At 56.5% G+C, this 43246-nt stretch carries 35 protein-coding genes; 18 read left to right on the plus strand and 17 right to left on the minus strand.

Annotation, left to right across the window (positions count from 1 at the left end; all coding sequences use genetic code 11):
• The 12 genes from HQL63_06650 to HQL63_06705 all read right to left on the minus strand — a co-directional run.
• On the minus strand, positions 1 to 774 hold a 774-nt coding region (locus HQL63_06650; GenBank protein ID MBF0176511.1), incomplete at its 3' end, for a hypothetical protein.
• 52 nt (positions 775 to 826) lie between these two features.
• Positions 827 to 1033 carry a hypothetical protein gene (locus tag HQL63_06655; protein ID MBF0176512.1) on the minus strand — a complete coding sequence of 69 codons (207 nt, stop codon included), beginning with the start codon at positions 1031 to 1033 and terminating at the stop codon, positions 827 to 829.
• Between the two features lie 114 nt (positions 1034 to 1147).
• On the minus strand, positions 1148 to 1858 hold the full coding sequence (locus HQL63_06660) for a hypothetical protein (protein ID MBF0176513.1): 711 nt from the start codon (positions 1856 to 1858) through the stop codon (positions 1148 to 1150).
• A gap of 14 nt (positions 1859 to 1872) precedes the next feature.
• Positions 1873 to 2598 (minus strand): hypothetical protein, encoded by a 726-nt coding sequence (locus HQL63_06665; protein MBF0176514.1) that lies wholly within the window; start codon positions 2596 to 2598, stop codon positions 1873 to 1875.
• Positions 2534 to 2710: a hypothetical protein gene (locus HQL63_06670; GenBank protein MBF0176515.1), complete on the minus strand. Its 177-nt coding sequence runs from the start codon at positions 2708 to 2710 to the stop codon at positions 2534 to 2536. Before HQL63_06670 ends, HQL63_06665 begins: the two co-directional genes overlap by 65 nt.
• 189 nt (positions 2711 to 2899) lie before the next feature.
• Positions 2900 to 3148 carry a hypothetical protein gene (locus tag HQL63_06675; GenBank protein ID MBF0176516.1) on the minus strand — a complete coding sequence of 83 codons (249 nt, stop codon included), beginning with the start codon at positions 3146 to 3148 and terminating at the stop codon, positions 2900 to 2902.
• 4 nt (positions 3149 to 3152) lie between these two features.
• The gene (locus tag HQL63_06680; GenBank protein MBF0176517.1) at positions 3153 to 3314 is read right to left on the minus strand and encodes a hypothetical protein; all 162 of its coding nucleotides are present in this window, start codon (positions 3312 to 3314) and stop codon (positions 3153 to 3155) included.
• Positions 3315 to 3440: 126 nt separating this feature from the next.
• Positions 3441 to 3869, minus strand: a complete 429-nt coding sequence (locus HQL63_06685; protein MBF0176518.1) for a lysozyme — start codon at positions 3867 to 3869, stop codon at positions 3441 to 3443.
• Between the two features lie 383 nt (positions 3870 to 4252).
• A complete protein-coding gene (locus tag HQL63_06690) occupies positions 4253 to 5758 on the minus strand; it encodes a 4Fe-4S binding protein (protein MBF0176519.1) in 1506 nt (501 codons plus the stop codon).
• 23 nt (positions 5759 to 5781) lie between these two features.
• Positions 5782 to 6744 (minus strand): DUF362 domain-containing protein, encoded by a 963-nt coding sequence (locus HQL63_06695; GenBank protein ID MBF0176520.1) that lies wholly within the window; start codon positions 6742 to 6744, stop codon positions 5782 to 5784.
• 63 nt (positions 6745 to 6807) lie between these two features.
• Positions 6808 to 7770 (minus strand): hypothetical protein, encoded by a 963-nt coding sequence (locus HQL63_06700; GenBank protein MBF0176521.1) that lies wholly within the window; start codon positions 7768 to 7770, stop codon positions 6808 to 6810.
• On the minus strand, positions 7754 to 8956 hold the full coding sequence (locus HQL63_06705) for an aldo/keto reductase (GenBank protein ID MBF0176522.1): 1203 nt from the start codon (positions 8954 to 8956) through the stop codon (positions 7754 to 7756). The genes HQL63_06700 and HQL63_06705 overlap by 17 nt, the downstream gene beginning before the upstream one ends.
• Before the next feature lie 390 nt (positions 8957 to 9346).
• Here HQL63_06705 and HQL63_06710 point away from each other — a divergent pair, with 390 nt between their 5' ends.
• Positions 9347 to 10303, plus strand: coding sequence for a chemotaxis protein CheV (locus tag HQL63_06710; protein MBF0176523.1), 957 nt, complete (start codon positions 9347 to 9349; stop codon positions 10301 to 10303).
• A 69-nt stretch (positions 10304 to 10372) separates the two neighbouring features.
• Here the strand turns inward: HQL63_06710 and HQL63_06715 are convergent, their stop codons facing one another.
• Complete coding sequence (locus HQL63_06715) at positions 10373 to 12085, minus strand: sigma 54-interacting transcriptional regulator (GenBank protein MBF0176524.1); 1713 nt, start codon at positions 12083 to 12085, stop codon at positions 10373 to 10375.
• Positions 12085 to 13479 carry a CCA tRNA nucleotidyltransferase gene (locus HQL63_06720; protein MBF0176525.1) on the minus strand — a complete coding sequence of 465 codons (1395 nt, stop codon included), beginning with the start codon at positions 13477 to 13479 and terminating at the stop codon, positions 12085 to 12087. The genes HQL63_06715 and HQL63_06720 overlap by 1 nt, the downstream gene beginning before the upstream one ends.
• A gap of 119 nt (positions 13480 to 13598) precedes the next feature.
• Here HQL63_06720 and mtaB point away from each other — a divergent pair, with 119 nt between their 5' ends.
• The 3 genes from mtaB (at position 13599) to HQL63_06735 (ending at position 16971) form a co-directional block, all read left to right on the plus strand.
• A complete protein-coding gene (mtaB, locus tag HQL63_06725) occupies positions 13599 to 14927 on the plus strand; it encodes a tRNA (N(6)-L-threonylcarbamoyladenosine(37)-C(2))-methylthiotransferase MtaB (GenBank protein ID MBF0176526.1) in 1329 nt (442 codons plus the stop codon).
• On the plus strand, positions 14917 to 16119 hold the full coding sequence (locus tag HQL63_06730; GenBank protein ID MBF0176527.1) for a glycosyltransferase family 4 protein: 1203 nt from the start codon (positions 14917 to 14919) through the stop codon (positions 16117 to 16119). The genes mtaB and HQL63_06730 overlap by 11 nt, the downstream gene beginning before the upstream one ends.
• Before the next feature lie 408 nt (positions 16120 to 16527).
• On the plus strand, positions 16528 to 16971 hold the full coding sequence (locus tag HQL63_06735) for a hypothetical protein (GenBank protein MBF0176528.1): 444 nt from the start codon (positions 16528 to 16530) through the stop codon (positions 16969 to 16971).
• 120 nt (positions 16972 to 17091) lie between these two features.
• Here HQL63_06735 and HQL63_06740 read toward each other — a convergent pair whose 3' ends face one another.
• Together HQL63_06740 and HQL63_06745 are read right to left on the minus strand one after the other, a co-directional pair.
• Entirely contained in the window at positions 17092 to 18003 is a 912-nt protein-coding gene (locus HQL63_06740; protein MBF0176529.1) for a class I SAM-dependent methyltransferase, read from the minus strand.
• A 229-nt stretch (positions 18004 to 18232) separates the two neighbouring features.
• Positions 18233 to 19309, minus strand: coding sequence for a glycosyltransferase family 9 protein (locus HQL63_06745; GenBank protein ID MBF0176530.1), 1077 nt, complete (start codon positions 19307 to 19309; stop codon positions 18233 to 18235).
• Positions 19310 to 19564: 255 nt separating this feature from the next.
• Between HQL63_06745 and HQL63_06750 the strand changes: the two genes are divergently transcribed.
• From HQL63_06750 to HQL63_06795, 10 genes are all read left to right on the plus strand, one after another.
• Positions 19565 to 24196 (plus strand): tetratricopeptide repeat protein, encoded by a 4632-nt coding sequence (locus HQL63_06750; protein ID MBF0176531.1) that lies wholly within the window; start codon positions 19565 to 19567, stop codon positions 24194 to 24196.
• Between the two features lie 81 nt (positions 24197 to 24277).
• Positions 24278 to 25234, plus strand: coding sequence for a hypothetical protein (locus HQL63_06755; protein ID MBF0176532.1), 957 nt, complete (start codon positions 24278 to 24280; stop codon positions 25232 to 25234).
• A 61-nt stretch (positions 25235 to 25295) separates the two neighbouring features.
• On the plus strand, positions 25296 to 27356 hold the full coding sequence (locus HQL63_06760) for a CHASE2 domain-containing protein (protein ID MBF0176533.1): 2061 nt from the start codon (positions 25296 to 25298) through the stop codon (positions 27354 to 27356).
• A gap of 481 nt (positions 27357 to 27837) precedes the next feature.
• Entirely contained in the window at positions 27838 to 28584 is a 747-nt protein-coding gene (phbB, locus tag HQL63_06765) for an acetoacetyl-CoA reductase (GenBank protein MBF0176534.1), read from the plus strand.
• A gap of 142 nt (positions 28585 to 28726) precedes the next feature.
• Positions 28727 to 29329, plus strand: a complete 603-nt coding sequence (phaR, locus tag HQL63_06770; protein MBF0176535.1) for a polyhydroxyalkanoate synthesis repressor PhaR — start codon at positions 28727 to 28729, stop codon at positions 29327 to 29329.
• 184 nt (positions 29330 to 29513) lie between these two features.
• Positions 29514 to 29876, plus strand: a complete 363-nt coding sequence (locus HQL63_06775) for a phasin family protein (GenBank protein ID MBF0176536.1) — start codon at positions 29514 to 29516, stop codon at positions 29874 to 29876.
• A 150-nt stretch (positions 29877 to 30026) separates the two neighbouring features.
• Entirely contained in the window at positions 30027 to 31103 is a 1077-nt protein-coding gene (gene phaE, locus HQL63_06780; GenBank protein ID MBF0176537.1) for a class III poly(R)-hydroxyalkanoic acid synthase subunit PhaE, read from the plus strand.
• Positions 31104 to 31106: 3 nt separating this feature from the next.
• Positions 31107 to 32174, plus strand: a complete 1068-nt coding sequence (phaC, locus tag HQL63_06785; GenBank protein MBF0176538.1) for a class III poly(R)-hydroxyalkanoic acid synthase subunit PhaC — start codon at positions 31107 to 31109, stop codon at positions 32172 to 32174.
• A gap of 316 nt (positions 32175 to 32490) precedes the next feature.
• Entirely contained in the window at positions 32491 to 34710 is a 2220-nt protein-coding gene (amrB, locus tag HQL63_06790; protein MBF0176539.1) for an AmmeMemoRadiSam system protein B, read from the plus strand.
• Position 34711: 1 nt separating this feature from the next.
• The gene (locus tag HQL63_06795; GenBank protein MBF0176540.1) at positions 34712 to 34945 is read left to right on the plus strand and encodes a hypothetical protein; all 234 of its coding nucleotides are present in this window, start codon (positions 34712 to 34714) and stop codon (positions 34943 to 34945) included.
• 2 nt (positions 34946 to 34947) lie between these two features.
• Here the strand turns inward: HQL63_06795 and HQL63_06800 are convergent, their stop codons facing one another.
• Positions 34948 to 35754, minus strand: coding sequence for a hypothetical protein (locus HQL63_06800; GenBank protein ID MBF0176541.1), 807 nt, complete (start codon positions 35752 to 35754; stop codon positions 34948 to 34950).
• A gap of 154 nt (positions 35755 to 35908) precedes the next feature.
• Here HQL63_06800 and HQL63_06805 point away from each other — a divergent pair, with 154 nt between their 5' ends.
• The 4 genes from HQL63_06805 (at position 35909) to HQL63_06820 (ending at position 42974) form a co-directional block, all read left to right on the plus strand.
• Complete coding sequence (locus HQL63_06805; GenBank protein MBF0176542.1) at positions 35909 to 37663, plus strand: DUF3369 domain-containing protein; 1755 nt, start codon at positions 35909 to 35911, stop codon at positions 37661 to 37663.
• Between the two features lie 160 nt (positions 37664 to 37823).
• Complete coding sequence (gene lpdA, locus HQL63_06810) at positions 37824 to 39251, plus strand: dihydrolipoyl dehydrogenase (protein ID MBF0176543.1); 1428 nt, start codon at positions 37824 to 37826, stop codon at positions 39249 to 39251.
• 696 nt (positions 39252 to 39947) lie between these two features.
• Entirely contained in the window at positions 39948 to 41195 is a 1248-nt protein-coding gene (locus tag HQL63_06815; GenBank protein ID MBF0176544.1) for a hypothetical protein, read from the plus strand.
• 132 nt (positions 41196 to 41327) lie between these two features.
• Complete coding sequence (locus tag HQL63_06820) at positions 41328 to 42974, plus strand: DUF3365 domain-containing protein (protein MBF0176545.1); 1647 nt, start codon at positions 41328 to 41330, stop codon at positions 42972 to 42974.
• The last annotated feature ends 272 nt before the right edge of the window (positions 42975 to 43246 follow it).

Genomic DNA, 43246 nt, shown 5'->3' on the forward strand with positions numbered 1-43246 from the left:
AACGGCGCCTATGACAATGGCTGGTCCGCACCCGGCATCACCACCCCAATCCGAAGGGCTGCCAGTCTGGGCTGTTGCGGCGTTGTACGTGCCCTCGACAGGGTAGGAATCCACACAAGCGCGGTCTGGATTGTCATCGCCGCCGATTTGATGAACCCAGCCTCCCGCCGTGGCGTCGATTTTGTTGAAAACACTCCAGGCAACTGAGTGATCCTGTGGTCTGTTGGTTTGTTGGTACAGCAGGCCAAAAGCTGCTGTGTTTGTATCCGTTGCCTTCGAAGCGCTGTTGACCACGCCCTCGATGCCAACCTGATCGAACGTCACCGATACATCGGATTTTGACCAGTAAGATTGCGTAAGGTCACGCCCCCAGGTCACATGGTTCGTCCTGCTCGGCTCCAGCAACAAGCCAAACCCGTCCTGGTTGTACCACGTCACATTGTAGTGGGTTGTGGTGGTGATGCCGGGTGCGGACCAGCCATTGTCATAGGTGCCGTTCCACACCCGATGGATATGGCTCCCGACTTCGACCCAGACATGACTACTCTGTTTGACGGTGGCGGAAGAGGCCCGCTCAAAGGTTCCCGTACCGTTACCAACCTGGGGGTGAATCGGATCCAGCGGGTTGAGAACAAACAGGACCGGATTTTGGGTCTGCGCCCCCTCCGCCGGCAGGAATGGCGAGTTCCAGGCGATGCATGGAACCAAGGCCATATGGCCATCGCTGGAGATCCACCTGAAGGCGGACCTGTCCTTATCAAACACTCTGTTCATGATGCTCTCCAAAAAAAGTCTTTGGCCAGCAGATATCCAACGTGGAGGCCATTCAAACCCTGTAATCCGGGATAAAGGCCGTGATCGGCCCACGTGGCCGGGCCAGACTCAGCAGGGCGGTCAAGATTTGTATGCGACCCCGCAACCTTTCCGTCTCTTCCATGGGCGAAGAGATGACGATATCTTCATGGCATCTTTGCAGTTCCTCTTTGGCCCACTGACTGATCGTCTTCCAGGTTTCGCTGCCTGAATCTACCATGGTAATCTCCCGATAGTGTTGTTGACATCCGGCACCTGTTCGGCACCTTTTCAAAAAAAACTTTGGACGGTTGTCGTTTTTTTGTGGGTGCCGGACAGGTGCATATTTGACCCTTCAATAACCAACTTCTCTGTCCGCAGCATGCACAGAGGCAACTTGGCGCTGCGGGTTGTTGTGGACCTGGGCTCGTTTGAGACCACTCAATACCAGATAGCGTGTGGCGTCCAGCAAGTGGTCATGCTCCTTGACGATGCGTCCCTGTTCATCCCGCCGGTAGAGACGATACTCGGTAAACCAGTTTTGCATGGTTTTGAAAACGCGCAGGCGCTGACTGGAGAGTCGTTCCCAAACCGCATGGATACCCGCCTCGACGGCATTGTCCGCTGGTTCCATGGTCAGGCCAAGATCCCTGTAGGCCTGCAACAAACTTTCTCCATCCTTCTGCCCACGCCCCCGGGCAGCAGGATCGATGACACCAGGAATCCATACGCCCCGGGCACGGACTGCGGCGGCATGGATCGAAGGTTCTGCCTGGCCCCGATAGTGTTCGGAGTAGAGGTAGAGCACATCGGTTTCCCGGTCCCATGCCCCCCACACGGCTGCCGTGCGCTGCCATCCCACATCCAACGCGAAGACTCTTGGCCACCAGGATGGAATGTCCATGGGGTCGATCGCGATTTCTTCCTCTGGAACCGGGTAAATGGCGCCACTTCCCAGGGATGGAATCCCTTTGGCCCTGGCCGCCCTCTGGTGAGGAGGGATGGAGGCCAACAGCTCTTCCTTGTCCTTCTCGGTCAGGTGGGGCGCATCATTCCAGTCCGCCATGATGACAAATGGTTTCATGATTCCGGCAACCTCCCGTGTGGCAAAAAGTGGCGCACCACCTCGGACATACCTGAGAGGGGCGTGAAAGTGCAGATGATCAAGCCATTGGTTGTCATGGTGCGAATCAAACACTCGGCGTAGATGGAGAGTGGTGGCTCCTCGTCAAGCCAGACCACATCCTGCTCGGTTCCCTGGAAAGATTTTCGCTTCTGATCGTAGCTTTTCAAGACCAGGCGGCTTTTTCCCCCCTGCCGGTGGTGGACGGTGATGGTCTCCACGGCATCAGGAACGCTTCCAGAACGATTCTTGATGTCTGCAATGCAAACTGCCGGGATCAATCCGGTTCCGACATCGCTGGGCGGTCCCAAAAGTTTCATTTGGATGATGTCCCTGACGGTCTGGGTGGTATCACCTGCTGCCCAGGCCCGGATCGGGCTGGTAAAGCGCCGGCCAACCCACCACTCCGGATAGAGTCCCGTCAGATGCAGGGTGACCTCATACCCTCCAACCCCTTCAGTTTTGCCAATGCGGTTGGCCGCCAGCATCAATCGCTCGCGGTGGCTTTTGCCGCTGGCGAAAAAAGCCATATGTTTTTGATAGCCGTCCCGGGCCAGAGGTCCGGAATCGGGATAAAAATCATCCAACCGCCGCAAGCGCCGCCGACGCTCTTTTTCCTTAAGCATCAAAGTCAGCAGATGTTTCTTTGATAAACCTGTCGATGTGGTCATCCAATTCCTCATCTGTCATGGCCTGCAGGTGTTTGAGTACGGAATCCGCATCATCGGCTCCGGCTTCCAGTTGCAGGTGGCGACCGATGAGTTCGAGTGCCTTGTTGGCCCCGGAAACGTCCATTTTAAATTCCCCCGTGGGATTGCCAGACCGATCCTTGACTGGTTCTTCCTGAAGACACCGTTCCACAACGGTCTGAAGTTTATCCAACCACCATTTTCGATCGATTTTGCTTTTTCGTGTTCGTTTCGTCCTGTTCTCATTCATGGTTAAACCTGTTTTTCTGCACGGAAAACACCAAAGACAGGTTGGTCACCCGGAGAGTTTGTCACGGAAATACTGTCCCAGGGCGGTGACAACCATGGCCACGCCTCCGCCGCTCAGCATGCCAAATACGGCGGAACGGCTCTCCACGGCACGCAACCTGTTGTCGAGCCCCCCGATCCACTCCGTGATCTCGGTTTGCCGACCCTGAATGGCTGCCAGAGTCCCTTTGATTTCACCAAGATGCATGGATATTTCATTGAAAATATCTTGATTTTCGCAGCAGTGTTCGTTCATGACATCACCCTTTTGTCAACATGCCAACAAGACCGGCCAACCCCGTGCCCGTGGCGATGATCTCCGTCACAAGTTCTGGCCGCATATCGATACCCAACGCTGTGGCCAGCATGATCATGCCCCGCCATGTAGAAGGTTCCTGCAATCTTTCCATCACGTATTTCATCACAGCACCACCAACCCGATCAGATGACCAATACCGGAAATGACCAAAGGCACCATGGCCACCATGGCCATCAGCCCGGTCAGCAAGACCAGGCAACTTCCCCAATGTGTCAGCTTGTTTCTGCCTTCATTCATCGTGCATCTCCTTGCCGGTTTCGACCATGCGGGACAAATATTTTGCCCGCTCCCCAACTTGTTTTGCCCAACGGGAATCCAGCATCTCCTGGGCAGCCAGAGTAAAATCCTTATTGTTGATGGCGGCGACGAATCGTTGAAACAACCGAAAGCGACTGATACCCAGGTTGAAACACATATCCATCAGGGCACACCGCCGCACATCGTTCAGATCGTTGAACCCTGGCAGATAACGTTGCAACTCCCCTTCAACCCGATCCAGGTCATTGTTCAGCAAGACCATCGCTTCGGCTTCCGAGATGCCCACATCCTCCAGGTTTCGGCCAACGCCGATGGTGACCCGGCCCGCCGGGCAGAGATACGGACGCAAGGCAATCCCTTCGTGTCTGATCAACTGTTTGGTCAGCGCTTCACGATCCATTTTCGTTCCTCCAGAAAAAAAGCCTGCTCCGGTCACCCGCAGCAGGCATGAAAAAACCCGCCTGGGGCGGGTCACCAATAAACAACAACAATAAAAAAAGCCCCCTCACCCGGACGGCGAAGAGGCTTCATGACATAACTCACCTATTATGGGTGCAACCTTTACCCCTTTTTGCGCCCTCCTGCAATAAAAAAAATGATCGGTTGACCATTTTTTTTATTTTTTGGTAACGATTCACCACTCTCTCAAGAAAAGCTTGGACATAAAAGCCTTCGTCAGGACTTCGCCCCGGACCCCACCAGGGGAAAGAGCGCAGCCCTTTCCCCTGGACTCCCATCCCAGTCTTTCAATCGTTATGGCCAAACAGGTTCCGCCGTTTCTTCTTACGCCACATCTCCCTTGAGGATCATTTTGTTCCGTTGCGAGCGACTCTCCCCAACGGATGTCACCCGGATGGCGGCCTGGTCCACAACCGGGCATTTGTTTTCGCAGATGCCACAACCGATGCAGCGGGAGGGTTCCACAAAGGGCTGTTTCAATGCCACAGGTTTGCCCTCGCGGTCAGGAATGGCGACACTCTGGAACCAGATCGCCTTGGGAGAGGTGGGGCACATCTCTTCGCAAACAATGCATGGGGTGTGCATGGCCCAGGGAAGACACCGGCCCCGATCAAAAAAAGCGGTGCCCACCCTGATGGGGTGTGGGAAAGGTTTGGCCCCAACCTTCTCCGCCACCGACAAGGGCCGGATCGCCGCCGTCGGACAGACCTGCCCACAAAGAACACAATATTGTTCGCAATAGCCCTGGGCGTTGATCAGGATGGGGGTCCACAACCCCTCCAGACCAGCTTCGAGCAGTGCCGGTTGCAAAACGTTGGTGGGACATACCCGCATGCAGGCTGCGCATTTGATGCACCGGGCCAAAAAATCCCCTTCCGGCAGGGCCCCGGGAGGACGAATCACCTCGGGAACAGGATGCGCGAAGGCGGAACGGGAACTGCGCAGCATGGGAAACAGGGCCAAGGCAGTCACCCCGGATTCCACCAAACGACGCCGCCCGATATCCAGAGACTGATGAACGGAGCTGCGTGGCTGCGACAAGCCATAGTGCAAGGCCCCTTCGGAACAAGCCTCGATGCAGTTCATGCACAGGTGGCACTCGCTGACACGCAACTCGGTGTGGGGATCGCACCCACCCTGACAAGCCTCCAGACATCGGGAACAAGAGGTGCATCGGTCCACATCACGACGAATCCGCAAGGGGGCGCGAAGGGCAAAGACCCCCAACAGGGCCCCCAGCGGACACATCACCCGACACCAAAAACGGGGCATGAAACGGTTAGCCAGAAGAATCCCCAACAGGATCATGCTGATCAAAATCCCGCCATGGAAATAGGGCTGGTATGGATAGAGGGGGATCTCCCGCCCATGGACCGCCGGCAACACGCCAACCGCGAAAGAGCGCTCCAACAGGGCGATGGGATCTAAAAGACCGATCTGGAGTCCCCCCAACAAAGCCAGGAGAAGGAGAGCGGTCAATAGATAGTATTTGACGCGAAAAATGGAGCGATACCGATTGTCCGCATAGGCATCCACCGGTCGCCGCCGATTGAACAGGTAGCCGGCAAGCTGGTTGAGAATGCCCAAGGGACAGACCCAGGAACAAAAAAAACGTCCGAGAAACAAAGTTGACAACAGGATCACCAACGACCAGGCAAGCCCTTTGTACAGGGTGTGGCTCGTCAACAAACCACCCAGGGCGGTCAGGGGATCCAGCTCCAAAAACAGGGAGACATCGTACCCCCGTAAATGGCGAAAGTCGCTCACCAGCAAAAAAAACAGAAACATTCCGAGAAAGAAAGTCGCATGGTAGCGACGCAGGGCACGCAGTTCAGGCAAGAAGCGCATGACAATCATCCGATCTGGGTCTGGGAAACGTTCAGATCTTGCCAACGCACATGTCCCAGCCCCCGTTGTTCACCCAAGGCGAGAAACGGAACCGTTTCAGGTTGCAGGTTGAGAAATTGCAGGCTGAAAGCATCGATGGCCACTTCATCCAGACCGGCGATCAAGGTATTTTCCCGGCTGACATCAGCCACGCTGCCACCGGTAGGTCCGTTGCGTTGCAAAACCCGGGTGGCATCCATGACCGTCAATGTGGGACGTACTGCGGCAGCCAGATCCACGATGGAGGTATGGATATCCTGGTGCAGGCGGTTGCGCGTGCCACCGATCACCCCATACCAATTTTTCATGGCCAGGGTACAGCCGCTCAGGGAGTGATGTTTGACGATAGGCAGGTTGATCACCTTGTCAGCTTCGAGAAAAAAGCGTGAAACCGGCCATACCTTGAGCAGGGTTCCCCCCAGGTCGGCACGCACGAAATCCTCCTGCCGGGGCAGCCGTATCTCCCCCCCCGCCTGGTGGGTTGCCTCTTCGATCCCGGAACGGAAAAAACAGCGCGCCGGATCATTGAGAGAGTGATCGGTGACCCAGACCGCCTTGGCCCCGGCCTCCCGGCAAAGCCGCACCATGGCCGCCACCAACTCCGGCCCCGTATTGGCGGCCTGCTCGGGTTGCCGGTCCCAGCCGACATTGGGCTTGAGTAAAACCTTGTCGCCACGCTGGATGAACCGCTCGATGCCTCCCAGCCGGGTGATGGCCTCTCTGGTCATGCGCGGCACATCTGTTCCCCGCACCACGGCCAACTGCGGGTGGTGAGCGGATGGCGGAACACGAAAATCCCGTAATTTGTGGATCACCTCCGGTTGGCGGCGGATGGGTTCGTTGCTGTAGGCCAACCAGCCCCCAACACCGATCCCCGCTGCAAGCCCGGAGGTGATGGAGATCTCGCGGATAAACTGCCGCCGACTCAAAACAGGTTGGGTTCGATCGGTTCTGGGCTTTTTTGCAGACACAAAACCCTCCAAAAACAGGAGCTATTGCCTGGCATACTCCGCCAGGCGTTGCATGTGTTGCGGACGCAGAGGACCGAACACCCCCAGGAGTCGCTGGCGTCCGATGGCCAAGACCCAATCACCCTCGTAACGGTCGCTGATGCGCACGATTTTGGCATCACCCTGAGGCTCCAGACGGTAGGGAATCTCCTCCCCCTGGAGGAATGACAGGAGCGCCTTTTCCAGGGCTGCGGTCTCTTCTGGAGTGCCAACAATCAGGAAAGCGGTGCGGCTCTCTCCCTTTTCTCCACTGAAGGAGCGCTCCACCACATGATTCAAAAAATTCATGCCACGATAGTTTTCCTTGATGAAGCGGGTGTCACCGACATTGCCAAAGTCTGGAAAAGAAAATGAAAGATCGGATTCTTCGCCCGTCTTGGGCACGATTTTTCCAGCCAGAAGGGCTGCGGTCTCCTGCAAGGAACCCTCATCGGAAAATGCGGCCAGGCGCACATAGTAGGGGCCCTTGATCAGGGAGAGGGTCCGATCGGCAACAAAGGCCATCTCTCCGACATGCACCGTTTGGCTTTGGGAACTTTTTTGCTCCATGAGGACGCCGAAGGCAAACATGGGTTTGCCCATGTCATACAGATCCACCACCAGGGAGGGTTGACGCGCTCCAGAAGGGCCATACTCGCCAACGGTCAAGTGCCGAAAACCTGCACCAATAAAAAAATCGGCATGGCCGTTGATGTATTCGTAGAGATTCTCCCGGGTATACTCCCGGACGGACCCCATTTTTTTCAGCGGTCCCAGGGAATCGGGAAACATATGCGCCATCTCGGACGTGACATGGCTACCCTTTTGGAACTCCAACAGACCTGGGTCATAGTGCTGGCCGTCGAACCAGACGGCCAGCGCCAACAGAGGGGGCAGGAGCAGCAGCAGCACCCGGGTAACCCACGGCGTTGCAGGGGGAGAGAGCAAGTCAGGCAACCGTGGCAAAGGAGAGTTGCCGATGGGCGGCGCGCAGCTTGGTGGCTACGGGCAGACCATAGGCGCACAACTGGTTACAGGAAGCCGAGTCGCAATTTTGACAAATGGCCGCATTTTTCTCCAGCGCGGCGTAAGATTGCATGGCTTGTTTCTCGTCCTTGTAGTCTGCAAAATACATTTGGTAGCGCAGGATGGAGGCGATGGGAAGACCCGCCTGGCAACCCGCTTCGCAATCGCCGCAGCCGGTGCGGCAATAGTCCTGGCCGTGGCGAGCGGCATATTGGTCGAGGAGCTTCTGATCCGTGGCAGAGAAATCCTGTCCCGAAGCCTGAAGGTAAAGATCCAGGTGACCGGTATTGGCAAAGGTGACAACGAGGCCACCGACTTCGGCATGTTTGAGAACCCACTTGAATGCGGCGTGTTCGGAGACACCGCGCAGATCAGCGCCGCTCTCTCTGGCGCCGGCAAGGGTTTTCATGGCGACCACGCCGACCCCTTTCTGGCTTGCGGCTTTCAGCACCTCAGGAACTTTGGGAAATTTCATGAAGTTGAAAGCCGGCATGATCAAATCAAAATGGCCGGAATCGACCGCCTCCATGAGCAGCTTTTCCATGTTGTGGGGGCCATGCGATGAGACGGCCAGGGCACGCACCTTGCCATCCCGGCGCAACCGTTCGTAGGCCTTGAGCATGTTGGGATCCAACAACCGCTTCCGCTCCTTGTCAAAATCCGGGCTCTCCCCCACAGCATGGACAAACACGGCATCCAGATAATCCGTGCCCAACCGCTTGAGACTCTCCTCAACTGCGGCAACATAATCTTGTTCGCTACTTCCCACGGGAAGATGACCAGGGTACGGTTTAGACTGGCAAAATTTGGAGGCGATATAAATTTTCCCCCGGTCTGGCAGGCGTTTCAGGGCCTCGCCGATCAGGCTTTCACTGGGGCCATAGTCCGGAGCCGTATCGAAGTAGTTGACACCCCGTTCGATGGCCCGCAGCACCAGGGAGGCCGAAGGCAATTTTCCCGCACCGAAAGAGATATCACTGATTTTCATCCCGGTGCGCCCCAGGGTGCGATAATTTTTGATACTGGCTTTGTCGGACTCGGCGGCGCTGCCGGGGGCAACCTCTCCAGCCAAAGTGGTGACCGCAGCCAGAGCCACGGAAGACTTGATGAAATCACGACGTTTCATGACGTTTTTTCCTTTCATGACGGCCAGTTACAGTACATGATCAGGCACGATATGTTCGGGTATCCAGCAGACTTGGCAAGATTGTACAGATCCCTCCTTATTTTCTGCACGTTTTTTGCTGTGTCAACCATGGGCAGATCATGTTTTCCGGCCACAGTTCTCCACCCGACAACGCATCGGGATTCAGGGAGCCGGCTTCCTGGCATATCCGGAAGCGAGTCCTGGTTGGGTTCGGGGCACAGCTCTGACAAAGTCTTTTATATCAAAGCTTTTCTTGCAAGGGTGTTGAATGGTTGCTATCCTTTCGGTTTCGGCAAGTCCGGCTCCGAATGCGTGCAAAACGGCAGACTCGAAACGATAACCCCCATCAATCAAGAACAGGAATGATTCATGGATAATTTCATGAAGGAGATCGACCAGAGGAGCAATCTGGCTTTTTCCAATCAAATGGAGATGCTCACATTTTTCTTAACGGATTCCCAACAGTACGGGATCAACGTTTTCAAGATCATCGAAGTGATCGAAACCCCGAAAAACGTGACCGTCATGCCGCAGAGCCATCCCGCCATTCTGGGGGCGATCAACTTTCGTGAACAGTTGGTCACCGTCATCGATCTGGCCAGTGCCCTGAGCATGGCGCCCGTCGATACGAATGAAGGAGTCAGCTACGTCATTATCTGCGAATACAGCGGCTCCATCCAGGGATTTCTCATCAGCAGTCCCAACAAGCTGATCACCCGCAGCTGGAAAGATATACGGAGTCCGGGCAACGGCACACAAAGTTCGGGCTACCTGACCGCCCTGACCTACGACGACGAAGGAAAATCCATCCAGATACTCGACATCGAAAAGGTGCTGGGCGAGATCATGGGGGTTGAGGATACGGTTCCCCAGGAGATGATCGAAGAGGGGCATAAACTCAGCATCGACAACTTTCACGTCATGGCAGTGGATGATTCGCGTGCAGCCCGCAATCTTCTCTCCTCCACGCTTGAGCAGTTGGGAGTCCAACACCATGTCTTTGACAATGCCGAGTCCGCCTTCGCGGCCTTGGAAAAGTCATTGGAGCCCAATTCCCGTTTTCGGTATTGCTTGATCATCTCCGACATCGAGATGCCCGGCATGGACGGTTTTACCTTCACCCGGCAGGTCAAGGCAAACCCGGATCTGGCCAAAATCCAACTGGTTCTCCACAGCTCCATGAGCAACCAAGCCAACAAGGTCAAGGCAGACGCCGTCGGAGCCAACGACTTCATTCCAAAATTCCAACCCGGAAACATTGCCCGTGTGGTTCTGGAGCAGGTCTCCAGAATCCGGGAACAGGGTGCAGGGTGTTACCGAGGCTGACGCCCCCCTCTCTTTGCTGTCGGTCATCAGGTCGTTTCGGCTGATGGAACCTGCACACGGGTATATGAATCACAGGTTGGGGGTGTCCTGGATTCCCAGTTCATGCATTTTCCGATAGAGGGTGCTTCGGCTCATGCCCAGGCTGCGTGCCGCCCGGGACTTGACCCAGCCGAACTTTTCCAGGGCTTGCGTAATCAGCTCACGCTCCCCTTCCGGGGAGGCAGCGGTCGCTGCGGTGTACGCCTGGGGCTGCACCTGGGCCAGTTCCGGGGGCAAATCCTTGGCATCGAGCAACGAGTCCCGGCAAATGACAAAGGCATGCTCGATGGCATGTTCAAGTTCTCGGATGTTTCCCGGCCAGGGATGGGCCATGACAACCTTCATGAAATTTTCTGAAACGCCCGATATGGATTTGCCGAACGAAGCGTTGAATCTCCCGATGAAATGTTCGACCAGGAGGGGAATATCCTCCCGACGTTCCCGCAGGGAAGGAAGGTGGATTTCCACCACTTTCAGGCGATAGTAGAGATCTTCCCGGAACAGGCCCTGGGCAATCTTGTCGCGCAGGTTCTGGTTGGTGGCGGCCACGACGCGCACGTCCACAGAGACCGTGCGACTCTCTCCGACACGTTCCAGCTCCTTGTTTTGCAAGACCCGCAACAATCGGGTTTGCATTTTGGCTGAGACATCGCCAATTTCGTCCAGAAAGATCGTGCCATGGTCGGCGAGTTGAAAACGCCCGATCTTGTCTTTGACCGCACCGGTAAAGGCCCCGCGCACGTGGCCAAAAAGTTCACTCTCCAATAAGGTTTCCGACAGCCCCGAACAGTTGACCTTGACCAGGGTTCCGCGATGGCGCACACCTTTTCTGTGCAGGGCATCCGCGATACGCTCCTTGCCGGTACCACTTTCTCCGGTGATCAGGACAGTGGTATCCACATCGGCCAGATTTTCAATAAGCGCATAAATTTCTTGCATTTTTCGGCTACGCCCGATGATGCCGTGAAACCCCTGCCGCTCGCCAAGATTTTTTTCCAGAGCCGCCAGGCGGGTTTCATCCCGCACCACCATGACCGCGCCGAGAAACCGGCTGTTTTCATCGAACAGAGGCGATGCGGAGATATCCACCATCTGGCCATGATGCACCGAGTTGTTGCATGGCAACCGAACAATCTCTGCCCGGTTTTTGTTTTCAAAGACCCGCTGCAAGGCCTCCTGGCATTGACCTTCACAATGGCGGTTGTCCACGTGCAGGGGGTGTCCGGTTGCCGCTTCGGTGAGGCCGCAAATACGCTGGGCGGCCAGGTTGAACTCCATGACCCGCGAGGCGGCATCGACGGTGATGATGGCATCTTTGACACTGTTGAATACAGCCGTCAGACGGTGTTGCATGCGTTCCCGCTCATCCCGCATGGATTTATGATCCAGGGCGGATTTGACCTGACGCAACAAATTTTCCTTCAAGATCGGCTTGACCAGGTAATCATAGGCCCCGGCCCGCAGTGCCTCCTGGACGGTCTCCAGGTTGGGAAAACCGGTGATGACCAGGACGTAGGGGCCACCGGGACACCGCCTTTGCACCTCCTTGAGCAGTTCCAGGCCACTTTTTCCGTTCATGTGAATATCGGTAAAGAGCAGATCAAGTCCGCCCTCATCCAGGATGCGAAGGGCAGTATCGTAATCCTCGGCAGTGACGACATCATAACCGGCACTGGTCAAAAAAGACTGAAATATAAACCGGATATGGGAATCATCATCCACGATGAGAATTTTTGAGCCCATCAAAATTTCCCTTCTTCCTGCAATATCCACTCGCGAACCTGGGCCACCAGAAACTCCCTCTGATTGCGGTTGGGATCCTGCCCAACCCACTCCACCAGACGCTGGCGCAACTGCCCCAGCCAGGGACCGGGCGCCATACGAACCAGGTCGAGAATTTCTCCGCCGGTCAGTGCCAAATCCGCTGGATCGAGACGCAACATGGCTTCGCGCGTCAGATGGCAGCGACGCATGGAGCGGGTAAACTCCTCGGCAATTTTGAGATTCTCTTCGGATGTGGTGTTGGGAAGGGCCTCCTTTTTGGCGCGCAGGAGGCGGAACAACCCCTCCACCGGGATGGTCTGTTCGATCAGCTTGCGCAACCCCCGATCCGTCATGGTTTGATGCACATCCAGGTGTTGCACCATATGGTTGATCCGGCGTTGCCGGCGTTTGGAAAATTGCAGCCGGCTCAAAATGCCCGCATTGATGCGCATGGTCTCTTCATGAAACCCGGGATAGTCGACGATTTTGCCTTCCGCATCTTTTCGGCCACAAACGCCCTTTCCTGTTTGGTGGAGCAGGGATGCCCATCGCAGATCCAGGAAGGAGACCTCCTCTTCGGCAGCCGGGGCCGTCATGTTCAGGAGCATGCGCAGGGAGTTTTCCCAGGCGCTTTGGGGCTCCCCCGGAACTTCCGGGCACTCCTGAAGGGCGGCAAACTCCGGTAACAACTCCCGGCCCAGCACCGAGCGAAACAGGCGATGGACCATATCCTGTGAAAACCGATCCCTGAGCAGCAAGGTGAAGATTTGGTCGAATTCAGCGCGAACCCTTTCCTGGGCCACATGGTTTGGCACAGTCTCTTCAGAATTTTTCAGATCATCCTGGTCCGGCTTGCCGGCTAGTTGCAGGGTGAAGCGGAAAAATCGCAGGGCACGCAGCGGATCTTCCAGCAGGGTTTCCGCGCCGTTGACGAGGCGGATGATATTGTTTTCCAGATCGGCGCGACCATTGTAGGGATCGATCAAAGGTCCATCCGGCCAATGGAAGGCCATCGCATTGGCCGTGATGTCACGATGGGAAAGATCTTCCGCCACGGTCGCCGGATGGGAGGGGCGATGACGAAAGGTGGCTATCTCCACCATTTTGGGATTTTCCTTGCGCTTCAGAGGCAACAACAAACTGTTATGCTTGTTGCCCATGACAGCCATGGCATATCCTGCATCCTGGAGTTTGCGTTGGCAGTGCGGCAAGGGGTGGGAGACAAGAATGGCGAGTTCATCGGGGTGGGCTTTGTTGCGCAAGGAGTCCCGCAGGGAGTCTCCAACCAGAAAAATCGGACCGATCAAACGGTCCAGGTCGTCCAGAAGCGAGTGGACAAAAGGGGAGAGGCCTCTTTGCAGGGATAGGTACATGGTTTTTGTTGGCGCGTGGACCCATTTGGAGACACCCCAGCCGAACGGCAGGATGAACGTAGATCAAGATCAGGTCGCCGTCAATGCATGAGGATGGAAACAGGAGTGCAGGCCAACGCATGGCTTTCATCACGTTGGGGTGCCGGGTCAACCAATGCGAGACCGACATGCTGTATCGTGCCGGCAAGCGGGCTGGTTATCGCCAGGCCAAATCGGGCGAAACTGCCGATGTGGTTGTCTTCAACACCTGTTCGGTTACCGGAGAGAGCGAACGGCAGGCCCGTCAGGCCATTCGGCGCGCCGTGCGGGAACATCCCGGCGCCCGTATCGTGGTCACGGGGTGTTATGCCCAGAGGGATCCGGAGGGTTTGGCGCGCATTCCTGGTGTATCGCTGATCCTGGGCAACGATGGAAAGGAGGATTTGTTCGCGGTGTTGGCCAACCAGCGACCTGACCCTGCGGAAGCGGACCGCCCCCTGCCTGTCCGCTCCGAAGCCGGGGAATTTTCCCTCCCTGGCCTGACGGAAAGCGGTGTCCAGGATCGGGCGCGTGCCTATCTCCACGTCCAGAATGGCTGTGATGCAGGGTGTACCTTTTGCGTCATTCCGGCCCTGCGCGGGGCAAGCCGTTCGGCACATCTCGAACAGGTTATCATTCAGGCAAAAGAATTATTGGCACACGGGTTTCAGGAACTGGTCCTGATGGGCATCAACCTGGGATCTTATGGGCGCGATCTGCCCTCCCCTGTCTCTCTGACCCGACTCATCGGGACATTGTTGCCTCTGCCGGGGTTGGGTCGCTTACGCCTCTCTTCCATCGCCCCACAAGATCTTGATCCGGCTTTTTTTGCCGAGGTGCTGGCCGAGCCACGCTTTTGCCCCCACCTGCATCTCTCCATCCAATCTGGCGACGATCTGATTCTCAAGCACATGCGTCGGCCCTACACCCGAGCCCAACTCCTGCATGTCATCCACACCATACGCGCCCGGCGTCCCGAGATCGTTTTAGGCGCCGACATCATTGTCGGCTTTCCCACCGAGGACGAAGCTGCCTTTGTCAACACTCTGGAGTTGCTCCAGGAAGGTCAAATCGCCCTGCCTCATATTTTTCGCTATTCGGACCGTCCCGGCACTCCGGCAGCCCGGATCCCATCCCATCTCCGCCCCTCCCCCGAGCTGGTCCGGGAGCGGGCGGAGCGTTTACGGATAGCGACCCAGGTCATCCTTGGCGATGTTCTCGCCCGAACGGTGGGGCATGAACTCCAGGTTTTGGTGGAGTCGGTAACCCAGGGCCATGCCCGGGGCAAAACCGGAGAGTTTCTTCCGCTTGTTTTTCCCGCCATGGATATCGACCTGGTTGGCAAACTGGTTTCGGTACAGGTTGCCAGGGTGGATCTGCCGAACATGGGCCTGGTGGGAAAATGTGGGGATGCCGATCATGAAATTTGACCTTTCACGCCCCATACGCCTTGGGATCATCGTGACCCATCCCATCCAGTATCATGTCCCGCTTTGGGTGGCTTTGCATCAGCAGACTACATTGGAGATCCAGGTCTTTTATACCTGGGACAACCGGGGCGAAACCGGTTTTTTTGACCATGGTTTCCAAAAGCGGATTTCCTGGGATATTCCCCTCCTGACGGGCTATCCGTGGGAGTTTGTCCCCAATGTTGCCCGGAACCCCGGCGGCCACCATTTCCGTGGTCTGCACAACCCGGAGCTGGTCAAGCGGGTGCTGGCCTGGCAGCCCGACGTGGTGATGATCAACGGGTATATGCATCAGAGCCATTTTCTGGCCATCCGCTCCCTGGCGGCACGCGGCATACCGGTTCTGTTTCGCGGGGATTCCCACCTCCTTTCGCCTCGAACTCCCATCAAACGGTGGCTGCGGGCGCAGGTATTGCGGCGGCTTTTTCACCGTTGCCAGGGGTTTCTCTACTGCGGCACCTTGAACCGGGACTATTTTCTCAGTTTTGGCGTTGCATCCGACAAACTTTTTCATTGCCCACACATCGTGGACAATGACCGTTTTGCGACCAACGATGCCACACGAAGAGAGGAGGCCGCCGCCTGGCGTGCCAGTCTGGGCATTCCCTCCACCCACAAGGTCGCTCTTTTTGCCGGAAAATTTCAGGACAAAAAACAACCTCTCCAGCTTCTGGGGGCCTTCATCCGGGCGCGTGTTCCCGAGAGTGTCCTGGTGTTTGTCGGGGATGGAGAGTTGGCGGAGAGCCTGAAAATCGAGGCAGGAGCCGCCCAGGCCAACGTCCTGTTTCTCCCCTTCCAAAACCAGACCAGCATGCCCCTGGTCTATCGGTTGGGAGATGTGTTTGTGCTGCCATCGGCTTATGACGAAACATGGGGATTGGGTGTCAATGAGGCGATGTGTTGCGGCGTCCCGGTCATTCTCAGCGACCAGGTGGGGTGCGGACCTGACCTGGTGGAACCCGGTCGGACAGGGTGGATATTCCCAGCCCGGGAGACGACCGCCTTGACACACATCCTCCAACAAGCCATGCAACCCGGTGACCACCTGAAGAGCATGGGAGAGGCTGCCCGGAACAAGATGCAGGCGTGGGGGCTGCCCCACGCCCGGGATGGCATCATTCGCGCCGTGCAATCGGTCACCAGAGCCCTTTGAATTGAACTTTTTTCTTGGTGAATGCGCAATATATTGATACCAAAACTGTTGGTTCAATATTGGCAGGGCATTTACCAAGGTTGTCCCTTCCGGATTGTCTCATCCAGCCCGATTCCGGGCATTGTGGTAGAGTCTCCTTACCGATTTTGATGGACTGCATGGGTAAAATCCGGGACAATTCGGGCGCGTAGGGGCTGTTTCCGAGCGGCCCGATGCCACATCAACGGTTTTTGGGCGCGGACCGTCGGAACCTTCTTTTTCAAATGGCTCTTTGAAAATTGAAAACTGATGAGGATTCAGGCTGCTTTCCGAGAGCGGAAAAAGGCGTTCGAGACGATCAAACATGCAGGGTTGTTCAGAGTCTCCGTTGCATTTGAACGGACCGTCGTCGGTTTGTGGAGGTTACTCATGAAGGGTTCATTGAATAGTCCAGAAATGGAAGGAGTCACGCCCGAATACGTCTCCCAGCTTGGGAAGGAGTGGCTTGATTGGTTGGTAGACGTAACACCCGATGAGGAGCTTGCGTCTTTGCCAAAACCTGGGCATCTCCTGGTGCAAGAATACCAGGAAGGTCTTCAGGAAGGTCTTCAGGAAGGTCTTCAGGAAGGTCTTCAGGAAGGTCTTCAGGAAGGTCTTCAGATCGGCGAACAAAAAGGCCGCCAGGAGGGTGAGGTCGCGATTCTACTCCGAATCCTCCGCCGTCGTTTCTCCGATCTGCCAGACTGGGTGGAGCCAAAGGTTCTTGCCGCCAATCTCGATACCCTGGATGCATGGATCGATCGGGCAATTGAGGCGCACTCATTACAGGAAGTTTTTGGCGACGAGGCAGCCAGAGGGACAACGTTATTATAACACATTGATTCTTATCATTTTATTTCTTAATCTCGGCATCTCTCAGCTACCGAGGGGGAGTTGGAAGTTCGCCGACTTGCAAAGATTCGCTCCACACCATTTGCAACATGAGCGGATTTTTTATCTCCTGGTCAACTTTGAAACCAGGAAAGAGCCCATTTTGCAGCGATGGACAAAAAACCGGGCAAGGGCGTCCGGGATGACGGCCAGCAGAAAGTTTTTAGCGCGTCCCGCCGGCATGGGCAGTATCTCGGGTTTGAGCCCAAAGATTTGCACCTCATCCACAGCGAATCCTGGTTCGACGAGGGCTCGCCACTCCGGGATGGTATAATACCGCGCAAGGGCGCCATCGGTGGCCAGTTGTTGAGTTTTCGTCAAGGATCCGGTGCGGAACAGGTTGCCTTTCAAAATACCGAAGAACAACCCTGCAATGATGTAATAGTTCCAATAATTTCGGTAGTAGACCATGATGTGGGCTTTGCCACCGGGTTTCAGCACACGGTGAATTTCGGAGAGAACTTTGGGGGTGTCGGCGGAGTGGTGGATCACCCCCCAACTCCAGACAAAGTCAAAGCTCTGATCGGGAAAGGTCATCTCCTCCGCATCCATGCGCAGAATCTGCGCCCGGATGCCAGAAAGTTCCATGCGGGACCGCGTACAATGAACGGCGTGTTCGGTCAAGTCGATACCGGTAAACTCCCCGGCATGTTGGGCAATCAGTTGAGCGTGGGTACCGCATCCGACGCCGATTTCCAGGCATTTTTTATCTTGCAGATGGGCAAATGGGATCAGATTATCAAAGGGAATCGACTGCCAAGGCATGATCGATCTTGTCGAACTGAAAAAACGCGCATCGATTTCGCGATAGTAGGCCTCGGAAAATTTTTCGTGTTCGAGGCCATCCCTCCAGTCATACTGCATGGGATTGTTTTCCCACCAGGTGCGGTTTGCCTCCTGCCAGCGGGATCTTTGCTCCGGGGAAGTTGGCGTGGCAATGGGGGATGCAAAATCTCCCAGGCTGCTTTTGTCCATGTTGCATCTCCCCTTTCAGGGTCAAGAGTCACTCCAAACACGCTCCCCGGAGAAGCCCTGGCACCGCGAGCGCACGGTCTTCGACCATTCACCCGCCGCCAAGTTACCGGTCGAAGGTAACCGCATTGATCTCCAGAATCAACGGCGACCGAACCAGACCTCGTGCAAGGGCAAGCAGAGCCACCCGGGCGGTTCAACCATACCTTTTGTTACGAAAGGGCCCCTGGTATCACGACAATGTTTTCAGCACCACATCCAACACCTCGGACGTGCTGATGGATGTCATGCAGAGATGGTCGGAACGCGGGCAGGTGGAGAAGCAACAACCGCCGCAATGGACCGCTTTGCGAATGACGTGGTGCCCCTTTCCCAACGGATGCCAGCGTCCCGGGTTATCCCGGTCGGAAAAGATGGCCACGCAAGGGACTCCGACGGCGGATGCCAAGTGTACCGGACCGCTGTCAGGGCCAATGAACAATTGGCTCCTTGCCATGATGGCAGCGGTAATCCGCGGCGAAAACATACCAGACGCACCCAAGCCATCCTGCCAGGTGTTCAAGAGTCTTTCCTGGAGGGAAATCTCGTTTTTTCCGCCAACAATCAGTATTTCGCAAATTTTTTTCTCAAGGAGGAGAGAACCCAGCGCCGCATAACGATCAGGGGGCCAGCGGTTGACAGGTTGCTTGGCGCCAGGGGCCATGATCACCAGGGGCCGGTCAGGATGGCGCCGATGGGCGGCCAGCCAAGCGTCCGCCTGTTTTGACTCCTCCTCGGTCAACTTGATGTCTGGCGGCGAAAGGGGATCAGCCAACGACCTTCCCGTTGCAAAGCCGCTGGACGTCAGACGTTCAAACAAAAAGCAGGCTTCCGAAGGAACGACGGCTGGGCGACCGTTTGCGTCGCGGGGATAAATGATGCGTCGCGGAAAGGGGAAAAAACCGACCTGATGCCATATGAGACAAAAAAGAAAAAAAAGGCTGTCACGCCAATGAGCTACACGACCGAACCGCTGTCCGGGAGCCAGACTGATCACGACATCAAATTTTTCCCGACGAATTTTTTGCGAGAGGAGCAACAACTCCCGGTAGAAACTCCAACTACGATTTCCCGTCGGATAGGCAAGAAAATGATCGATATACGGTGTGTTTTCGAGGAGATGCCTGATCGCAACCTCCGCATTAAAAGATCTGTTTTCAAGCAGGGTAATTTCACTCTGTGCGCCGTAGTGGGAGCGAATCCAACTCAGCGCAGGCAGGGCAAGGACGGTGTCACCGAGAGATCCGAACCGAAACACAAGGACTTTCATTATCGTGCCCAATACGCCAACCCGAGGATCTTCCCTTCCCACCGCCCAGTCTCGCATTATGTCAGGAAAGGATAAAATTGGCCAATGAGAATTTTCTCCACCTCCGTGCAGCATGCCGGGCGCACGGTCAGATGCAACGATTGGGACAACCGTACAAACAGAACGGGATTGTCGTTCACCATACAAAAAAATCTGCTATCCTGGGTAAGTGGGTGATTGATGGGTCAACTCGATGCAACTGGGCGGATTGGGAACATGCACCCGGAAACGTGGTTGCCACGCTGGACGTCGCTTCGGTTTCTTCCTCCCCCGTGGGCCGGTCTTGGGGTCGGATTGTTGCTGGCTCCCTTGGGGGTGTTTGGGGCACCCTCCCCTCCCGCTGCTCCCGCTGCGATGGTTTCTCCCGACAAGATCGCAACAAGCAAGACGGCAGCCGCCAAGGGGGATGCCCAGGCGCAGGCGGATTTGGCCATGCTTTACCTCCTTGGGCGTGGTGTGGAGGAAAATCTTTCCGAGGCCATGAAGTGGATGAAGCTGGCTGCGGAACAGGGCCATGCCACGGCGCAAAACCTGCTGGGCGAGATGTATTTCCGTGGTCAGGGCATCAAAAAACCGGACGACAAGGAGGCTTTCCGGTGGTACCAGAAAGCCGTGGAGCAGGGCCATGTCGATGCCCAGGTCAACCTGGGGCTCATGTATCTCATGGGAACGGGCACCCCGGCGAACGCCAAGAAGGCTGCCGAGTTGTTCAAGCAGGCCGCAGAGAAGGGCCATCCCGTGGCCCAGCGGCACATGGGTTACCTTTACGCCAAGGGAGAAGGGGTTTCCATCAACCCCAAGGAGTCGCAACGGTGGTATCAGATGGCCCAGGGCGGGGAGAAGGCCGGGGTTGTTTCCAGTGAACCCGGTGCAGTAGCCACCTCAGCCTCGGACACCCGGCAAGGCATTACGGGAACCGATCATGGCCCTGCGACATCACCCCCTTCCAAATGGCAAGGAGCCGGGGCCGCCGAAGCTGATCAGGGCGAACAGGCCTTGCAGGCCGGGAACAGGGAAGGCGCCTTGACACACTTCAAGGCCGCTGCGGACCTTTCTCCCGAAGATGTCGAGATTCTCGGCCAAGTGGCGCAATTGAGCGCCCAGACGGGAGACAACAACCAGGCGGCGGACTTTTTCAAACGGGCCGTGACCCAGGCTGTCAAAGCCAAAAAATGGGAAAGGATCGCCGCATACAACGGAAAACTTTTTGAGCTGCTCTCACTCAAACCAGAAGCCATGGAGAAACGCCTGACTGAGGTCTCTGCGCCACCCAAGGGAACGGAGATGGCCAAACGGGTCAATGATTGGTCGGCGCTTCTGGATCAAGCTGCGGTCGCCAGCTCCCAGGGACGGGATCCTGAAGCCCTGAAGCTGGCCCAGTCGGGGTTGGAGAGTGCTCAAAAATATTTCGGCAAGGGTCACTATTTGACCCAGGCAACCCGCCGTGATGTCGCCACCTACCTGTTTCGGACCGGGCAACAGACGAAGGCCCGATCCCTACTGACCGAAGCCACGCAGGGGACGCGCAAACTTCTGGGCGACGAACACCCGGAGACCCTGGCCATGCAATACCGCATGGCGGGCATGCTGGAGGAGAGTCACCTCTATCCGGAGGCGTTGCGGGCCTATTCGGAAACGCGCCGGGGCTACGAAAAATCACTTGGGGCTGATCATCCGGAGACTCTGCTGACTGGACGGGCCATCGCCCGGATTCAACAGAATCTCGGCCAATACGCAGACGCTGAAAATGGGCTTGCCGACCTCTGCCAAAAACTGGGTGAGCGTTTGGGATCCCACCATGACGAAAGGGCTGATTGTCTGGGACAGTTGGCCCGCCTGTATCTGCAACAAGGCCGCCTCGACGTGGCGGAGACCGCTTTCGCCCAGCTGGTTGAACTGCGCAAAACCTTGCAACCCGACTCTGCCCCAGCCTTGCGTGAGACCCGCCTCGGACAAGCGGAGCTGTACCGTTTTCAGGCCCGTTACGATCAGGCTGAAGGGATCTTGAAAGAAATTTTGTCCACAGGAGAAAAGGAAAAGCCTCCTCTTGCGGGTCGGCTGCTGGTACGTGCCCGGGATCTGCTGGCTCAGGTTCTGGAGGATCGTGGCGACTTTGCCCAGGCGGAACATTTGACCCGGCAGGTGCTTGCCGAGGAGAGCAAAACCCTTGGAGAGGATCATCCGGACACCATCGCCACTCTGAGCGGACTGGCTGGCATTCTGCAACGAGCCGGGCAGCAGGAGGAGTCGGAAAGGATCCATGCCGAGGCCCTGCGCCGGGCGCGCAAAGTCCTTGGGGAGAAACATCAAACGACCATCACGATCCTGAACAATCTGGGGTTGGTGTTTGAAGGAGAGGGGCTTTACGATCAAGCCGAACCCATGTTCAAGGAGGCCCTCAAATGGGGGAGCGGGCTGCTGGGGGAGGCGCACCCGGTCACCATCGCCACCATGAACAGCCTAGCCATGCTCTTTGAGAGCCAGGGAAACTTTGACAAGGCCCGCCCCCTGTACAGCAAGATCATCGCGCTCTCCAGCCAACGTCTTGGGCGGGAGCACCCCGATACCGTGGCCTTCATCAACAATCTCGCCTATCTGGAGATGATGCGCCAGGATGACGCCCAGGCCGCCGAACAGTTTCAGCAGGTGGTCACGCTCTGGAGCAAAACCCTGGGAGAGAAACATCCGAAGACCCTGAAAAGCATGAACAACCTGGCGCGAGCCCTGCACAAGACATCCCGTCTTGATGCAGCGGAAAAATTGTTCAAAAAAACGTTGGCCCTGCGCGAAGAGATTCTGGGGCCCAACCACATGGATACCCTGCGTTCCATGCAGGATCTCGCTGCGCTCTACCGGGATCAGAAGCGCTACAAGGAGGCCGATCAGCTTTTCCAGAAAACGTTGCAGTTGGAAGAGAAACTTTTGGGTCCGCAGCACCCCTACACCTTTGAGACCCTGAATGGCTTTGCCGCCGTCAAGGATGCCCAGAAGGATACCGGAGAGGCTTTTCGTCTGCGTCAGACCCTCTTTTCGCGCCGCACGGAGTTTCTCAACAGGATGATGTGGGTAGCCGGAGACAATGCCCGGGAGGGGTATGTTCGTCTGCATCAGCCGGAGCTTAACGCCTATCTGGGAGCACTGAGCCGTATGCCGCCGGAACACGCTGGCCGGGAGATCCTGGAAGCCGCCCTGCAACGCAAGGGGTTGTTGCTGAAAATTTCTTCTGAAGTCCAGCAGATTGCCCGCCTCTCCCTGGATCCGGCCCTGGGGAAACTGGCCGAGGATCTGATCAAGGCCCGCAAGGATCTGGCTGCCACGACCCTGGCCGGTCCCAAGGAGGGAGTCAGCGGCGAGGAACATTTGCGCCATTTGAACACCTTGGAAGATCGCATCAACACCCTGGAAGGTGACCTGGGCCGAGCCAGCCTGCATTTTCGTCAAAAGGCGGTTCCCGTCGGTTTGGCGGATTTAGCCAGTCAACTCCCTGAATCGGCTGTACTGGTAGACTTTTTGGATTACCGTGACGGGAAAGCGGAAGGGATGCTCGCCGGTCTGCTCACCAAGGAAAATGGCAAGCCAAAATATGGCATGGTTGTTTACAAAGATTTGAAGAAAATTCAGAAGCTCGTCATCGACTATCGGACCATCATCCAGGATGAAGCTGCCGAGGAGGCGGAGTTCAAGAAAGTGGGCGCCGAACTTTATGCCGAGGTATGGCAACCCCTGGTCGGATTTTTCGGCAAGCGCACCGAGGTATTTGTCGTCCCGGATGGCATCCTGAACATCATGCCTTTCAATGCCCTGGTCGATGAAAAAATGGCCTTTCTGGTCCAGGGTGTGGATTTGCATATCCTCAATTCAAGCCGTGACCTGATCACCAGGACAGTGACCAAGCCCCATGACGGCATGGTCACCTTTGCCGGTCCAGATTACGATTCGGAGAAGGCGGCGGGTGAAAAGGTTTTGGCGGAGGTGCGGAGGAAGCGGTCCGCCACGCCGGCCCAAACCCCGGAAGCGGTGGTTGTCGGAGATGCAGCGGCTGGGAAAGGCGAGAGTGCGCCGGGCGGCGATCTGGCCAACGCCGCATCGCCATCGGAAAACAGCCGTCGCTCTGTAGCCCTGAACCAGTTACGCGCCGGCCTGCGCGCTTTTTCGGTGGGTATGCGTGGCCTCAAGTTTGACCCATTGCCTGGTGCCTTGAAAGAGGGTGAACTGATCAGCGAAAGCGTGGTCAAGGTCAAGAAGGGGATCAAACTGTATGTCCAAAATGATGCCCAGGAAAGGAGCATCAAGGGTTTTGGCAAACAGCCTGACGTTTTGCACATCGCCACACACGGATTTTTTCTCAAGGCCGATGACACCTTGAAGAAACGCCTTCTCAAGCTACAGCGCAGCGCCGAAGTGCAACTCCCGCCACCGGGTGACAATCCCCTGTTGCGAGCTGGACTGGCCTTTGCCGGCATCAACGCCAACGCCCCCTATCTGGGTGAGATCGATACAGAGAATGATGGGGTGTTGACGGCTCTGGAGGTGATGGGCCTCAATCTGACCGGTACACGCCTGGCCGTGCTCTCGGCCTGCGAAACCGGACTGGGTGAAATTCATGAAGGAGAGGGGGTGTACGGGCTGCGCCGTGCCTTCCAGGAGGCTGGCGTGGAGAAGGTCATGGCCTCCCTGTGGGAGGTGAGCGACGCCGGCACCCAGGCGCTCATGACCGGATTTTACAAACGCATGTTGGCAGGAAAGGATCCGCGTGTTTCTTTGCGTGAGACACAGTTGGAACTCCTCGACTCATCGCAGTGGCGCCATCCTTATATCTGGTCGGCGTTCATGATGGTCGGCAGGTAGGCCGTGTTGACGCTGCCCGAAGTGGTGTATACTTCCTCGAAACAGCCAAAAGTCTTGATGCAGCCAAGCGAGGTAAGTGAGATGCAAAAAATACAAATCAAATATTTGGGCATTCCATTGTTTGCTGCCCTCCTGGTAGTGGGGTTTCATGGTTCGGCCATGGCCAAAGGTGAACCGGTCATGATGTTGATGCAGGTCGCCGGGCATGTTGAATACAGCAAGGATGGAGAAAAATGGTTCAAGGTCAATCAGAACAAGATGCTTTTTGAAGGAACCCAGATCCGTTCCGGAGAGGGTGGTTCGGGCCGGTTGATCCATCAGGTTTCCGGAGTTGAACAGGAGTTGGGCGCCCATACGGTCATCAAGGTGAGCGCCACGGGCGCCGAGCTGGTGAGCGGTCAAGGATTGGGGGAAGGCAAAACCGGCGAGAACGACCTGATGAGTGGCATCAAGAATCGTTTCGCCAAGGCCGAGCGTTATACAGTCGTGCGTCGTTCAGTCGACAAGAGTGCCGGAGTCGAGGGTGTTGATGTCGCCAAGGAGGTGACCCTCTCCGCGATGCACCCTGATCTGGTCTGGGAGGGCAAGGGCCCGGACTACACCTATGAACTCACGATCGATGGACAGCGATTCACGGTTCCAGCCACCCAAGAATCCGTTGTGCGCCACAAGGTTTCGGGTTTGACCCCGGGTCGGCACACCTACCATGTTGCCCTGCAAAAAGGCGGCATGACAGTTAGCCATGAAGAAAAGCCGGGAACTTTGACCTGGATGTCCCCTGCCGAGGAAGAGACCCTGAAGGGGGAGATCGCTGCCAGCGAGAAAAAATATCCCGGCAATTTCTTCACCCTGGCCAGCATCCTGGAGAAGCATGGATTGACCGTGGCTGCCATGGAGACCTACCAGAAATATCTCGCCGCCCATGACGACGACAATGATTTCCGTCCCTTTTTGATCAAGACCCTACAGGATTTACAGCTCGGGGAGATGAAAAAGGCCGAAGTAAAAAAATACAACAGCCAGATCGGCAAGCCCTGATCCTTGTTACTGGCGCAGCCGCCGGGTGTGTGCCTCGAATTGACCGTGAGGGATGTCCAAGATGAAGAAGCTGCTGGCAAGATATGACATCTTCTTGACTGTTGTCTTTTTTGTCCTGGCCATCCCTGCGGGATATTTTGAAATTTTTTCGTTATTGGAAGATCAAACCCTCTCGTTCAGACATATTCTCCGCATGACTTATGGCAACCCCAAGTTGGTCAACCCGGGCAGCGATGTTGTCCTGGTCAACACGGACGAGGCCTTTTTCCGCGAATACAAAAGCTTTCCTCTGCGGAGGACGGACATTGCCAAGATTGCCGCCAATCTCCGTCAATTGGGTGCCAAGGTGGTGGCCCTCGACGTGTTGCTGGACTTTCCAAGCTCCTATGGTGAGGATGAACCGACAGCCAAAATTCTCCAGGAAACGGGCAACGTGCTGGTGGTCTCGCAGGTTCATGTGGCAGGCGAGAGCAAAAAGCTCAATTATCCCACGGAGGTGATCCGGAATGTCACGCGAAGTGGATACACCAACATCAGCTCTTTCAGCAGTCTCAGTACAAGCATGAGCCGGTTTCGCATCTTTCCCGAGGTGGCGCAACTCAAGGATGGGTGGCCCTTGGCGGTCCAGGCGGTTGCCCTATACCTGGGGGCGGAGCCACGCCTGGAGGGCCGCATTCTTAAAATTGGGGACGCACTTTCCATTTCTTTGGATCACTTCAACAGCTTTTTTATTGACTTTCCGCGCCTTCTTCCGGGCATCAAATATTTAAGTCAAATTCCGAACAAGGGGCACTCGGCGTTGGAGTTTTTGGATCTCACCAACCAGGATACCGAGGAGTTGGCCTATTTCGTCAAAGACAAGATTGTCGTGGTCGGAGATATTTCGGAGGTGTCCCACGACTGGTTCGATACCCCGGTCGGGACCGTTTATGGGGTTGAAATTGTTGCCAACACCATCGATACCCTGCTGAAGGGTGCATCTTTGCAACCGGCCTCGTTTCCCGTGGAGGTGCTCTCCACTTTGACTTTCATGTTGGGCCTGTTGCTGGCAGGGCAGTTCCAACACCCGGCCATACGGTGGATGGCCTCTCTGGTTCTCTTTTCCGGGTTTATTGCCCTGGCGGCGGTACAGTATGTTTATTACGATCTGGTTCTCGCCATGTCCTACATTCTTGTGGCCGGATTGCTGGGTTTTCTGGTCATCAACCTGCGGGCATTTTTGCTGGAACGTGGCCAGAAGACCATGATCAAGAGCGCCTTTGGTCAATATCTTTCGCCGAAGGTTGTCGATATTCTGGTCAAGGATCCCAGCAAACTTTCCCTGGGTGGCGAGCAACGGGAGATGACGGCTTTCTTTTCTGATGTCGCCGGCTTTTCCACCATCTCCGAAAAATTGACCCCCCAGGAGCTGGTGCAACTCCTCAACGAATATCTCACGGCCATGTGCGACATCATCGCGCATTACGATGGTACCGTGGACAAGTTTGAGGGTGATGCCATCATCGCCTTTTGGGGCGCTCCTTTGGACCAGCCGGATCATGCCCGGCTTGCCTGTCTGGCCAGCATTGATATGCAAAAGCACATGGTGGAGATGCGGGCACGTTTGGCCGGAGAGGGGCGTCCCCCCATGAAGGTGCGCATTGGCCTGAACAGTGGACCCATGGTGGTGGGCAACATGGGATCGGCGCAGCGCATGGACTATACCATCATGGGCGATGCCGTCAATCTGGCGGCCCGATTGGAAGGGGCGAACAAATTTTACTCGACTTATACCATGCTTTCCCAATTCACCCACAAGCAGGCCGAAGCGTTTGTCGATGCCCGACACCTGGATGTGGTGCGGGTGGTGGGCAAAAAGGAACCGATCGGGATTTACCAGCTTCTTGACCGCAAAGGGGAGGTCACCGGACAACTGGCGGATTGTGTCGCCGAGTACAACAAGGGCCTGGAAAGATATCAGTCTGGCAACTTTGCCGGTGCCTTGGAGGAGTTTGCCAAGGCCCTGGCCATCATGCCCGACGATGGTCCATCCCTGACCTACCGGGAACGTTGTCAGGAATACTTGAAGAACCCCCCACCCACTGATTGGGATGGGGTGTTTCAATTCACATCGAAAGGGTGAACAGCCATCGGTGGAGGCATCGTGACAAGCCGGTAACAGATCGGCAAAATTTTTCATTGCCTTTGGGCGGGGATCCCATTAGTGTGCCCCCGAGAGAGCGTCGCCCCGCTTGCGATCCGATGTGCCCGGGCGTGCTTTTCTCCCCTGAACCAAGCGAGGCCAAGCCAGGCGCATGCGGGCAGCGTCGTTTCAGGTCAGGATCTCCCTCCTGTTGTGGAACCTCATGGATGAGCAGAGATGCGTGTTTCGTACCGCCGGCAGCTCGACCTTGGCCGGCGGCGTGCTTGTCGCTTTATCATTGGGCGGTTTGGCTGGTCCATTGACCCGGGTGAGTCGTCACTCCGGGGCGAGAAGGGGTTTCATGATCCATATGGGTTGATGTAAAAAAGCGGTAACCGGCGGAGGCTCCTCGTTGCACGATGGAGATATGGCATGCGCTGGATTGAGTAGGAATCTTAAACATTGCAAGGAGTAAGGAACGATGACACAGAGAGTGGCGCTGGTAACGGGGGCCGTTGGTGGCATTGGTACCGCCATTGTGACCGAGTTGGCCAAGGCAGGTTTCAAGGTTGCGGGCAACTACATCCCCTTTGAAAAGGACAAGTTGCCCCAGTGGAAGGAAGCCCGCCAGAAAGATGGCGTCTCCGTTGAGTTGTTTGAAGTGGATGTGACCGATTTCGAAGCTTGTGGCAAGTTTATTGCCGACGTGCAGGCCAAGCTTGGCCCCGTTGATGTCCTGGTGAACAATGCCGGTATCACCCGGGATGCCACCATGAAGAAGATGAAGAAAGAAAACTGGGACATGGTGATCAACACCAACCTGAACAGCGTCTTCAACATGACGCGCCAGGTGGTGGAAGGGATGTTGGAGCGGAAATATGGCCGCATCATCAACATTTCTTCCATGAACGGTCAGAAGGGCCAATTTGGTCAGGCCAACTATTCTGCCGCCAAGTCGGGTATCCACGGCTTTACCATGTCCTTGGCCCAGGAAGTGGCGCGCAACAACGTGACGGTCAACTCCGTCGCTCCCGGCTATACCGGAACCCCCATGGTCATGGCCATCGACGAGAAGATTCTGAAATCGATCATCGCCCAGATTCCAGCCGGTCGCATGGCCACCCCGGAAGAGATTGCCTGGACGGTGCGCTTCCTGGCTGACGAGCGTTCCGGCTTTGTCAACGGCGCCATGATTCCCGTCAACGGCGCCCAGTACACCTGCTTCTGATATCTCCCTGACCTTCTGGCGAGGAGAACCGGGTCGTAGGATCTCCTCGCCAGCCAGGTAGATGTGACTGCCATGAACAGGGGCGCAGAGCCTTGACTGTCCCAGAGTGGTCGTGGAGAGACTTTTTTCTCCCCCGAAGGCGATGAACGAAAAATCACACTCCCGTCTGATCAAAAAGTATCCCAACCGCCGTCTTTATGACCAGGAGACCTCCAGTTTCCTGACCCTGGATGGCGTGCGAAAGCTGGTTGTGCAGGGTGTGCCGTTTCAGGTGATCGACGCCAAGGATGGGCGCGACATCACACGGGCCATCTTGTTGCAGGTGCTTGCGGAGGAGGAAGAGAAAGGGGTGCCGATTTTTGGTACCGAACTTCTCCTCATGATCATCCGGCTCTACGGAAACAATCTGCAAGTTGATTTCAGCCGGTTCATCGAACGCAGTTTTTCTTTTTTCCTGGAGCAGCAGGGTGCGTTGAGTGCAAAACTGACCCAGCCGCTGCTTAATCCTGTCAACCCTGGCGCCTCCATCATCTCCACCTTGACCGAGATGGCCGAAAAAAACCTGACCCTGTGGCAGGAGTGGCAGCGGGGAATCCACTCTCCCCTGGATATGTGGTCCCCGGGAGAGGGCGTGCAAACCAGGGAACCGGGCGTCTCGTCGCCGGTTGAACTGGTGGGCACGGGAGGGGAGGATGGCAAGGATGATGCGGTGCAAAAAAAAGCAAAGTCAGGGAAGGTTGCCTGAGTTGTGGGTTGTCTATTTTGTTGTAACATGCTGAAAAAGCATGGTGTTGTATGCGCAAGTGGTTTTCACGGAATTTTTTTCGCAGTGCAAAAAAACAGGTTGACAGCTGGTGATGGGCTATGTATTATGCATCGCAACATGTTGCGGCGCATAATCGCCATCACCTGAGCTGGGAGGATTGAAAATGGACAAGAAGGTTGTGGAGCAGGTCAATGAAATGACGAAGACCGTACTGGACTCGATGATCCGTTTGCAGGAGATCAATGATCGGACTGTCCAGCAGCTGGCGCAACGTCAGCTGGATGCGGTTGGTGATTTCATGAGCAGCGGCATTCGCCAGTTGAAGGCCCTGGGTGAGACCCGCGATTTGAGCCAGGTGGTCAGCAAGCAGGCCGACATGGCCAAGGAGCTGAATGACCGTATGCTGGAGCATGCCCGGCAGACCATGGATCTTCTCATGACCAGCCGGAATGAGCTCAACGCCATGATGGAGTCCAACCTCCAGGCCATTTTGAACAAGACGAAAGAAGCCGTGGAAAAAAAATAACAGAGTGATGGTGCAGGCCGGCGGAACCGCTCAGGGGGGGATGCCGTCGGCTCACCTGAAATCAAGATCCCATGGAGGATGATGATGGCGGAACGAGGCGTTTTTCCCACGGACTGGATGGAGACATGGACGGAGATGCAGAAGAAGTCCATGACCGCTTGGATGGATGCGTTGAACCAGACGTGGACAGGTGGTGGCTTGCCCACCGGAGATATGGGCCTCCGGATGTGGAAAGAGGGCCTGGAGCGGTGGCAGAAGATTCTTCCTCCCTTCATGAGCGGTGGCATGCCAGGAAATGACATCATGCGTGGCCTGATGTCCTCCAACGAAAACTATATCCGGTTCGCCGAGATGTTTTTCAAGGGGTTTTCGCAACTGCGTGAGATGCAGAGTGCGGGTGGCAACTGGAAAGAGGCCCTGGACAAGACCATCGACCAATTGAAAGGCCTGTTCACTGCCCCCCTGGGCGGCAAGGCCCTTGGCGAGGGGATGATGGGCTACCTGGGTCAATCCATGGAAGCCTGGAACCGCTTGGCATCGACGGCCTTGCAGTTGCCTGAAAATCCTTTTCAGAACCTTATGGGACCGAACCTTTTCGCTGGCACGAAGATGGCCAGGGAGCAATTGGAGAAGGTGATAGGCCTGCCGGCGATAGGCCCGAACCCGGATGTGCAGCAGAAGTACAAAGAGTGGGCTTTGATGGGCCTCCAGTTCCAGGATGCCATGGAGCAGTACATGGCTCATCTTGGCAAGGTTGGTCCGGCAGCTTTGGACAAACTGAAGGCGCGGCTCCTGAGCATGGCCGAGAAGAACGAGAAGATCGAGACCCTGAAAGATCTTTTCAGCGTGTGGGTTGATGCTGCCGACAGCGCCTATGCCGACATGACCAACACCAAGGAGTACCGTGACGCCAACGCCAATATGGTGCACGCCTTGATGCGTCTGAAAATCCAGGGGCAATCCATCATGGATGACCGGATGGAGTCCATGAATCTGCCCAGCCGCCGTGAGTTGAATACCACCCACAAGCGTGTGATCGAATTGAAGCGGCGCTTCCGCCAAATGGAAGATCGTCTGGGAACCGTAGCCAAGGTGGATGTGGCCGCCGATCTGAATCGCCTGCGGGGCGAAATCGAGTCCCTGAAGCAGGAAGTGGCAGAGTTGAAAGGCAACAAAGCAGCCGCCGCAGCCGCAGCCGCCAAGAAACCCCAGGGAAAAGGAGAGTAAGGCATGAACTTCCCGATCCAGATCACGCCCGAAAACGCCGTCAAGGAGATGACGGAGTTCAACAAAAAGCTCTCCCAAGGCTTCAAGACCCTTGGGGAGGTGAAGAGCACCAAACCCGGTGTGACCGAGAAAGAAGCTGTCTATCAGGAGGACAAGCTTGTCCTCTACCGCTTTAAATCCAAGGTGGAGAAGCCTCACCCCGTCCCAGTGATGATCGTTTACGCTCTGGTCAACCGCCCCTACATGGCTGACCTGCAAGATGATCGATCCACCATCAAGGGTCTGCTGGAGGCCGGGTTGGATGTCTACCTGATCGACTGGGGCTACCCCGATCCGGGTGACCGCTTCCTCAAGATGGAAGATTACATCAACGGTTACATCAAAAATTGTGCCGAGGAGATTTGTCGCCGGCACAACATGACCAGCATCAATGTGCTTGGCATCTGCCAAGGCGGAACCCTGACCACCTGTTTCTGTGCCTTGCACCCGCATCTGGTCAAGAACCTGGTGCTCATGGTCACCCCCATTGATTTCCACGCCCCGCAGGATCGTCTGCATACCTGGGTGGAGAGCCTGGATGTGGATTTGATGATTGACGCCCTGGGCAACCTTCCTGGTTCCATCCTGAACACCACCTTCCAGAGCATGCAACCCATGCAGTTGGGCGTGAAGAAGTATCTGGACATGGTCGAGCTCATGGATGATGCGACCAAGCTGGAGAATTTCTTGCGGATGGAACATTGGATCAACGACAGTCCAGATCAACCAGGCGAGACGGTGCGGCAGTTTGTGCGCGACATGTATCAGCGCAACGCCCTCATCAAAGGCGAGGTGCAGATCGGTGATCGCAAGGTGGATCTGGCCAACCTGACCATGCCCATTCTTAACGTCTATGCTGCCCTCGACCATTTGGTTCCGCCGGTCGGATCGACGATCCTCGGCAAGTTGGCCAAGAGCCGGGATTATTCCGAAATGTCCTTCAAAGGAGGTCATATCGGCATCTATGTCAGTGCCCGCGCCCAGAAGGAAGTTCCCTCCGGTATCGCAAAGTGGGTCAAAGAGAAGGGATGAGATGGGCCCGGGAGGCCTGCATCTTTTCCATCAAGGGATTGGCGGCACCCACACCATGAGATAGCCCGCCAATAAAGGGGGGGACGAACCGTTTCGGTTCATCCCCCCTATCCTTTTGGGTCTCCGCTTCCTGTCACCACTCTGACCTTGTCGCGGCAGGTTGTCATTTTGCGGCTTTTTCTTCGGACATCTCAGCACAACACTCTTGACAAGTGTCGCAACCCTGGGTCCAATCACCCGGCTGACCCACCCCTGTCGATGGGGTATCATGGGCGGAGGGAGAAACCTTTTTGGACGGGCCGTATGGTTCGTCTCGATGATCCGGCGGGGTGAAAAAGTGTTGCGCAAATATCTTTCCATCATGCTCCTGATCGTGCTTGGCGCCACGGCGGGGTTGTATATTTTGCGGGAACGTTTGCAACAGGAGGCGGACTCCATGAACAATGCGCACGCATCGGCAAGCCCATTGCCCGGGGAGATGGCCACGCGCATTCGGCCTGCCGCCGTGGCTGGTGCCTGGTATCCGGGGAGAGCTGAAGAGTTGGCCGCCTATCTGGACCAGGCCATGGACCATGCCAACCCGCCCCATCCAGACGGGAAGGGGGCCATTCGGGCCCTGATCGCTCCCCATGCCGGGTACCGTTACAGCGGGGCAACTGCGGCGGCGGCGTTCAAGCTGGTGCGTGGTCGCCCTTTGCGGCGGGTCATCGTTTTGGGGCCTTCGCACCGGATGGCTTTTCAGGGTGTTTCCATTCCGGACGTGACACACTTTGCAACCCCACTGGGAAATATTCCACTGGATCTCCAGGCCATCGCCATGCTGCGCAGCAATCCACAATTCCGCACGTTGGCAACGGCGCACCAGGCCGAGCACAGCATTGAGATTGTGCTTCCTTTCCTGCAAAGGGCGCTGTCTGGTGCCTGGCAGATGGTTCCCATTCTCGTCGGCAACCTGGATGCCCATGGCGTTGCCCAGATCGCTGAGTTGTTGCGCCCTCTTGCCGATGACAGCACGTTGGTCGTGGTCTCCACGGATTTTACCCACTTCGGCTCCAATTACGACTTTCACCCCTTTCCCAACGATGCCCAATTGCCGGATCGTATTCGGGAGTTGGACCAGGGCGCCATTGACCATATCCTCCGCCTCGATGGTCCGGGCCTGCTCAACTACAAGCAAAGGACGCAAATCACAGCCTGTGGTTTACTGCCTATGGCCATTCTGCTCCACATGCTGGGCGAAGGCACCACGCCCACTCTGCTGCAATACGATACCAGCGGCAACATGACGCATGATTTCACCAATTCGGTCAGTTATACTGCCATGGCCTTTACCCGTCCCCTCCCCTTGGCCGAGCTGGAAGCTTCAGTGCTTCTGCCCCCGGAAGAGATGTCCAGGCTTCTGCAAATTGCCCGTGCCACTCTGCATCGAGCCGTTGTCCAGCGTGACGGCACCCTGGAGGCTCAGGACATTTTACGCAACATGACCCTTTCCAATCGGATCCAACGTATTTCAGGCGCCTTCGTGACCCTGAAGAAGGAGGGTGAATTGCGTGGTTGCATCGGCCATGTTCTGCCGGTGAAACCTCTCTATCAGGCGGTTATGGAAAATACCGTGGGGGCTGCCTTGATGGACTCCCGCTTCAGGCCGGTCGTCCCGGAAGAGTTGGACCAGCTTTCCCTGGAGGTCAGCGTTCTGGGCCCTTTGCGCCCCATCACCGCACCGGATGAGATTGAGTTGGGCCATCATGGCATCGTTTTGAGCAAAAACGGTCGTCAGGCAGTTTTTCTGCCGGTGGTTCCCATCGAACAAAAATGGGATCGGGATACCACACTCGCCAACCTGTCCCGCAAGGCCGGTCTGCCCGAAGATGCGTGGAAAGAAAACGCCAAACTTGAGGTCTTTACCACTCAAACCATGCAGGAGTCCATTGTTTCGCCATCCTCTGCCCCGCCTCCGGGAACGCCAGTGACCCCGCCCCAATCCTCTTCTTCCGGGCCGCCTTCCTCTGCATCGTTGGCATCCCCGGAAAAATCTGGAGCACCCTTGCAAGTCACCCCTGTCATGGCGCCCGCCACATCGGTTGTTACACCGTCTCAGGCCGTCCCTGCGGAGTTGGCCACGACATCCTCCCCGGCGGCGCTCCCAGTTCCGACGACATCCTCCCCGGCGGCGCTCCCAGTACCGACGACATCCTCCCCGGCGGCGCTCCCAGTACCAACGACGGGGATGCCGGCGGTGCTGCCGGTACCAACGACGGGGATGCCGGCAACGCTTTCGGTACCGACGACGGGAATGCCGGCGGTGCCACCGGTACCAACGACGGGGATGCCGGCAACGCTTTCGGTACCAACGACAGAGGAGCCGGCGGTGCTTCCCATACCAACGACGAGGGAAGCGCCGGCAGTCTCGTCGCAGACGCCGCCTCCGGCCTCGCCAACGTCGCGTCCATCCTTCACCGCATCCGACAAGAAAGCGCCGCCCAACACGTTGACAAAGCCAACTTCCGACACCGCATCACCGGTGAAGAGTCGTTGAAATGGAACCCTGTCCATGGTGTGGCGCCGGTCAGGAAAATCTGAGAACAAAGTACTGTTACGGGAATCCTGCCAACGACGACCCTGCGGCCAGCATGTGGCACGCCACAGTGGTGTGTCGGGGGTGTCGTGCCCAGGGCCCGGCCTGTCAAGACGAACTCCGTGCCCATGCGGCGGAGAAGGCCACCGCATTGTGGAATGAACGCCAAGGACGGCGTCCGGAAAAGTCGGCTTGATGTCAGCCGGAAGGGGCCTCTTCTGTCATTTCGGCGGACTGTTCCCGGGTCATGTACCCCACCTTGACCCATTTGGATGTCTCCTTGGGAGAGGGAGAGCGCAGCAAGTGGCGGTGCAATTTTTGTTGCAATGGCTCAACCTCGGCAGCGACCAGGGGGACGATCAGAGAGAAGGAGACCCAGCGATCATGCGGGGGCAAGGCGCTGGCCTCGCTTTCCAGGGCGATCCGCACCTGGGGGATCGGCACACCAACCTTGCGCAGGAGAGCCGTCGCCTGATTTTGCAGGGACTCCACTTCCTGATCCCCAACGCCTCGTTCAGCCAAAAATTGACTGCAACGGAGGAGGCTTTCCATGCCGGAGACAGCGTGGAGAAGTTTAAATTTTTCCAGGATGGTCAAACGCTGAGCAGCATACTGGAGTCGACCGGCGAAAACGCAGGACTCCACCACCTGACAGAGCAACTCTGGATTGCGTGGCAAATCCTCGCAATTCTTGATGGCCACCTCGGCAGCCTCCGAAAGACATCCAAAATCCTGAAGGGATGCAACGTGGTTGACCCGTACCGCCGGATCCCAGGGATCGTTCAATCTTGCCAGGCGAAAGTGATTGCGCATGGCCCCTTCGTCCCGGCGAATGGTGGCGATCGTGCCAAGAATGTTGTGGGCTTTGGCTGGATGTTCAGCCATGGCAGCCTCTGCCCGGCGTTTGTGCCTCTGCAAGCCCAAGTCATCATGCATGGCACCATGACGGATGGCGACAAGCTGATCAGCGACCTTGTTGAGTTCAGACTCTTGAGAATTCGGCATAAAAGATTCAAAATCCACTGGAGTGCGCACCTGAGGAGAATCCGGGAAACCACTCCCCTCTTCTAAGGGTAAAACATTTATGCTCTGACGTAAAATGGAAAAAATCTTATCACTGTTCGGCACCCTTTCAAGAAAAGATTGGACATGAAAGCCTGTGTCAGGGAGTCGCCTCGAACCCCTCCAGGACGTTGTCCTGGAGGAGAAGATCACATCTTCGGCAAAATCAAACAGGTTTCTGGATTTTCTGGATATTCCAGCAAATCTCCTGGAAATATTTGCAACATTGTGCCATAAGGACATCCTTGGGGAGAGGTATCGTTATGGCATCGACGTGGGGATGACGCCTGACATGTTGGCATCTGATTTGTTCTTTGCCGAAGAGAGCTGCAAAGGAACGGGAGGCCTTGACTTGGCCTGCGTCAGCCACGTCGAGCAACCCTGGAAAGTTCTGGTCGTTGACGATGACGAGGAGATCCATTCCCTGACCCGGCTGGTGCTGCGGGATTTTTCTTTTGCCAACAAGAAAATCGAGCTGATCAGCGGCTACTCGGCGGAGGATGCCAAGGCGCTGATGCAACAGCATCCGGATGTGGCGGTCATCCTCCTGGACGTGGTAATGGAAAGCGATGAAGCCGGGTTGCATGCCGTGCGTCACATCCGGAACGTTTTGCAGAACCACCTCGTTCGTATCATCCTGCGCACCGGCCAACCGGGGCAAGCTCCGGAACAGCAGGTGATCCAGGAGTACGACATCAATGATTATAAAGACAAAGTTCGACTGACCACACAACGGTTGATCACTTCGATCACCACCGCGCTGCGTTCCTACCGTGACCTGCGCACCATCGACAACACGCGCCGGGGTCTTGCCGCCATCGTACATGGCACCGGCGACCTGTTCGAGGCGCGATCCCTGGGCCGGCTGGCCAACAGCATCCTCCGACAGGTTCAGACGTTGGTCCATGGGGGCGAGGACAAACCTCAGGGGGGTGCTTCCGCTCTGTTTGCCATTCGGGAATACACCGACTATGAGGTCTATGCCGCCGTGGGATCCTTTGAGGGGCATATTGGCAAAATCCTTGACAGGGTTCTGCCCGAAAAGACCATGGCTGACCTGCAAAAAAACACGAGCCTGAAAGAGGAGTTTTTCGGTCATTCCGACTTCCTGGCCAAGTACGTCAGCCGGGGAAATCTGGAAAATGTGTTTTACCTCGACGCTGGCCGTCCTTTGGAGGATCTTGACCGGGATCTTCTGAAGACCTTTTCGGCCAATATCGCTTTTGCATTTGAAAATCTTGGGTTGAATCGGGAGATTGTCAACACCCAAAAGGATGTCACCTTCACCCTTGGCGAGGTGATCGAAGTACGCTCCAACGAGGCCGGCCATCACGTTCGCCGGGTTGCGGAGAGTTCAAGACTCCTCGGCATGCTGGCAGGTCTCGACGCCGAGGATGTCGAGCTTCTTTGGCTCTCCTCTCCCATGCATGACCTTGGCAAGATCGGCATACCCGACAGTATTTTGAAAAAACCGGGAAAGCTGGATCCGGACGAGTGGAAGATCATGCAGACCCACACCACGATTGGCCGACAGATATTGAATAATTCACAACGTCCTATTTTGCAGACCGGCGCCATCATCGCCTACCAGCACCACGAAAAATGGGACGGCACGGGTTATCCGGAGCAGTTGCGGGGAGAGAACATTCATGTTTTTGCCCGGATCACGGGTTTGATTGATGTTTTTGATGCCCTGTACCATGAAAGATGCTACAAGAAGGCTTGGCCACTGGAAAAAATCGTCGAACTTTTGCAGCAGGAACGCGGCAGCCACTTTGCCCCCCAGCTTGTCGATCTCTTTCTCGGTCATCTTGACGAATTTCTGGAAATACAGGATGCCCTGAAGGGGTAAGGAGACCCCTTGGACTCTTCATGGGTCTGCATCAACATCTCCTGCATCGTCGGCAGCAGGGCAGGCGTATCCTGCGGTCGTGGCAACGCCGCCTGGCAGACGAGAAACAGTACCGTGTGTGGGATGACCGTCCGACGGCATTCGAATCAAAGGAGCTGGCATGATCAATCCTGAAAAAGTGGTGGTCATCGGTGGTGGGCCGGGGGGATATGCAGCGGCATTTCGCGCTGCCGATCTCGGTTTTGCCACAACCCTGATCGATATGGATGCCAATCCGGGCGGGGTCTGTCTCTACCGGGGGTGCATCCCCAGCAAGGCGCTGCTGCACGTCACCCAGATCCTTTGGGAAGCGCGTCACGCCGAAATGATGGGGGTGCGATTCGGCCAACCGGAGATCGACCTGGATCGTCTTCGCTCCTGGAAGCAGAGCGTCGTGATGCGGTTGACGGGGGCGTTGGGCGATTTGTGTCGGCGGCGCGGGGTAGCCTTCATTCAGGGGTGCGCTCGCTTTGACGCTCCAGGGAGCCTGGTTGTGCAACGTCAGGCGGGTGACTTGTTTCCGGTTCCGTTCGACCACTGCATTTTGGCGACGGGGTCGCGACCGGCCTGGATCCCAGGTTTGCAGATCGACTCACCCCGGGTGATGGACTCGACGGCAGCTCTGGCCCTGGAGGAGATTCCACCCACCTTGCTGATCATTGGTGGCGGCGTCATCGGCCTGGAGCTGGGCAGTGTCTATGCAGCCCTGGGCAGCCGGGTCAGTATTGTGGAGATGACATCCGGCCTGCTGCCGGGGGCGGACCGGGATCTGGTTCGGGTTGTTTTGAAGCGTCTCCAGCCCCAGTGCCACGAGGTCATGCTGCAAACCCGGGTCACGGCCCTTGTCGACAGGGACGGGCTGGTGCATGCCACCTTGGAAGATGCCCGGGGAGAGCGTCGTGAGGCCAGTTACCATCGCGTCCTGATGGCCATTGGTCGCCGCCCCAACTCCGAGGATCTGGGGTTGGAGAAAACTTCTGTCAAGATGGAACGGGGATTTGTTCAGGTCAACGACCAAATGCGGACCGCCGACCCGAAAATATGGGCCATCGGCGACCTGGTGGGAGGCCCCATGTTGGCCCACAAGGCAGCTCATGAAGCCCGTGTGGCTGTAGAAGTGATCGCTGGCAAAAAAGCCCGTTTCGCGCCACACGCCATTCCGGCTGTCTGCTATACCGACCCCGAGCTGGCCTGGGCCGGCTTGACCGAAACAATTGCCGTGGAGCGCAAGATACCCTTCAAGGCAGTCCGTTTTCCCTGGGGTGCTTCGGGCCGGGCGCAAACCCTGGAACAGCCCGATGGTTTGACCAAGCTGATCGTCAACCCTGAAGATGAACGTATTCTGGGTGTCGGTTTGGTGGGACGCGGTGCGGGAGAGTTGATCGCCGAAGGGGTATTGGCCATTGAAATGGGCGCCGTCGTCGAGGATTTGGCCACAACCATCCATCCCCATCCCACCCTTTCGGAAACCGTGATGGAGGCCGCCGAAGTCTTTTTTGGCCACAGCCCGCATTACCACGCACCCCGGCGGAATCAACCACCATCATGAGGTGCTGCACGCCCCCTCCCCAGAAGCCGGGGAAGAAGTTCGTGACCAGCCCTGTTTGTCGAATGGCACACACAGGAGAAGCCAATGCGTTATGTCAAGAACATGAATTTCGGCACAAAGATCATCATTTCAGCCCTCTTGATCATCACCCTCGGGTTTATCCTGGTGATCGCTGTCGTCAAGAACCGCATCGAACAGGATGCCAAGGAAGCCTTGATCCAACAGGCGCGCAGCATCACCGTTCAGGCGGAAAGCGCTCGGAACTACATAGCCAAACTGGGCTCCGACAAAGCTTACGATCCCGTACTTTTGAAAGAGGCGCAGGACGAAGTCAAGAAGAGCGGTGCCCGGGACCAGAAGGAGATCATTCAGGCGGCCCGCAAGACGCGATTCTACCAAACCATTCCCATCGTAGCCGGTTGGACCATCGGCCAGGAGAAGGCCAAATCCGCTCACCATCAATTCCGGGTCACCCGTATCGGGGCACGCAACCCGGACAACGAGGCCAAACCGATCGAACGCACGATGATCGAAAAAATGGCCAAGGAAGATTTGCAGGAATTGTGGATGGAGGATTCTGAAATCAATGCGATCCGCTATATGCGGCCAGTCGTCCTGAAAAAGGAGTGTCTCGTGTGCCATGGCGTCGACTCCGACTATCCGGAAGGCAAGGGATACGATCCTTTGGGCATCAAGATGGAGGGTTGGCACAATGGGGAGCAGCGTGGCGCATTCGAGATCATCGCCGAGCTTGCGCCCATGCAGAGTTCAGTCCGGGATGCCCTGACGCAGATCATTGGGCTGGCTCTGGCTTCCATGCTCCTGATCGGCGCCATCATTTTCATGTTGATCAAGCGGTTGGCCATGGAACCGGTGCGGATGATCGAAAATCTGCTGGGCCGGGTCTCCCAGGGAGATCTCACCGTGCAAGTTCCCGCCTCCTCCAGCACGGACGATATCGGGCGAACCGTGACCGCGACCGGAATCATGGTGGCCCGCCTCAGAGAGACCGTCGGTCAGGTGCAAAACACCACCCGCGAGGTGCTCTCCAGCAGCCATAGTGTGAACACCACCTCCCAGGAAGTTTCCGAAGGAGCCACCCGTCAAGCGGCCTCCATCGAGGAGACCTCTGCGGCCATGGAGGAGATGGCTTCCAATATTCAACAAAACACTGAAAATGCACAACAAACAGAGAAAATATCCCAAAAGGCGGCCAAGGACGCCGAAGAGGGTGGGCTGGCGGTGCAAGAATCGGTCAGGGCGATGAAGCAAATTGCCGAGAAGATTTCCATCATCGAGGAGATCGCGCGCCAGACCAACTTATTGGCCTTGAATGCCGCCATCGAGGCAGCCCGGGCGGGGGAGCACGGCAAGGGGTTTGCCGTGGTGGCAGCAGAGGTGCGCAAACTCGCCGAGCGCAGCCAAGCTGCTGCCGGAGAGATCGGCCATCTCTCCGCATCAAGTGTCAGCGTAGCGGAAAAGGCAGGCGCTCTTCTGGAAAAACTGGTTCCCGACATCAAACGGACAGCCGAGCTGGTGCAAGAGATTACCTCTGCATCCACAGAACAATCCCAGGGGGCCGAACAGATCAATAGTGCCATCCAGCAGTTGGATCAGGTCATTCAACAAAACGCCAGCGCCTCGGAAGAGATTGCGTCAACGGCCCATGGCCTTTCCAGCCTCTCCGAGACCTTGCAGGAGGCGATCAGCTTTTTCCATCTGGGGCAGCAGGGTACATCCAAGGCATCCACGACGCCCCACCGGACGGCCTCGACACCTTCGACAGTCGGAAAAACACCCAAAGCCCGTGCCCTCCTTCCCCCGCCACGGAAAAAAGCAACCGTGCAGGAAAAAGCCAAAGCCAGGGTTCAAACATCGGGATCCTCCGTCAATCTGGATATGAGCAAGGAAAAAAATTCCGATGATGAATTTGAAAATTTTTGATCGCCGGGAACCGGCAAGATTGCCCCGGCCATACCACGACAGGCTTCGTGTGAAATCAAGGGATGGGGGATGGGGCAAACGCCATCAAAGCTGAGGAAAATTCTACTTTCCCGGAGGTTTTGGGTCTGGCCGGTGTTGGCATGGTCTCTGGTCGCCGGGCTCTCCCTGCTGTGGAGTGCCATAGGCCTGAACCGGCAGGCCATGGCTTTGGCGCGGGAGAGGGGGTGGTTTGCCTTTCAGGTATTGGAGACGGCGCGCGTCTGGAACGCCCGTCACGGGGGCGTCTACGTTCCAGTAACGGAAGCGACCCCTCCCAACCCCTATTTGAAGGTGCCTGAGCGGGACGTTCAGACTCTATCCGGAAAGTCATTGACCATGATCAATCCGGCCTACATGACCCGGCAGATCGCGGAAATTGCCAAGGAGAGGCAGTCCATGGTTCTGCACATCACCAGTTTGCAACCTTTGCGGCCCGCCAACAGCGCCTCCCCATGGGAGGCCATGGCCTTGCGAACCTTTGCACAGGGGGCCGAGGAGTACCTGGAACTCGTCCGGGACGAGGGAAAAGACGTGTATCGCTTCATGGCCCCTCTGTACACACGTCGCGAGTGTCTAAAATGTCATGCACAACAGGGGTACGAGGAGGGTGAATTGCGTGGTGGGATCAGCGTCACCTTTCCGGCCCAGACTATTCTGGAAGGCGTTCAGGAACAAACCAAAAATCTTATCTTGCTGCATCTTGGCGTGTGGATTCTCTTGACCGGATCCACGCTGTGGTTCCTGAACAGGGTCAGAAACCACCTGTTGCACCTGCGCCGCATCCAGGTCGAGTATGAGGCCATGCTGTTATCCGGCAACGAGGATGCGCTCACACCCCAAATCCCGCCGGAACCTCTTGCGAGTAGACGTTCCTTCCCGGACCCTTTGCACACGGGCACAAGAGTTCCCCCTGTTCGGGACTCTTTGGCACTGTCGTCGGATCCCCGCTCTGCGTTGGGCAAGGCCAAGATTCTGCTGGTCGAGGATGACCCCCTGAATCGGCGCATGCTTGAGGCGTTGCTCCAGGGTGTCGGCGTTTTTCCGGATACGGTCCAAAATGGCCAGGAGGCTTTGGACCATCTGGCTGTCGCCGACTACGACTTGGTTCTCATGGATTGTCAAATGCCGATCATGGACGGTTTCACAGCGTCTCAGGAGTTGCGCAAACGTGAGGGGACAGAAAAAAAGCATACGCCCGTTGTTGCCGTTACGGCTTTTTCGCTGACTGGCGACCAGGAGAAGTGCCAGAGGGCCGGCATGGATGACTATCTGGCCAAGCCGGTATGCCGTCAGGATTTATTGGAGTTGCTGGATCGTTGGTTACCCGACTGGCGTGCGGCAGCACCAGAAGCCGTCTCTTCTGGTCTCATCGATGGCACGCAACAAGGCAGTGAACCAACCATCGATCAACGCACTTTTCGCACGTTGTGTGGCGAACTGGGCACTGAAGTTGTCCACGAAGTGGTCCAACTTTTTCTGGAAACCTTGCCAGAGAGGGTTCAGGCTATTGAAGTGGGTATGCAAACCGGTGATACCCAGGCCGTGCATTGGGCAACACACCCCTTGAAAAGTCCCAGCCACCAACTAGGCGCTTTGCGTTTCAGCCGCTTGGCCACGGAATTGGATACCCTGACCCGCAGCAACTCCCTGGATGGCGCCCAACTCCTGGCGGACCAACTGCTCCAGGAAGCCAGGCAGGTTGATGCGGCCCTGAAGGAGATGTCCAGCCACTGCCCTTGAGTGACGGGTCAAATTTTTTCGGTCGAGTAGACCGGGCTGCACCAACCATTCACCGCCCTTGCAAGAAAAGCCTGGACATGAAAGTCTCGGTCAGGGCTTCGCCCCGAACCCCACCAAGACTCCGTTTCATGCAAGAAAGACTCGGACATGAAAGCCTTGGTCAGGGCTTCGCCCCGAACCCCACCAAGACTCCGTTTCATGCAAGAAAAACTCGGACATGAAAGCCTTGGTCAGGGCTTCGCCCCGAACCCCACCAGGACTCTGTCCTGGAC

This window comes from Magnetococcales bacterium (assembly GCA_015231175.1).
In the GTDB taxonomy this organism is placed as follows: Bacteria; Pseudomonadota; Magnetococcia; order Magnetococcales; family DC0425bin3; genus HA3dbin3.

Coding starts and splice junctions, on each gene's coding strand:
- HQL63_06655 (MBF0176512.1), bottom strand. CDS start 1,033: ATGGTAGATTCAGGCAGCGAAACCTGGAAGACGATCAGTCAGTGGGCC.
- HQL63_06660 (MBF0176513.1), bottom strand. CDS start 1,858: ATGGCGGACTGGAATGATGCGCCCCACCTGACCGAGAAGGACAAGGAA.
- HQL63_06665 (MBF0176514.1), bottom strand. CDS start 2,598: ATGAGGAATTGGATGACCACATCGACAGGTTTATCAAAGAAACATCTG.
- HQL63_06670 (MBF0176515.1), bottom strand. CDS start 2,710: ATGGACGTTTCCGGGGCCAACAAGGCACTCGAACTCATCGGTCGCCAC.
- HQL63_06675 (MBF0176516.1), bottom strand. CDS start 3,148: ATGAACGAACACTGCTGCGAAAATCAAGATATTTTCAATGAAATATCC.
- HQL63_06680 (MBF0176517.1), bottom strand. CDS start 3,314: ATGAAATACGTGATGGAAAGATTGCAGGAACCTTCTACATGGCGGGGC.
- HQL63_06685 (MBF0176518.1), bottom strand. CDS start 3,869: ATGGATCGTGAAGCGCTGACCAAACAGTTGATCAGACACGAAGGGATT.
- HQL63_06705 (MBF0176522.1), bottom strand. CDS start 8,956: ATGAAACGTCGTGATTTCATCAAGTCTTCCGTGGCTCTGGCTGCGGTC.
- HQL63_06710 (MBF0176523.1), top strand. CDS start 9,347: ATGGATAATTTCATGAAGGAGATCGACCAGAGGAGCAATCTGGCTTTT.
- HQL63_06715 (MBF0176524.1), bottom strand. CDS start 12,085: ATGGGCTCAAAAATTCTCATCGTGGATGATGATTCCCATATCCGGTTT.
- HQL63_06720 (MBF0176525.1), bottom strand. CDS start 13,479: ATGTACCTATCCCTGCAAAGAGGCCTCTCCCCTTTTGTCCACTCGCTT.
- mtaB (MBF0176526.1), top strand. CDS start 13,599: ATGGCTTTCATCACGTTGGGGTGCCGGGTCAACCAATGCGAGACCGAC.
- HQL63_06730 (MBF0176527.1), top strand. CDS start 14,917: ATGAAATTTGACCTTTCACGCCCCATACGCCTTGGGATCATCGTGACC.
- HQL63_06735 (MBF0176528.1), top strand. CDS start 16,528: ATGAAGGGTTCATTGAATAGTCCAGAAATGGAAGGAGTCACGCCCGAA.
- HQL63_06740 (MBF0176529.1), bottom strand. CDS start 18,003: ATGGACAAAAGCAGCCTGGGAGATTTTGCATCCCCCATTGCCACGCCA.
- HQL63_06745 (MBF0176530.1), bottom strand. CDS start 19,309: ATGAAAGTCCTTGTGTTTCGGTTCGGATCTCTCGGTGACACCGTCCTT.
- HQL63_06750 (MBF0176531.1), top strand. CDS start 19,565: ATGCACCCGGAAACGTGGTTGCCACGCTGGACGTCGCTTCGGTTTCTT.
- HQL63_06755 (MBF0176532.1), top strand. CDS start 24,278: ATGCAAAAAATACAAATCAAATATTTGGGCATTCCATTGTTTGCTGCC.
- HQL63_06760 (MBF0176533.1), top strand. CDS start 25,296: ATGAAGAAGCTGCTGGCAAGATATGACATCTTCTTGACTGTTGTCTTT.
- phbB (MBF0176534.1), top strand. CDS start 27,838: ATGACACAGAGAGTGGCGCTGGTAACGGGGGCCGTTGGTGGCATTGGT.
- phaR (MBF0176535.1), top strand. CDS start 28,727: ATGAACGAAAAATCACACTCCCGTCTGATCAAAAAGTATCCCAACCGC.
- HQL63_06775 (MBF0176536.1), top strand. CDS start 29,514: ATGGACAAGAAGGTTGTGGAGCAGGTCAATGAAATGACGAAGACCGTA.
- phaE (MBF0176537.1), top strand. CDS start 30,027: ATGACCGCTTGGATGGATGCGTTGAACCAGACGTGGACAGGTGGTGGC.
- phaC (MBF0176538.1), top strand. CDS start 31,107: ATGAACTTCCCGATCCAGATCACGCCCGAAAACGCCGTCAAGGAGATG.
- amrB (MBF0176539.1), top strand. CDS start 32,491: ATGATCCGGCGGGGTGAAAAAGTGTTGCGCAAATATCTTTCCATCATG.
- HQL63_06795 (MBF0176540.1), top strand. CDS start 34,712: ATGGAACCCTGTCCATGGTGTGGCGCCGGTCAGGAAAATCTGAGAACA.
- HQL63_06800 (MBF0176541.1), bottom strand. CDS start 35,754: ATGCCGAATTCTCAAGAGTCTGAACTCAACAAGGTCGCTGATCAGCTT.
- lpdA (MBF0176543.1), top strand. CDS start 37,824: ATGATCAATCCTGAAAAAGTGGTGGTCATCGGTGGTGGGCCGGGGGGA.
- HQL63_06815 (MBF0176544.1), top strand. CDS start 39,948: ATGGAGGGTTGGCACAATGGGGAGCAGCGTGGCGCATTCGAGATCATC.